Genomic DNA, 54,582 nt, shown 5'->3' with positions numbered 1-54,582 from the left:
GCCGGGCAACGTGATGCTCACCCAGACCGGCCAGGTCAAGGTGATGGACTTCGGCATCGCCCGGGCGCTGGCCAGCGGCGCGACCACGATGACCCAGACCAGCGCGGTCATCGGCACCGCGCAGTACCTCTCCCCGGAGCAGGCGCGCGGCGAGTCCGTGGACGCACGCTCCGACGTCTACGCCGCCGGCTGTGTGCTCTTCGAGCTGGTCTGCGGGCACCCGCCGTTCGTCGGGGACAGCCCGGTGAGCGTGGCCTACCAGCACGTACGGGAGGCCCCGCCGACGCCGAGCGACATCAACCCGGACGTCAACCCGGCGGTCGACGCGATCGTGCTCAAGGCGCTGTCGAAGAACCCGCTCAACCGCTACCAGAGCGCCGGCGAGATGCGGGCCGACCTGCTCCGGGCCGCCGCCGGCCGGCCGGTGCTGGCCACCCCGGTCATGCCGCAGGACGAGACGGCGCACCTGGCGCCCGCCGCAGGCGGGTACCCGACGCAGGTTGTCGGCGCGCAGACCCGGCAGCAGGCCCCGGCGCGGGTCGGCGACCCGGGTCGGCGCAAGAGTTCGGCCTGGGTGATCGCCGCGTTCGCCGCGGTCGGCGTGCTGGCGGTGATCGCCCTGGTGGCGGCGCTGCTGCTCAACAACCGCGGCCCGGAGACGGTCCAGGTGCCGAACCTGGCGGGCAAGGACCAGGCCACCGCCTTCACCGAGATCCGCAACGCCGGGCTGGTGCCAGGGCTGGGGGACGATGTCTTCGGCCCCACCTGCAAGAAGGGCACGGTCGCCGAGCAGACTCCGGCCGCCGGCAGCAGCCTGGAGGAGAACCGCCAAGTGACCGTCCGGATGTGCGGCGGTCCCGCCACCAAGACGGTCCCGTCCGGTCTGGTGGGCGGCACCTTCGAGAGCGTCAAGACCACCCTCGAAGGCCAGGGCTTCCGGGTCAAGCGGGAGACCAAGGACAGTCCCAAGGAGAAGGACACCGTCATCGCGGTGGACCCGCAGTCCGGTGAGAAGGTGGCCGAGGGCGCGGAGATCACCGTGACCGTCTCGCTGGGCAACATCCGCGAGGTGCCGCGGGTCATCGGCCTCACCGAGGACGAGGCCCGCAAGGAGCTGACCGACGCCGGCTACAAGGTGCGGGTGCGCGACGGCGACGAGGTGCCCGCGGCGGAGGCCGGCCGGGTCACCGACCAGAGCCCGAATGCGGGAACCAACCTGGCCAAGGGCAGGGAGGTCATCATCGAGGTGTCCATCCCCGAGCCCACCCAGGAGCCGAGCCCGCCCACCGCGACTCCGAGCAGCCCGACCCCGACCACCGGCACCGGTGGCGGCCTGTTCCCCCCGCCCCCGGACGGTGCCCCCGCCCGGTGAGCTGGACGCAGCACTGACGAAGGCCCGGTCCCGTGCCGAGGGACCGGGCCTTCCTGCTGTCGTGGTGGTGCTCAGGTGTTGGCGAAGGCGGCCCGCCGTCGCGCGTCCACCTCGGCCGCCAGCTCCGGAGCGCGGTCCAGCGCCTCCGGGTGGCCGCAGGCGGCCAGCCAGTTCGCCAGCATCAGGTGACCGCCCTCGGTCAGCACCGACTCCGGGTGGAACTGGACGCCCTCGATCGGCAGCGTCCGGTGGCGCATCGCCATCACGACGCCGGACCCGGTCCAGCCGGTGACCTCCAGCTCGTCCGGCAGCGTCTCGGGGAGCACGGCGAGCGAGTGGTAGCGGGTGGCGGTGAACGGGTCCGGCAGCCCGGCCAGCACGCCGACCGAGTGGTGGCGTACCTCCGAGGTCTTGCCGTGCAGCAGCTCGGGGGCCCGGGTCACGGTGGCGCCGAACGCCTCACCGATGGCCTGGTGGCCGAGGCAGACGCCGAAGATGGGCAGCTTGCCGGCGTACTCCTTGATCACGTCGAGGCAGATGCCGGCGCGGTCCGGGCTGCCCGGGCCGGGCGAGAGCAGCACCCCGGCCGCGTCGAGCCGGCCGACCTCGGCCACGTCGATCTCGTCGTTGCGGCGGACCTCGCAGTCGACGCCGAGCTGGCCGAGGTATTGCACCAGGTTGAAGACGAACGAGTCGTAGTTGTCGATGACCAGGACACGCATGGGCTCACTCGTCCGGGGAGGGGGGCGGGGTGTTGTTCTGGTCGGTGTCGTACGGCAGTTCGTGCTCGTCGCCGGACGGGGCGTCCTGCTCGACGCCGGGGTCGCCGGGGTCGCCCGGCACGCCGGTGTCCTGGGTGACCTGCACATCGTCGAAGGGGGTCACCAGGGGTTCGGCCCAGGGGAAGACGACGTACCAGAGCAGGGCCACGGTCGCGGCGGCGAGCAGCAGGGAACCGCTGATCTTGCCGGCCAGGCCGAAGGGCAGTTTGCGCCAGATCCAGGAGTACATCGTCGTCAGCCTCCCAGCGCCGCCGGGCGGCCCTCGGACTTGGGAATGCTGGCCGCGGCGTCCAGCTCGGCGTGGATGATCAGCCGCTGGTAGTTGTCGAACTTCGGGTTGCAGGTGGTCAGGGTGAGCAGCTTCTTCGGCTTCTCTCCCGGCCCCAGCTTGATCGGCGCCGGCGCGACGACCTCCACCTGGTCGGGACGGACGATCCGACTCTTGATCACCTTGTAGACGTACCAGTCGGTCTTGGTCTCGACGACGATCGCGTCGCCGTCGTCGAGCTCGTCCAGCCGCCAGAAGGTGGCCCGGTTGCGGTGCCCGGCGACGGAGAAGTTGCCGACCTGGCCGGGCATCGCGCTCTTCGGGTAGTGGCCCGGGGCGTACCGGATGTCCTTCTGGGTGACGCCCTCCACCACGACCCAGTTCTTGTCGAGCTTGGGGATGTAGAGGCCGGCGATCGGCCTGCCCTCCACCGGCGGCTTGGGCTTGGCCGTCGGACCGGCGGACGGCGCGACGGTGGGGTCGCCGCTCGGGCCCCACTCCTGCGCCAGCTGGCTGCTCAGGTCGCCCTGGTGGGCGTCGACGATGGCCGACTTGCCCCAGATCTCGTACCCGGCGAAGAGCAGCACCACCAGACCGAAGGTGATCAGCACCTCGCCGGTGACCCGGACGCCGGAGCGCAACCGGGACGCCAGGGACGGCCGGGTCAGCTCCGAGTAGACGCTCTTGTAGCCCTCGTCGGTCTGGTGCGGGCGGAGCTGGACCACCCGCTCGCCGCGCCGGGGCTGCGGCGGCTCGGCGGGCTTGTCCTCGGCCGGGCCGTCGCGCTCGGGCACGGGGGGCACCGCGCCCATCAGCGCCGTCGAGTCCAGCGCCGGCTGGGCGGTTGCGGGGCGTCCGGTCACCGCCGGGATGATCGCGGTGGCCGCCGGGTCCGCGAACCGGTCCGGTGCGCCGCCGGCCCGGTAGGCGCCGGTCGGCGCGCTGTCCGGGCCGCCGCCGGTACCCCAGGCGTCCGTTCGACCGCCGGAAGCGGCCACGCTCGCGGCTCCACCCTCGGAACCGGCCGCGCGGGGCCGGTCACCCTCCGGCGCGACCGCGCGGGGCAATCCGCCTTCCGGGACGGCCGCGCGGGGCAGGCCACTCTCGGGAGCGGCCGCGCGGGGCGGGCCACCGTCGGGAGCGGCTGCGCGGGGCAGGCCGGGTCCGCCTGGGCCGGCCTCCGGCGCGGGTACGCCGGGACGGGCCCCGCCGGACGGGTACGGGTGCCCCGGGCCGGCGAGGTCGCCGGCGGCGGGCTGCCGGGTACGTCGGGCCTCGGGTGCGCTCGCCGGACGGTCCGTGGGACGGGCGGCGACGATCGGAAGGAAGGCGGTCGGCGCCTCGGTGGCGGGCTGCGGCCGTACCCCGGATCTGGGCTGGTGGTCGGTGGCGGCCGCCGGGGCGGGCGCGGCCGGGCGCTCCGACGGCGCGGGTGACCGGTGGATCGTCGGCGCGGCCGGCGGCGCGGCGGCCGGGGCCGACGGTGGGTGAGCGGCGGGAGCGGCCGGGCGGACCGGGGCGTTGCCGGGCCACGCGGGCGGCGCGGGGCGGGTGTGGCCGTCGGTCGGGCGGGCCGGTGCCGGGCCACCGGAGAACGGGTGGGCGGCCGGGCGGTCGGGTGTCGGGTCGACGGACGGCCGGGCGCGTCCCGGGTCGGCGGTCGCGCGGTCGGTCGTCGGCTCGGTGGGGGCCGGTCGGGGGGCCGGGCCGGGCGGGGTCGGAGGCCGGTTCGCGGACGACCGCGGCGGCAGCACCGGGTCGGGCCAGCTGTTGCGGCGGGCCGGCGGGGTCGAGCCCTCGACCGTGGGGATGACCGCGGTCTCCTCGTCGCTCCGGTCGCGGTGGCGCGGGTCCCTGCCGTCGGGACTCATCGGGGCACCGTCGCCGATCGCAGAGCGGTGGAGTCCTCGAAGGCCGGCACGGTCACGGAGGAGACGGTCTCCTTGTAGCCCAGCTGGTAGTGCTCGACCGCCTGCTTGAACAACCCGACTCCCTCAGAGCCGGCGAGGGCCTGCTGGAGGGCAGCGGGATCGCCGATTGCTACGATCTTGAACGGTGGGGAGTACACCCGGCCGTGCAGCAGCAGGGTGTTACCCACGCAGCGTACCGCGCTGGTGGACAGCACGCGGACGTTCATGATTGACATGGCCTCCGCGCCGCCGGCCCAGAGCGCGTTCACCACCGCCTGCACATCGCCCTGGTGGACGACCAGGTCGTCGTTGGTCGCGTCCTTGGGCAGGGTCTGGTCGTTGCGGCGGGGCGCGTCGTCCAGCTCGACGGTCACCCCCGGCCCGGACAGCGCGGTGAAGCCGGCGGCCTCCAGGCTGCGCCCGGCCCGGTCGCGCTGCTCCTTCACGGGGCCGTCGGTGTCGGCCAGCGCGGCGGTCTGGCTCTCGACCTCGGCGCGCAGCCGGGCGGCCCGCAACTCGCTGGCCGCCACCTGCTCGCGCCGGTCCTCGATCAACTGGGTCAGCTGGGGCCGCCGGTCCTCCCGCAGGGCGGTGCCGCCGGCGGTGGTGGCGGTGGTGGTGAAGAGCAGCCCGGCCGCGGCGGCGATCAGCGGCACCCCGATCGACCAGCCCGGTCGCCGCTGCCGCGGACGCCGTGGCAGGAGCGCGGCGACCGCGCGCCGCATGGCCTTCTGCCAGGACGCCGCGCCGGATGTGTACTCCACCGAGCGTTCCCTCCGCCTCGTCTGGTTGATGCCCGCCACGACGCCGACGGGCGCGGGTGCGCCGGGGCGTTTCCCTCTTTCCGGTCACTCCGCGCACCGGCCTGACCCCATTCGTGGCTTGGGCGGGCCGTCCGGACTACGCTAGCTGTCGAACATTATTGGCCATGGACCGTCGCCCCCGCGCCCGGTTGTCAGGCCGGACGAGGTCGTCACCCCCTCTGGAGAGCGTCGTGCCCAAGTCTCAGGTCCGCAAGAAGAAGGTGTACACCCCGCCGACGGACGTGCGTCCGACGAGCACGGCGGCGACGCGCAAGCCTAGCCCGGTGTGGCTGCCGGCTACGGCGGTCGCGCTGATCGTCGGCGGCATCGGCTGGCTGGTGGTCTACTACCTCTCCGAGCAGGAGTACCCGGTCGCCACCTGGGGCTACTGGAACCTCGCGGTCGGCTTCGGCGCGATGGTCAGCTCGCTGATCCTGCTCTCCCGCTGGCGCTGACCCGGCCCTCTGTCGAGGCGGTGCCACGTCACCTTCGCGGAACCCTGCCCGGCGCTCCCGCGCCGGGCACCCTATGGTGTGCGCAGGGCGGCGTGGCCGGGTGCGAGAAGACTCACGTTACTGCTGGGTAACCTTGCGCGTAGGCTGCACTGCATGACCGAGCGGAGCGAGGTCATCGACCGGCCCGGTCGATCAGGTGGCAGCGGCGCGACGCCGGTGACGCCCTGACACCGGCCACCCGGTCGCCGAGCCGCTCGACAGGCAGCAGACCGGGAGGCCAACTCGATGGGCAGCGTCCAGATCGTCACCACGATCCTCGCGGCCGCCATCACCGCCGTGGCGGTGTGGCTTGCGGTGCGCGCGGTCATGAAGATGACGGCCGTCATCCGGCTCGGGCAACCCGCCCCGGAGCGGTTCACCGACAAGGGCGCCCGCACCAGGACCATGCTGGTGGAGACCGTCGGCCACACCCGCATGCTCAAGTGGAGCGTGGTGGGTGCCGCGCACTGGTTCGTGATGGTCGGCTTCATCGTGCTGTCGCTGCTGGTGCTCGAGGCGTACTTCGAGGTGGTCACCCCGACCGGCGGGCTGCCGATCATCGGGCACTGGACGGTCTTCGGCCTGGCCACCGAGATCATCGGCGTGCTGGGCCTGGTCGGCATCCTGGTGCTGATGGCGATCCGGCTGCGCAACCGGCCCACCCGGCCGGGCGGTCGCTCCCGGTTCACCGGCTCGACGATGTGGCAGGGCTACTTCGTCGAGTGGATCGTGCTGCTGGTCCTGATCTTCGGGTTCGTGATCCGGGGCTTCAAGGTCGCCACCGACCACTTCGAGTACCCGGCCTGGGCCACCCCGGTCAGCCACGCGGTCGGGGCGGTGCTGCCCGACTGGCAGGACGGGGCCAGCGTCGCCGCGCTCATCAAGATCGCTATCTCGATGACCTGGCTGATCGTCATCTCGCTGAACGTGACCATGGGTGTCGCCTGGCACCGCTTCCTGGCGTTCCCCAACATCTTCTTCAAGCGCGAGCCGGCCAAGCCCGCCGGCTCCGGCCTCGGCGCCCTGCGGCCGATGATGAGCGAGGGCAAGCCGCTCGACTTCGAGGAGGCCGACCCGGAGAAGGACCAGTTCGGCGTCGCCCAGGTCGAGCAGTTCACCTGGAAGGGCCTGCTGGACTTCAGCACCTGCACCGAGTGCGGCCGCTGCCAGTCGCAGTGCCCGGCCTGGAACACCGGCAAGCCGCTGTCGCCGAAGCTGCTGGTCCTGAGCCTGCGCGACCACGCGTACGCCAAGGCGCCGTACCTGCTGGCCGGCGGCGGCAAGGACCTCACCGGCGAGGAGAAGGCCACCGCCGCGCAGCTCGCCCACGTCGACGTGCTGGCGCTGGCCGAGGCCGACAAGCCGCTGATCGGCACCGCCGAGGAGGGCGGGGTCATCGACCCCGACGTGCTCTGGTCGTGCACCACCTGCGGCGCCTGCGTCGAGCAGTGCCCGGTCGACATCGAGCACGTCGACCACATCGTCGACATGCGCCGCTACCAGGTGCTGATCGAGTCGAGCTTCCCGTCCGAGGCCGGCGTCATGCTCCGCAACCTGGAGAACAAGGGCAACCCGTGGGGCGCCCCGCAGAACACCCGCGAGGACTGGACCAAGGGCCTCGACTTCGAGGTGCCGCGGGTCGGCGAGGTGGACGACTTCGAGTACCTGTTCTGGGTCGGCTGCGCCGGCGCGTTCGAGGACCGGGCCAAGAAGACCACCCGCGCGGTCGCCACGCTGCTCAACGAGGCCGGCGTCAAATTCGCCATCCTCGGCGAGGGCGAGACCTGCTCGGGCGACCCGGCCCGCCGGATCGGCAACGAGTTCGTCTTCCAGATGCTCGCCCAGCAGAACGTCGAGACCCTGAACGAGGCGTTCGAGGGTCGGGAGAAGGCCAAGCGCAAGATCGTGGCCACCTGCCCGCACTGCTTCAACACGCTCGGCAACGAGTACGGCCAGCTCGGCGGCGAGTTCGAGGTCGTGCACCACACCCAGCTCCTGGCGCACCTGGTCTCGACCGGCAAGCTGACCCCGGTGCAGCCGGTGGACGGCGGGGTCACCTACCACGACCCCTGCTACCTGGGCCGGCACAACCGGGTCTTCGCCGCGCCGCGGGAGGTGCTGGGCGACGCGATCGCCGGCGAGCTCACCGAGATGCCGCGCAACAGCGAGCGCTCCTTCTGCTGCGGCGCCGGTGGCGCCCGGATGTGGATGGAGGAGAAGATCGGCAAGCGGATCAACGTGGACCGGGTCGAGGAGGCCATGGCCACCGGAGCGCGGACGGTCGCCGTCGGCTGCCCGTTCTGCTCGACGATGCTCAACGACGGGGTCAACGGCAAGGGCGCCGGCGAGCAGGTCGAGGTCATCGACGTGGCCAGCGTGCTGCTCCGCTCGGTCAAGCCCGAGCAGACGCAGGGCGACAAGGAGACCGAGCCGGTCGCCGGCTGAGGCGTACCCCCGGATCACCGGACACCCGACGGCGGTGGCACCCACCAGGTGCCACCGCCGTCGTCGTGCTCAGGAGACGCGGGCCACCAGGGCCGCCTCGGGCGAACTCGTGCGCCGCGAGCGGCCGTGGAACAATCGCGCTCATCGACGGCCTGTTGCTCGGCACGCTGTTGCCCCTGGTCGGCTTCGTGCTGCTGACCGCCGGCAACGCGTTCTTCGTCGCGGCCGAATTCGCCCTGGTCACCGTCGACCGGGCGGAGATCGACCGGCGCGCCGACGCCGGGGACGCCGCAGCGGCCACGGTACGCCGGGCGCTGCGCGGCCTGTCCTTCCAGCTCTCCGGTGCGCAGCTCGGCATCACGCTCACCGCGCTGCTCACCGGCTATCTCGCCGAGCCGGCGCTGGCCCGGCTCTTCACCCCGGTGCTGCGGCCGGTGGGCGGGGCGGAACGGTTCGGCCCGCTGCTCGCCCTGGCGCTGGCCACCCTGCTCTCGATGCTCTTCGGCGAGCTGGTGCCGAAGAACCTCGCGCTGGCCCGGCCGATGCCCGCCGCCCTGGCCACCGCCGGGCCGATGCACCGCTTCTCCCGGACCTTCGGCTGGCTGATCCGGGCACTGAACGGGTCGGCGAACCGGCTGGTCCGGGCGCTGGGCGTGGAGCCGCAGGAGGAGCTGGCCAGCGCCCGCTCCCCGGAGGAACTGGGGCTGCTGGCGGCCATCTCGGCCCGGGCCGGTGCGCTGCCGCCGGACATCGCCATGCTGCTGCGCCGCACCATCCGCTTCGGCGACAAGCGCGCCGCCGAGGCGATGACCCCCCGGGTCGACGTGATCGCGCTGCGGGCCACCGCCACCGTGGCCGAACTGCTGGAGGCGTCCCGGCAGACCGGACGGACCCGCTTCCCGGTGTACGAGGAGACCCTCGACCTGGTCACCGGCGTCGCCGGCGTACCGGACGCGCTCGGGGTGCCGCTGGCCCGCCGCGACTCCACCACCGTCGCGGCGGTGGCCCGCGAACCGGTGTACGTGCCGGAGAGCCTGGACCTCGACGGCGTGCTGGCCGCGCTGAAGGACGCCGGCGCCGACCTGGCCATCGTGGTGGACGAGTACGGCGGCACCGACGGCGTGGTCACCATCGAGGACCTGGTCGAGGAGCTGGTCGGCGAGATCGCCGACGAGTTCGACCCGGACGCGGTGGACGACGCCGGCGCGGCCGAGCTGACCGTGCCGGGCGGCGAACGGACCGTCCTGCTCGACGGGGTGCTCCGCGAGGACGAGCTGGCCGAGCAGACCGGCTTCCGGCTGCCCGAGGGCCCGTACGAGACGCTGGCCGGGTTCCTGATGGCGCGGCTGGGCCACATCCCGGTGCCCGGCGAGACGGTCGAGGAGTCCGGGTACGAGTTCACCGTGGTCGAGGTGGAGCGGCACCGGATCGAGCAGGTCCGCATCGTGCGCCCGGAAGAGCCGGACGGCGATGACTGAGCTGCTGGTCGCCCTGGCGTTGCTGCTCGGCAACGCGTTCTTCGTGGGCAGCGAGTTCGCGCTGATCGCGTCCCGCCGTACCGTGGTCGAGCCGCTCGCGGCGACCTCCCGGCGGGCCCGTTGGGCGCTGTCGGCGATGAACCAGATCCCGCTGATGATCGCCGGGGCGCAGCTCGGCATCACGGTCTGCTCGCTGGGGCTCGGGGCGATCGCCGAGCCCGCCCTGGCCCACCTGATCGAACCGGCGTTCCACGCGCTGGGACTGCCGAACTCGGCGATCCACCCGCTGTCGTTCCTGATCGCCCTCGCGGTGGTGGTCTTCCTGCACACCGTGGTCGGCGAGATGGTGCCGAAGAACATCACCCTGGCCGGGCCGGAGCCGTCCGCGCTCTGGCTCGGGCCGGCCATGCTGGCGTTCTGCGTGGCGACCAAGCCGCTGTTGGTCGCGATGAAGTGGGCGGCCCGTCAGGTGCTGTGGCTGTGGCGGGTGGAGGCCACCGAGGCGGTGAAGACGGTGTTCACCGCCGAGGAACTCGCCGGGCTGGTGTCGCAGGCGCGCACCGAGGGTCTGCTGGACGCGGAGGAGCACGCCCGCATCACCGGGGCGCTGGCCCTGCACCGGCGGACCGCCGCGGACGCCCTGCAACCCTGGTCGACGGTGACCACGGTGGCCGAGGACGTCTCCCCGGCGTCGCTGGAGGTGCTGGCCACCCGGACGGGCCGGTCCCGCTTCCCGGTGGTGCAGCGGTCGACCCGCCGGGTGCTCGGCTTTGTGCACGTCAAGGACGTCCTGGGGTACGCCGGGGCGTCCCGCCGGGCCCCGGTGCCCGCCGACGTCTACCGACCGCTGGCGGTGGTGCCGCCGGACCGTACGCTGGCCGATTTGCTGCTGGCGATGCGGCGCGAGCGGCGGCACATGGTGTTGGTGAGCGACGGTCGCCGGCCCCTCGGCGTGGTGACATTGGACGACGTATTGACAGCGGTCGTTGGAAAATGAGCGAACACCCTTTGTGTGCAGGTGGTTGCACAGGCGTGATGCTGTAATGACCCACCTTGAATTCGTACGGACGGTTCCCTAATGTGGGGCACCGACCGCTGTGGGTCGTCTGCCTCCGTCTTCCCCTCAGCGAGGCGCCCGGCGGTCGGTCGTTAAGGAGTCGGTGCCGGTGGCAACCATGCCCCCTCATCGTCACGCCCAGGGTCGTCCGCCCACTCACCCCGCCGGCCTGCGCCGGATCGCCCGCCGCCTGCTCACACTGGTCGCCGCCGTGGTCGTCGGCGCCGGGATGTTCGCCGTGCCGGCGCACGCCGCGCCCACGCCGGAGGAGATCGAGGCGGCGATCGACAAGCAGTGGGAGCAGCTCGAGCCGACCATCGAGCAGTACAACAAGGTCCGCGCGCACCTCAAGGTCAACCGCAAGAAGTCGGCGGAGCTGGAGAAGAAGATCCAGCCGCTGGCCCTGCAGACCGAGCTGGCCATGAACCGGGTGGGCGACCTCGCCTCCCGGTACTACATGACGGGCCCCTCGCAGGACATCGGCGCGCTGCTGATCAGCGCCAAGCCGGGCACCCTGACCGAGCAGCTGACCATCCTCGACCGCCTCGCCGCGCAGGAACGCAAGGAGCTCCAGGTCGTCATCAACGCCCGGCAGAAGTACGACAGCGAGAAGCAGAAGCTCGACGCGCTGATCGCCGCGGAGGTCAAGCAGGAGAAGGAGCTGGCCGCCAAGAGGGCGCAGATCAACTCCGAGATCAAGCGGCTCCAGGCGTCGATGCCGAAGACCGTCGTCAAGGTGGCCGGCTGCCCGACCGTCAAGGGCGTGGTGAGTTCCGCCGCGCAGACCGCTATCCGGGTGGCCTGTCAGCAGGTCGGTGACCCGTACGTCTGGGGTGCCGACGGGCCGGACTCGTTCGACTGCTCCGGCCTCACCCAGTACGCCTACAAGGCCGCCGGCATCTACCTGACCCACCACACCGGCGCCCAGTGGAACGAGGGCAGGGCCATCCCGCGCTCCGAGGCGCGCCCCGGCGACCTGGTCTTCTTCTACAGCGACCTGCACCACGTGGGTCTCTATCTGGGCAGCGGGCTGATGGTGCACGCGCCACGGACCGGCAAACCGGTCCAGGTCACCAGCGTCGACTACATGCCGGTCGCCGGCTTCCGACGACCGAACTGACCCGAGCCCGCCGCGAACCCCCGGTCGACCGACCGGGGGTTCCGCGTATCCGGGACCCGGCACGGCATGGCGGGTTGCGGATCGATAACGGTCGTCTCTACTCTGGTCCTTCGTCGGCCGCGACAGGTCCGTCCAACCCGGGCGGCAGTGGCCGGCACCGCCGAGTCGCCTGCGGGCGAGCCGGGGACCCAGGTACGCCGGGGTGAATCCGCAGCCACTGCGGTAGGGCGCTCCCTTCCCGCCCGAACCCGTCAGCTAACCCGGTAGGCGGTCGCGGAAGAAGGAGCCCGGAGCCCGGTGGCACACCATGCCCCGCGGCCACCGTCGTACCGGTCGACCCAGGTCGCCCGGCTGACGGCTGCGCCGCGCCCACGCTGGTCCCGCTTCACCACCGTCCTCGCCGCCCTCGCCGGTGCCGCCGTCGTACTGACCGGCGCTGCCACGGCGGCCCACGCCGACCCCTCGGTCGCCGAGATCGAGCGGCAGATCGACCAGGACTGGAACAGGCTCGAACCGATCATCGAGCAGCACAACGCCACCCGTCAGGACCTGGCCGCCAAGCGCCGGCAGGCCGACGCGCTGGCCAAGCGCATCGAGCCGCTGCAACTCCAGGTCGACCTCGCGATGAACCAGGTCACCGGCCTCGCCGCCGAGGCGTACAAGGGGGAGAACGTCTCCGCCGTCAACGCCCTGCTCGGCAGCAGTAGCCCCGCCGAACTGGTCGACCAGCTCGAAATGCTCGACCGGTTCGCCCAGCGCCAGCAGCGCGACGTGCGGGTCGTCAAGGAGCTGCGGGACAAGCTGGCCGCGGAGAAGGCGCCGCTGGACGAGATGGTCGCCCAGCTGACCCGTACCGAGGCCCAGCTCGCCGCGAAGAAGAAGCAGATCAACGCCGAGATCGACCGGCTGCAGAAACTGCGGCTAAAGGTGTACGGCAACGGTGGCGGAGGCGCACTGCGCCCGGCCCCGTGCCCGGCCGGCTACCCCGGCGGCCCGGCCGGCACGGCGGTCAAGTTCGCCTGCGCGCAGATCGGCAAGCCGTACGTCTGGGGCGCCGAGGGCCCCAACTCGTACGACTGCTCCGGGCTGATGCTCGCGGCGTGGGCGAAGGCCGGTGTCTCGCTGCCGCACAACGCCCGCCAGCAGCGCCAGGTGACCCCCCGGGTCAGCCGGGCCGACCTGCGCCCCGGCGACCTGGTCTTCTACTACGCCGACCTGCACCACGTCGGCATGTACGTCGGCGGCGGCTGGGTGGTGCACGCCTCCCAGGCCGGCCAGCCGGTCAAGATGAAGCGGGTCGACGACGGGCCGGTCAACAGCTACGGCCGGCCGGGCTGAGCGCGCGCCGGGCTCCCGGGGGCTCCGGGGGCCCGGCCCGGCGTCAGCGGGTGGGCCAGGTGCGCCAGTTCTGCCAGGAGCGGCTCGGGGTCGGCCCGCGCTGGCCCTGGTAGCGCGACCCGTAGACGGCGGAGCCGTACGGGTGCTCGGCCGGGGACGAGAGCCGGAAGATGCAGAGCTGGCCGATCTTCATCCCGGGCCAGAGCGTGATCGGCAGGTTCGCCACGTTCGACAGCTCCAGCGTCACGTGACCGGAGAAGCCGGGGTCGATGAAGCCGGCGGTCGAGTGGGTGAGCAGGCCGAGCCGACCCAGGCTGCTCTTGCCCTCCAGGCGCCCGGCGAGCTGGTCGCCGAGCGAGATGACCTCCAGCGTGGAGGCGAGCACGAACTCACCGGGGTGCAGCACGAACGGCTCGCCCTCGGGCACCTCGACCATCGAGGTGAGCTCGTCCTGCTGGATCGCCGGGTCGATGTGCGTGTACAGGTGGTTGTTGAAGACCCGGAAGAGCTTGTCGAGCCGCACGTCGATGCTGGACGGCTGCACCAGCGTGGGCTCGAAGGGCTCCAGCGCGAGCGTGCCCGCCTTGATCTCGGAGACCAGGTCGCGGTCGGAGAGCAGCATCGGCACACCATATCGAGCGGACCGGGTGACCTGCGTGTCGGACTACGCGTTCGTACACATGTTCGATAGGGTGTCCGTATGGCTTCCTGGTCCGAATTCGCCGCTGACGAGCCCCGACTCGCCGACGGGATCCGCCTTCTCATGCAGCAGTACGGGCCGGGCTTCGGCTACCTGGCCACCGTCCGCGCCGACGGTGGGCCCCGGGTGCACCCGGTCTGCCCCGTGATCACCGACGAGGGTCTGTTCTGCTTCGTCGTTGACTCGCCCAAGCGGCGCGACCTCGAACGCGACGGGCGCTACGCGTTGCACTCGTTCCCGCCGGAGGAGACCGACGACGAGGCATACGTCGCCGGTCGCGCGCAACCGGTCACCGACCCGGCCCGGGTCGCCCGGGTAGCCCGCCTCGGCCGGGCGGCGCCGCAGGTCGACTGGCGACTCTTCGAGTTCAGCGTCGACGTGGCGATGCTGACCCGCCGCGACCAGGGCGGGCTCGGCCAGCCCGGCGAGGGCCACGGGTCCTCCGCCGTCCAGGTCTGGCTCGATCCGGTCGCCGCCCAGCGCGGCGGCGACGCTGCCGGCGTACCCGATCGGCGGCCGGCCCGCCGCGGCCGCCACGGTTTCGACACCCGCCGCCCCGCCGCCTGACCGCCGAGACGCCGATGCCGGCCCCGTCGGTCCGACGGAGCCGGCATCGGCGTCTGCTGGGGTGTTACGCCGCGCGGTACGCGTTCCACGCGGTCAGCATGCGGCTCGCCTGACCAGCGGTGAACTGGTACATGCACGAGTCGTAGGTGTAGTCCATGAAGTTGGTGATCGGGTCCAGGCCGGCCGTGGCGCAGGTGTCCCGCCCGGTCGGGCACTGGAACGCCGGCGAGGCCTCGGCCGGGGTGTCGCTGACGCTGTCACCCGAGCCGGAGCATCCACCCTGGAAGGTGTGGTAGAGGTTCAGCCAGTGGCCGACCTCGTGGGTGCCGGTGTCGCCCTGGTTGTAGTTGGCGGCGGTGCCGCCCGGCAGCGACTCGCTCAGCACGACCACGCCGTCCATGCTGTTCAGCTTCCGCTGCGGGAAGGTCGCCCAGCCGAGCAGGTCGTCGCTCAGCTCACCCAGGTAGACGTTGAGCGTGTTCTTGCCGCCCTCGCGCAGGGAGGTCTTCATCGACCGCTCCGCCGACGAGCCCTGCACGATCGGGTACCACGCCGGGTTGGTCACCCGGTTGATCTTCGTCAGCTGGAAGCCGAAGGCCGTGGCCGCGCCGCCGGTGGCACCCGCGTAGGCCTGGTTCAGCACGCTGATCTGCGAGGTGATCATCGAGTCCGGGATGTTGCCGCCGGCGCGGGTGCTGTCGCGCTGGATCACGTGCACGACGACCGGGATGGTGACGCTGGCCAGCGGGGCGGCGGCTTGGGCGCCGGCCCGGAAGCTCGCCCGCTCGCGCAGCGCGGCGGCCAGGTCGGCCTCGCGCTCGCGGACCTGCTTGGCGGTCAGCTCGTTGGGTTCGTGCTTGGCGATCCCGCCCTTCTTGATCCGGGCGTCCGAGTGGACGTCGGCCGGCTCGGCGCACACCTCGCTCGGGGCGGCGGAGAAGGCGGAAGCAGCGGGGACGACGCCTACCGCGGCGGTGCTGAGCAGCAGCGCGAGGGTCGTCGACGCGACACCGGCGGCACGCCGGGTCAGCAGGTTGGGACGGAGTCCCATGGGCCCACCTCTTTCTGGCGGCGTGACAGGGGGTATGTCACACCGTGGTCGAGAACGTGGGGGTGACGTTACAACCGATCGACAGATTTGAGAACGGCCATATGTTGCCGGTGTGAAACTTTTAGCTCTACGTGAATACGTTGGGTCCAAGATCGATCACGGCGGCGAGGGTGTCGGCGTGCCCGGGGGTACCTGGGTGCACGGCGGCGGTCACCTCAGGTACAGTGGTGCCGCTTGCGGGTGTAGTTCAATGGCAGAACATCAGCTTCCCAAGCTGACAGTGCGGGTTCGATTCCCGTCACCCGCTCCACGATCGAGGCCCTGGTCAGGACGCAAGTCCCAGCCAGGGCCTTCGATGTCGCTGCGGCCGGCAGCGCCCGGCGGGCCATCCACGGGCCACTAGCCACGCTTCTTGCCCTTGCCCTTGGCCTTGTCGGAGAGGTCGGCGGCTGGCTTCTTGGCCTTCTTGGGCTCGGCCGTCACAGCGTCGCTCACCGCCTGGGCGATGGCCCGATCCGCCTCCGAGGTGGCGTGCTGATAGATCACGGCCGCTTGCGTCGAGTCGTGACCCATCCGGGCCATCAGGTCCCGGGTGCTCGCGCCCGTCCGCGCCGCGATCGTGTTACCGGTATGCCGCAGATCATGGAAGTGCAGACCCGGCACGCCGAGCTTGCCGAACACCGCCGACCAGCCGATGACCTTGTTGAGGTTGCCGCGCCAGACCGGCCGGCCCGAAGGCGTCGTGAACCCGCCGAGGCCAACGACCGATCGGCGACCTCGTAGCTCCCTCGTGCTGCCGGGCACGAGCTCAAGCGGGCGGCGTGACCGGGGACCACACGCCCATCCACTGTTCGGCCCCCCACGCCTCGTACCGTTGCACCTCGGCGAACCCCAGCTTCGCCGCGAGGCGCATCGAGCGGTCGTTGGCGGTCTGGGTGCAGAGCACCACCGGCTCGCCGGGACGCGCGTCGGCGAACCAGCCGAGCGCCGCCGCGCACGCCTCGGCGGCGTACCCGTGTCCCCATGCCTCTGGCAGGAGCAGGTAGCCGAGTTCGGCCTGCCCGGCATCCGGGCGGACATGACTCCGACGCTCCGCATCGCGCCGGTTGAGCTCGATGGTGCCGATCATCGCTCCGTCGAGCTCGATCACGAAAAGGCCGGGGCGCCTCTCGGGCGTCTCAGGCAACGCGCGCTCGCACTCATCACGCGGTCGAGGGCCGCCTAGGTATGTGCCCACCTCCGGCGAGGTGAACAGCTCGATGAACGCCGCACGGTCCCGGGCCTCGGACTCACGCAGCACGAGCCGCTCGGTCCTGATCGCGGCAGGTGGCCAGGCGACGGGTCCGAGCTCGGTCATGGCGGGCAACCTACCAATGGATCTGGCTCTCGCCCTACGGCGCACCGGGGCACGACGACTTCGCCCTCTGCCGCGATCCGCGCTCCGATGTCGCAGATCAGTTGGCGGACGACTGTCGCGCATCAGTCGACGGAGGACACTGCACCGGCCACGCACCGGCCACGCGCATTGCCGAATTCCGCTCTATCAGATCAAGGCGGCCCGCAAGCGAGCCGCGCCGGCCCGGCCCCGGCCTGCTGGCGACCTCCGGCCGGCATCGGTCGGGCCGGCCGCCCGACGAGGAGATCCGCTTCTAGGTACCAGCAGCGATGTGGGACCAGGTGACTAGCTCGGCCAGCCAATAGCGTCGAGGAACTCCTCCACGGCGACCACGACCTGACTGAGCACCGCGATCGACTCGGTAAGCGGGCCGGGTACGTACATACCGTGGTCCGCGCCTTCCACCTCTAGCACATGAGGCGACAGCCGGCGGGCGATGTCACCGTCCCATAGCTTGTCGGCAGTGCCACCCACGAGCAGGAACGGCGCGGTTGCGCGGCCCAACGCATCAGCCACCCACGGCAGGGTGAGCAAGGGCGTGAGCCACACGGCGGGCAAGGATCTTTCGGCGGCAATCGCTGCCGCGTTCGTGCCGAGCGACTTGCCGATCAGCAGTGGGCGACCGCCAATGGTGTCGATCAGTGGAGCGATCTCACCGCCAACCCAGCTTTCGATTTCTGGCTGATCAGGCTTCGGAAACTCCTGGGACCACGAGTACCGATGTACTGTTGCGCCCCGCTGCTCCGCCACATCGCCGGCATACATCAGCAGGGGAGCGCCCGGCCCGAACCAGGCGCCGGGAATCACGACAGCGTCAGCCATGCGGACGACCTTACTTACCGGTCAAGACAGGTCCAGCGTGCAGTCCGCGTGCGACAGGGGCGGCATCGTCGGGCCATTCACGGGCCACAACGCGGTGTCAGCATTCGCGCCTCGGGGTCATTCGCCCAGCGGAGCACCGCGCCAGCGCCATTCCTTCAGCTGGGGACGTCCTGGCAGCTCGATCCGGCCCGTGGACCAACGCAGCGCCGCCCACGGGTCCACCCTGGCCAGTTCCTGCGCCGCTTCCGGAAACAGCCGAGCGAGTACCCGGGCGCACACGTCACGTGGTGGATCGATGGCGAAACCGAGGCCCTGCGCGATGTCATCGCCGTGCAGCAACGTCTCCACGCACCCCATCGCGGCGAAGCCCTCCGGATCGGCTTGACCCGTGGGGTGGTAGGCCCGAACAGCCGGTCCGGACGTGCGTACCGTGGCTGCCAAGATACGGCCACCCGCCTCGGCGAACTCCAGTACCTGTTCCGCGGAAGCGTCCTTGTCGGCGGTTGCCATGAAGCGCACAAACCGCTTCTCCGGCCGGGCCACGAGTTGACCCGCGAACGACATCAGGCAATCACCGATGTGCTCGGCGGTGTGCCAGCAGTCCCAATCCAGGCTGCCCGCCCGCGCGGACCAGTCCAGATCGGTCGCTGGTCGTAGGCTGGCAACAACGCTGGACAATGCTGCGTCGAGATCATCGGCGGTGACCGCCACGGTTTCCTCCAGGTTTGCGAGGCCGATGCTGCACTGGTGTTGATCGGTAGCGGCCAGCTTGCCTGGGGGGTGTGACGAACTGAGTGAAGTGGTCACGCGAGGAAGGTGCCATCCGGATTCATGATCTCGCCTCGCACCAGCGGGACGAATGCGGACCAGCCGCCATCGTCCACCGCTACTGACATGCGGACACGCCCGTCGCCGTCATCAAGGGCGTAGCTGACCACGCTGTACCGCTGGCCGTCCTGGTCAACGACCTGGCGTAGCTCTTTGTCGTCGAGGAGCGCACGCCACTCGGCATAGCCGAGGCGTCGCCATTCCGCCAGGCGTGCCTCGGCGACCCGAGCTGCGGTCCCCTTGTCCAGTCCCACCCACTCAGTCTCTCAGCCCACGACGACCACGAGCCTCGGCGCCGTGCCCGCTCCGTGCCGACCTAGGGGTCGACAGGCCAACGGCGGCATGCCGCGAACCACGACCCGAACGCTTCGTGCTCCTGTCTCAGGCGATCCGGCTACCCAGGGGGAGTTGTTCGTTGCGTGAGGGGTGGGTCGTTGGCGGTAATCATCGGAGCGGTGGTGACACAAGCCAGGGTGGGAGTTCGTCAACCAGGCGGGAGTCTTGGATGGGTCCACCGGAAAAACGCGATGAGGATTGGTTCACCAGGGTCTACGCCGCCGAGTACGGACCGGTCGTGAAGTACGGCCAGCGTCGCCTTGCCGATCTGAACGCGGCGGCTGAACTCGCTCAGGAGGTGTTCATCATCGCCTGGCGGCGCCGCCGCGAGGTTCCGGACCGCAGCCTGCCCTGGCTGTACGGGGTGGCTCGGCGCCTGCTTGCGAACGAATGGCGAGCTCGGAGAGCTGCGCCGGACGTACTACCGATTGCCGACGCTGGCCTTCTGCAGAAACCGGGATCGTCCGGCGCCGACGCGACCGTGGGAGTAGCCGATCTCCAGGCCGCTCTGGCCACCCTCGCCGATCTCGACCAGGAAATCCTCCGGTTGGTCGGCTGGGAGGAGTTGACCGTTTCCGAGGCCGCCCATGTCCTTGGCTGTACCCGCACCACCGCCGCAGTGCGCTTGCACCGCGCCCGTAGGCGCCTCAACGAAGCGATGTCGTACCGATCCGGATCACCGGCGCAGCAGCCGGTGCTGGCTAGTCCTCGAAAGGCCCTGTGATGTTCGGAGAAGAGCGAACGCGCACCCTCCTCAAGCCGATTGACCCGGCCCGGCACAGCACCATCGCACCGCCCCGGCTGTCGGCACACGACCTGATCAACCGCGCAGAGGCAGTCGCCGAGCCGGTCGCCCATCGCCGTCCGACACGCCCCACCCGCAGACTGGTTCTGACGGCCGGGACGCTGGCCGTCGCGATCGGCGCCGCGGCAATCGCCCAGACGTTCGGTACGTCCAGCCCGGACGCCCCGGAGGTCGCCAGTCCGCCCGCGGCGGATCCGGGGTTGGTGCTCGTGCCGGTGGCGTACGGCTCCGGCGCCCGTGATGCGGGGAGCCAACTGCGCGCGTTGGCGAGCAGGCTCGTCGACGCGGAGTACGACAACCGCACCGGCCGGTACATGTACCACCACACGAGGACGTGGGGCGATCCGGTGATGGCGTCTCCTGACGGTCGCTACCAGGTCGCTTTCGCGGACGAGACCAGGGTCTGGCAGGCGGCCGACGGGACCGGTGAGCAGGTCACGATCCAGCTTGAGCCGCAGTATCCGGACCAGGAGTCCCGGGACTACTGGCAGCGCAACCTCAAGTTCAAGGCTGCGGCACCCGCCGCTTCCGGGCCCGCCCGGGTGCCGCTGCCGCCGTTGGATCTCGCGCCGCTGCCGTCGGAACGGACCCGGTTGACGGAGCTGCTCAAGGTCAGGTTCGGGGCCGGCGCGGTCAGCAAGGAGGTGAGCACGGTGTACGGGCGGTACGTCGTCCCGCGTCGGACACGCGCCGAGATCCTGCGGGTCCTCGCCGACGTACCTGGGTTCCGGTGGCGCGGTCAGGTGACCGATCGGGCCGGCCGTAAGGGCGTGGCCATCACCTTCGACGACCGCGACCACAACGCGCAGTCCCTGCTGATCTTCGACCCCAACACAGGGGAACTGCTCGCTCACGAGCGGCTGACCCTCTCGCCGGTACGGATCAGCGCGTACCAGATGATCCTCAGCGCCGCCTGGACCGATCGACTCAACTGAAATGCCGGTGCCGGGGGCGCTTCTACGGGGTGGCCCCGGTCCGGGTGTCACCTCGACGCCATCCACGGGCCATGCGCCTCGGAAGTGGTGGCTCCCGCGTCGACGATGCGACAGATTGCCGATCTTCGTCACCCGAGCTCCGCCGACGTACGACGATGTCGGAGAGCCGATGGGTTCTCGGAGGTGGGATGTGCGGGGCCCGGTTCGGGGTACGCCTCGGGAGACTCTGCGGCGAAGCGGCCGCGAGATGTACGACCGACTTCGCACGTACCTGATCGTGGCGATGCAGGCGGGTCTGGCGGCCGGCCTGGCGTGGTTCGTCACCGACACTGTCCTGGACAACGCGCAGCCGTTGTTCGCGCCCGCCGTGGCGATCGGCGTGATAGCGGGAGCCATCGGCCACCGGCTCCGGCGGTCGGGTGAACTCCTTGCCGGGGTGGTCGTGGGCGCGTTCGTCGGGCACTGGCTGATCCGGCTCACCGGAACAGGGCCGGCCCGAACCGGTCTGGTCGTGGCGCTGGCCATCTCGGTGGCGGTCCTGTTCCGGGGTGGCGGCGCCACCATGGCACAGGCAGGAAGCACGGCGGTGCTGCTGGGACTGGTGACGGGGGGACCGGATCTGGCGGTGCCGAGAACGGAAAGCGCTCTGGTCGGTGGCGTTGCCGCCCTCGCGGTGGCACTGCTGATCCTGCCGCTCAACCCGCTGCGCGTCGTGCGCCGCGCGGCCGGTCCCACCGCGGATCTCTTCGCCAATCAACTCACCGCCGCCGCGCAGGCCCTGGCCGGCCGTGACGTCACGCGGGCCGACGAAGCCGCTCGCGCCTTCACCACAGGCCAGGCGCAGAGACAGCAGACTGCGGAAATGATTGAGGCAGCGCGAGAGGTCGCCGTCCTCTCACCCTGGCGCAGGCGACGGTTGGGCATGATTCGCCGGTACCAGTTCGCTGCCGAGCACCTCGACAACGTCTACACCAGCGGCCGCGAGATGATGCGGTGGATCGTGACGACCATCCGCGAAGGCGAGTCGGTGCCGGCCAGCCTTCCCGCCGCGATCGAGCACCTCGGCGAGGCGCTCAGGCTGCTGCATCGTGACTTCCTCGCCGGACGGGAGCCGGAGCCGACGCGCGCCCGAGCACTGCAGGCGATCGAGGAAGCCGACGAGGCCTGCGCCGAAGGTCTGGAGTTCTCCGCGAACGCCGTCGTGGCACAGCTGCGCGCCGCCGTCAGCGAGCTGCTGCAGGCCTCCGGACTGCCCGAGGCCGAGGGCAACGAGCAGGCAGGTCTGACAAGGCACGGTTGAGAAGAGAGGCCCGGCTCCACGCTCGTCGACCAGGGACCGCCGCCATGCAGAATGGCGGTGGAGGTGATCGACATGGTCGACCGGGAAAGCGTGCCCAGGCTGTGTTCGGTGGTGCTCGACTGCACCGACGCCAGGTCCCTCGCGGAGTTCTACCGATCTCTGTTGGGCCTCGTCTACCGGCCTGGTGACGAGCCGCCGGAAGCGGGGCAGGCGGATGAGCGTGGTCGCGACTGGCTCGTGCTGAGGGCCCCCGGCGGCGCTCCCCAGCTGGCCTTCCAGCAGGTCGACCAGCTGCCGGAGACGACCTGGCCGGAGAACCGGGTGCCGCAGCAGCTGCACCTCGACCTGACCGTGGCGTCGGTCGAGGAGTTGCAGGTGCAGCACGAGCGCGTCATGCGCCTCGGTGGTCGGCTGCTGTACGACCGCAGCGACGACCCCGACGAGCCGCTCCGCGTCTACGCCGATCTGGCCGGTCACCCGTTCTGCATCTTCGTCGGCTAGTCCCAGGAGGGCTGGTGTCGATGTTCCGCACCCCGCAGGTCGTCCTGTTCAGCGCCGACGTGCCGCGCGCCGTGACGTTCTACACGCGGCTGGGCTTCACCGAGACTTTCCGGGTGCCGACCGACGGCGAGCCGATCCACGTCGACCTGACGCTCGACGGCTACCGGATCGGTATCGCATCGGTCAGCTCCACCCGGGACGACCATGGCCTCGACCCGGTGCCCGACGGACAGCGGGCCGCCGTGATTCTCTGGACCGACGACACCGCCGCCGCCTGGGCCCGGCTCACCGCCGACGGCGCTCCCGCCCTCGCCGCGCCGCACCCCTGGCTCGATCGCCTCCTGATCGCCTGGACCGCCGACCCGGACGGCAATCCGATCCAGATCGTCCAGCATCTCTGAGGCGATGCACCAGCCTGGCCGAGGTGCGGGGGACCGGCGCGGCTCAGGCGGCCCGACCGCGCCGATCACCACCCCGTGGGCCACCGGCCCTGATCAATCGTGCGGGTACCAGCGCAGCTCGACGACGATGCCGTCCGGGTCGCGGACGTACAGCGAGGTGGCCGAGCCCCGGGCGCCGAACCGGCCCACCGGCCCCTCCACCACGTCGAAGACGCCGGCGGCGATCACCTCGTGCCAGTCGAGCGGCGCGACCACCAGGCAGAAGTGGTCGACGTTCGCCGATCCCCGCCGGCCGTGGACCAGGTCGATGATCGTTCCGGCGTCGACGCGCACCGAGGGGAAGGGCACCCTGCCGGCCCGCCACTCGTCGACGCGTACCGGGGCCAGGCCGAGCGGTCCGCAGTAGAACGCCAGCGCGCTCTCGACGTCGGCGACGGTGAGCACCAGATGGTCGAAGCCGGTCACCCGCACGCTGGTCACGCCGCCACCTCCCGGGCATACGCCTGGCGCAGCCAGTCGCCGAACAGGGCCGGGTCGACCTCGTCGGCGGCCCGCAGCTTCACCGACGCCATCGACCGGGCACCCGGCAGCAGCCGGCCGGACGGGTCGTCGACCTGCTGGCCGTGCCAGAGCCCGAAGGTCAGGTACGACGGGTACGCCTTGACCAGGCAGACCGGGTCCCGTCCCGGCCGGTCCCCGCGACCCCACACCGGGTGGCCGTGCCAGACGGCGTCGGTGGCGCCGGGCAGCGCCGCCTCGATGACCGGCCGCAGCTTCGCGGCGATCTCCCGCAGTGGCTCGTCGAGCCCGGCGAGGTATTCGGTGACGGTGGTCGTACTCATTGCGCACTCCTCGGCGTAGCGATCTCTCTGCTGGCTTCCAGCCTGGTCGGAGCGGGGAACGCGACCAAGCCGCGATCGGACTACGATCGTTGAACCGGATTCAACGACGGGAGCCCGGCTTGCTGGAGCGGCACGAGGTCGAGACCTTCCTGACCCTCGCCGAGGAGCTGCACTTCGGGCGGACCGCCGAGCGGTTACGGGTCACCACCGGGCGGATCAGCCATGTGGTGAAGAAGCTGGAACGGCGGATCGGCGCGCCGCTCTTCGAGCGCACCAGCCGGGTCGTCCGGCTCACCCCGATCGGCCACCGGCTCGCCGACGACCTGCGACCGTTGGTCGCCGGGATGGAGGACGCCGTCCGGCGGGCCGTCGAGGCCGGGCGGGGCGTCACCGGGGAGCTGCGGGTCGCCTTCCTCGGCGAGTGGACCGCGCCGGTGCTGCTCCGCGCGGTCAACCTGTTCCGCGAGCGGCACCCCGACTGCGAGGTGCACGTCCACGAGGCCCAGCTGGCGAACTCCCGGTCCAGCCTGGTGGACGGCTCGATCGATGTGCTCATCGCCGCGTACCCGTTCGACGGCATGGCCAACGGCCCGGCGCTGCTGTCGGAGGGCCGGGTGCTGGCGGTGGCGACCGGGCATCCGCTGGCCGGCGCGGAGTCGGTTTCCCTGGAGGTCCTCGCCGACCACCCGGTGGTGCAGTACCCGGCGGTGACCTCGGCGGAGTTCAAGCGCGACCGCACCCCGGACCGCACGCCGTCCGGGCGTCCGGTGCCGAGGGGACCGGTCGGCAACACCTTCTCGGAGATGCTCTCGCTGGTCGCGATGGGCCGTGGCGTGCTCCCGGTCGGCGAGCACACCCGGCGGTACTACCCCCGCCCGGACGTCGCCTACGTGCCGATCCACGACGCGCCGCCCATCCGGCGGGGTCCGGTCTGGCTGGAGACCAACACCACCGAGCGGGTACGCGAGTTCGTCCGTGCCGCGGCGGACGCCGTGCGCCGAGGGTGACTGGCAGGATGCCCGACATGCGGGTGCTGGACGAGATCCGGGCGCTGGTCGAGTCGATCGTGCCCCTCGACGACCTGGAGGCGGCGCACCGGGCGCAGTGCCTCGACTGGCTGGCGGCGACCGACGACGTCTTCCGGCGGGCGAAGCCCCGCATCCCGTCGCCGCACCTCGTCGCGTACTTCCTGCTGCGCGACGCCACCGACGGCGGCGTCCTGCTGGTCGACCACCGCAACGCCGGGCGGTGGCTGCCCACCGGCGGCCACGTGGAGCCCGGCGAACATCCGGCGCAGACCGTACGCCGGGAGGTGGTCGAGGAACTGGGCGTGCCGGCGGTCTTCCCGCCGGAGCCCGGTGAACGTCCGCTCTTCCTCACCGTCACGCCGACGGTCGGCCCGCCCGAGGACCGGCACGTCGACGTGAGCCTCTGGTACGTGCTGGCGGGCCGCCGGGACCAGCCGCTCACGCCCGACCCGGGGGAGTTCCGTGCCGTCCGGTGGTGGACGCCCGCCGAGGTGGCCGCGGCGGACCCGGCCACCCTCGACCCGCACCTGCCCCGGATGATGACCAAGCTGGCGGCGGGCTGACCGGAGGGCTCAGCCGCTGACGAGCGCCGATATCCGGTCGGCATCCCGTCGGGGCAGGGTCGCCAGGGCGATCGCGAGCAGCGCGCTCACCGATCCGACCAGGAAGAACAGTGAGAAGGTCGGCTGGCCCAGCCACTCCCAGAACGGATGCCACTGGGGGTGCTGTTCCGCGCCATGGTGGCTGGCCACCGACGGCACGGCGACCAGGATCGGCAGCCACCACAGCAGCAGCGTCACCCCGAAGAGGACCTTCACCACCGCCCGGGCCGGGTGGGGCGTCTCGGTGCGCCGGCTCGCCCAGCCGAAGACCAGCCAGCCGGCCAGCGCGCCGAGCAGCCCGCCGCCGATCGCGGCCGGGAGGACCAGCGGCGGCGTGGTGCGGCGCAGGTCGATCGACAGGTACGGGTAGTCGGGCTCCGGCCGCGAGTTGACCGTGACGGTGAGAAGGGTGTCCCCCCGGCTGGCGTCGAGGGTGGTGTAGGTGACCGGCACGACGGCGGCGCAGAATTTGCCGGCGCAGTCGTCCGAGCGGTGCACGGTGACCCCGTCCAGGTGCCAGCCGGCTTCCCGGAGCCGGCGCTGGGCCACCCCGGCGATCTGCTCGGGCGGGGCGGGTGGCGGGCCGGCGGCCCACGCGCCGGTGGCGGTCTGCTGGTACTCCCCGCCGTCGCCGAGGAGCAGGTTGTCCAGGGCCTGCAGGGTCAGCGGCTGGGTGTAGTACCCGAAGAAACTCGACGGGGTGGTGATCTCGTCCGGTTCGCGGTCGGGCAGTACGGTCCGGAAGATCGCACCGGTCTCGGCGTGGCCCGGCAGCGGTCGGGCGGTCTCCCAGGCGACCCGGGCGGACAGTGCCGCGCTGAAGAGCCCGCAGACGACCGCGGCCAACGCCGCCCAGGCGACGACCGTGCTGCTGGCCGGTCGGCCGAGCCGGCAGCGCATCCCGTTCCGGATCAGGTCGACGACCTCCCGCAGCCGTGGCCTGGTCCGTCCGGGCGGTGCGGTGTCGAGCAGCAGGGCGACCAGCTCGTCGCCGCGCTCCCGCCGGTAGGCGCGCGGATAGCAGCGCAGCAGGCGGCGGTAGCGGCGCGCGAGCGGGTCGCCGGTCGGTGCCATTGCCTTCCCTCCGGGGGCTCGGTCTCGCCTCGGGTGGTGCGGGGTGCGGTCCCGCCGACCGGCGGGACGGCGGGGATGGTGCTGCGTGGCTCGGGTGAGTTGGCGGTTCAGGCGGTGCCGGGGCGGAACGCGCGCAGCCGGGCCTCGGCGGCCGTGGCGAGCTGCCGCAGCCGGCCGGCCTCGGCCCCGAGGGCGGCGTGCCCCTCGGGGGTGAGACGGAAGTAGCGGCGCCGCCGACCGTCCACGGTCTCCTCCCGGTCGGGCTCCACCAGGCCCTCGGCGGTGAGCCGGTCCAGCGCGGTGTAGAGGGTGCCGGGGAGCAGGGTCACCCGCTGCTCGGACAGGACGGCGACGTCCTGGACGATGCCGTAGCCGTGCCGGGGACCACCGGCGAGCGCGGTGAGGATCAGGAAGGTCGGTTCACGCATCGCCGCCATGCGCCGGATCATATACAGATGATCGATGTATGAACAGACCCGTGTCGGGTGGCCCGGACCGGGTCGGGCCGTACCCTGGCGATCATGCGGATTGGCATCGTGATCCTTCCCGACCAGCGCTGGTCGGAGTCGCAGCGCCGCTGGCGCCAGGCGGACGAGTGGGGCTTCGACCACGCCTGGACGTACGACCACCTGGGCTGGCGCGATCTGGTCGACGGCCCCTGGTTCGACTCCATGGCCACCCTGACCGCCGCCGCGACGGTGACCTCCCGGATCCGGCTCGGCACCCTGGTCGCCTCGCCGAACTTCCGGCATCCGGCGGCCTTCGCCCGGCAGGTCACCGCCCTCGACGACGTGTCCGCCGGCCGGGTGCTGCTCGGCCTCGGGGTGGGCGGCATCGGGTTCGACTCGGCGGTGCTCGGCGGCGAGACCCTGCCGCCGCGGCAGCGGGTGGACCGCTTCGGCGAGTTCACCGAGCTGCTCGACCTGGTGCTGCGGCAGGACGGCGTCACCTGGCGGGGTGACTGGTTCGCCGCGGTGGACGCCCGCAACAACCCGGGCTGTGTGCAGCAGCCCCGGGTGCCGTTCGTGGTGGCCGCGAACGGTCCCCGGTCGATGCGGCTGGTGGCCCGCTTCGGGCAGGGCTGGGTCACCACCGGCACCGGCGGCGACGACCTGACGAGCTGGTGGGACGGGGTGGGGCAGCTCTGCGCCCGGCTGGATCAGACGTTGGACGCCGCCGGTCGGGACCCGGCCACCGTGGACCGCTACCTGTCGCTGGACTCGGCGCCGGTCTTCTCGCTGAGCAATGCCGACTTCTTCGCCGAGCAGGTGGCCCGGGCGGCGGCGCTCGGCTTCACCGACGTCATCACGCACTGGCCCCGGGCCAGCAGTTGGTACGCCGGCGACGAGGCCGTCCTGGTGGACGTCGCCACCCAACTCCTGCCCGAGCTGCGCACCGCCTGACCCGGCGGCCAGGGTCACCCGCCGCCTCCTTTGCTCTGCTGCCGCGGAGGCGACAGTGACTGGCTGTTGCTGTCGCCGTAAGGGCAGCAGAGCAAAGGACGCGCAGCGGTGTCGGCGCGCCCGACCCCCGGCTGGAAGCCGGAGCGATGGCGCCCGCAGCCGGGTTGGCCGCGCGGGGCCCGGGTGAAGCCTGGTCGGCGCGTACCTCAGGTGCTGAGGTCGCCGGTGGCGACGCCGCCGTCGCCCCCGGAGACCAGCCGGAAGCGCAGGCAGGCGATCTCGGTGTCGTCGGTGACCGGGGTGCCGACGCGGGCCCAGTAGGCGGCGTGCCCCGCCCGCCACTCCTCGATCGAGCGGTCGCCCTCGCCCTCGGCGCGGGCGAAGTCCCACGGGACGTTGGCGAAGCGGAGCACCTCGACGCCGGTGACCTCGACGATCCCGGCGAGGGCGTCGACGTCGTCCAGCAGGACGAGCCGTTCGCCGGTGTGCTCCAGTTCCTCGCCCTCCTCGGCGTACTCGGTGAGCAGGGTGGCGGTCGCCGTCTTCACCCCGGCCAGCACCAGGGTGTTGAGGTTGGTCCGCATCCGCCCCGGGGTGCCGAGGGCGAGCGTGCGCAGTCCACCGATCCGAGGCCACATCCTGCCGACGTTACCCAGCACCGATTTCCCGTCGTGGGGAATCGGCGCCACCGCGCCGGTCCTGCTGGTCGGCGGCACCGCCGACCCCTCCTGGGACGGTGCCGTGGCGCGCCGGCTCACCCCGCACGTGCTGGAGGTCCCCGACGCCCACCACGGGATGCTGGTGCCCGGTCCGCTGGCCCGCTCGGCGGAGGTGCTGGGCCGGGTCTGCACCGCGGTGGAGGAGTTCGTTCAGATCAGCTGGCCGGCGTAGCCGGCGGCGGTGAGCACCCGCTCGTCGCCGGTCGCCGCGTGCGCGTCGAGCACGGCGTCGGCCAGCTTGACCACGTGCGCGCCGCCGTGCCGGGCGGCCCGGGCGAACACCTCCGCCGGGGTGCCGGGCGTGACGGCCGGGATCGCCGTGCCGCGCGGCGGGGCGTACACCGCGGTCACCGCTGCCGTGGCCGACCACGCCGCGGTGAGGCTCGGCGCCCAGAGCGCCGGGTCGAGCGCCGGCAGGGTCCGCAGCACCGCCGTGGGCGCGGTCACCGCGTGCACCAGCATCACCGGGTTCTCGTGCCCGTACCGCAGGTAGTCCAGCGCGGCCCGGTGCACCAGCGCGACCAGCCCCCGCTCCGCTTCGGCGGGCGTCCGCGCCGGGCGCGGGGACGCCACCGCCCTGTCCCACCCGGGTACGCCCGACAGCCGCGCCAGCCGTTGCCGGATGCCGCCGCTGCGATCGTCGATCCGGGGCACCGAGGCCAGCGCGGTGGCCACGTCGGGACCGTCGGGACGGGACGCCGCGTCGAGGCGCAGGCCCGGCACCGGCTGCCAGCGGGCCGCCCAGTAGCCGAGGGCCTGGCCGAGCTCGGCCACCCGGTCCGGGCTGGAGCCGTCCTCCCGCAGCGCCCGGACGGCGTGGCCGACCCGGATGACGCCGTGGGTCGCGCCGGCCGCGATGCCGGGCAGCAGCCGTGGCCACCAGGTGCCCAGCACCTCGCGCCAGGGGCGCTCGAGCAGCTCCCGGTCGAAGTGGGCCAGCCAGTCGCCGGCGCGCTTCGGGTCACCGAGGGCCTCCCGCCAGTCCTCGATCCGGTGCTGACCCGGCAGTTCGTCGAGCCGGCGCAGGTAGTCGTCCAGCCAGCGGTGCACGCTGCGGTCGTGGCCGTGCCGGACCAGCGCCTCGACCGCCATCGGCCCGTGGTTGGAGAGCCAGCCCTCGAACTCGGGGCCGGTGCGGTGCAGCCGTCGGTACGCCTCGTCCAGGATGCCGTGGTCCATGCGCCGATCCTGGGACCTGAAGCGCGCTTCAGGTCAAGCGGGCAGTTGGGCGGCGTCGAGCAGCCCGTGCAGGCGGAGTTCCCGGCTCACCTCGGTCGGGCAGTCCCGCACCACCGCCGAGGCGCCGAGCCAGGTGGCGCCCCGGGCGGCGCAGAGCTCCCGGATCGCCCGCAGCTGCGCCCCGGTGGCGACCCAGTCGTCCACCGCCAGCACCCGGTCGTCCGGGCCGAGTCGCCGGTCCACCACGGCCAGGTCCACCTGGCGGCCGCGGAAGTCGGGGTCGCTCCGGGACCAGGTCAGCGGCCCGGCCGGCAGTCGCCCGTCGCCCGGTTTGTGCGCTGGCGCGAAGCCCACCCCGAGAGCGGTGGCGGTGAGCGGGCCGAGCATCAGCCCGGTGACGGCCGGGGCCACCACCACCGTCGGCCGGGCGTCCCGGAACGGTGCGGCCAGGGCCGGCCCGAGCCCGGCCAGCACCTGCGGGTCGCGCCACCAGCCGGAGACGTCGCTGACCAGGTGGCTGCTGCCCGGCCCCGGATCGACCCAGCGGAACAGCTCGATCAGACGCCGGCGCAGCTCATCGGCCATCCGTCCATCCTCACCCATCGCTGCCACGCGGCGTGGCGCTGGCCCGTCCGGCCCCCGCGCCGTCGGATGATCGGCTACACGTATCGCTGCAATTCCGGGCATACCACCATGATCACGTTGACTTCCGAAGTGCTTCTCTCGTTACGGTCCGACCCGGTTTGTTCAGCCGACGAAAGGACCGGTCCGGTGGCTGGTAGGCACTCCCGTACCCGCATGTTCTCCTCGCCGGCCGGCATCGCCGCCACCGCCGCCGTGGGTGTCGTGCTCGCCGTCGGTGGCACCGTCGGCGCCGTACAGCTGACCTCGGGCGAGGCGGCGGCCCCCGTCGTCGCCGACACCGTGCCGGCCGCGGTCAGCCCCAGCGCCACCACCTCGCCGAGCGCCACCGCGTCCCCCACCGCCAGCCCCTCGCCGACCGTCACGGCCAGCCCGAAGGCCACCCGGTCCGCCCAGGCGGCCTCCCGGGCCAGGACCCGCACCGCCACGCCGAAGCCGAGCGCGACGACGAAGAAGGCCGCCCCGAAGAGCACCGTGGTGGACAGCGGCTCGTGCGGCGCGTCCTTCTACGACGAGGGCCAGATGACGGCCAACGGCGAGACCTTCAACCCGGACGCGCTGACCGCCGCGCACAAGACGCTGCCCTTCAACACCCGGGTCCGGGTCACCAACCCGGACAACGGCAAGTCGGTGACCGTCCGCATCAACGACCGTGGCCCGTTCATCGAGGGACGCTGCATCGACCTGTCCCGCGCCGCGTTCGAGAGCATCGCTTCGGTGAGCCTGGGTGAGCTGACGGTGAAGTACGAGGTCCTCGGCTGACGGCGATCGGCTCGTCGTGACCGTCCGGCCGGTCGGAACACCCTCGGTCGAGGGGTCAGGTTCATTCACCGGTTCACGTCCATCAGGCATGCTGTCCCTCGTACGCACGCATGCCTTCCAGTCGGGCCGCGGCCCGCTGAGTCCCGGATCCCGCGCCGGCGTCGGCGCGGCCCTCGGCCTGCTCACAATCATCTCGGCGGTGGAGCTGGCCGACGGCCGGGCGGCGCACTACGTGGCGCTGATGATGGCCGCCCCCATCCTGGCCGCCGCGTTCGCCTCCTGGCGGGTGGTGCTCGGGGTCGGCGTGGTGGCCGCGGTGCTCGGGGCGAGCTTCGCGCTGACCGAACCCACCCCGTCGCTGGTCACCGCCATCGACCTCGCCGGGATCGCGTTCGCCAGCGGGATCTCGGCGGCGGTGGCGGCGCTGCGGCAGCGGCAGGGCGAGGAGATCGCCGAGTTGTCGAAGCTGGCGTCGGTCGCCCAACAGGCGGTGCTGCGACCGCTCGGGCCGCAGGTGGGCACCCTCGCGGTGGCTGCCCGGTACATCTCCTCGACGGCCACCGCCGAGATCGGCGGCGACCTCTACGAGGCCATCGACACCCCGTACGGCGTCCGCATGATCATCGGGGACGTCCGGGGCAAGGGGCTGGACGCGGTCCGGCTGGCGAGCATCGTGCTGGGCTCCTACCGGCACGTCGCGTACGAGCGGGCCGACCTGCGCGCGGTGGTGGCCGACCTGGACCGGGCGGTGGCCCGCAACGTGGGTGACGAGGACTTCGTCACGGCGGCCGTGGTGGAGGAGCGGGGCGGTACGTTGACCATTGTCAACTGCGGCCACCCGTCACCGCTGCTGCTGCGCCGGGGCGCGGTGATCCCGCTGGAGCCGCCGGCGCCCGCCCCGCCGCTGGGGTTCATGCCGGTGGTGCGCCCCCGGGTGGAACGCCTGGAGCCCGGCGACCGGCTGCTGCTCTTCACCGACGGGCTCGGTGAGGCTCGGCGCGACGGTGAGTTCTTCCCGACCGCCGACCGGGCGTGGCGGCTGCTCGGGCACGGCACGGTCGGCGACGGCCTCGCCTCGCTGGAGACCGCGCTGGTGGAGTGGGTGCACGGGCGGCTGGACGACGACATCGCCCTGGTCCTGATGGAGTACACCGGCCCGCGCACCGGGGCGACCGTCCCGGTGCCGAGCTGGGAGGTCGGCGCGGCGGAGGCGTGAGTCGCCGCGCCCCTGCGCCGTCCTGCCACGGGCCGAACGAGAGCTGAACCGCAGGTGTGTAATCGCCGTCACTTCCCCCATCGGCTTGTCGGTGGCTACCGGTGAGTAATACAGTCGGGGTTACTGATCGGTAACACCTGTCCGGAAGCGGGGCCAGCGAGCATGACCCACTACAAGAGCAACCTTCGGGACCTCGAGTTCAATCTGTTCGAGGTCTTCGGGGCGGACCGGACGTTCGGCCAGGAGCCGTACTCGGACCTGGACGTCGACACCGCCCGCAGCTTCCTCTCCGAGGTCGACCGCCTGGCCCGCGAGGACCTCGCGGCCAGCTACACGGACAGCGACCGCAACCCGCCGGTCTTCGACCCGGCCACGCACACCGCGCCGCTGCCGGAGTCGTTCAAGAAGTCGTACCAGGCGTTCATGGACTCCGAGTTCTGGCGGCTGGACCTCCCCGACGCCCTCGGCGGCACCAACGCCCCGCGGGCGCTCTGGTGGTCCCTCGCCGAGCTGGTGCTCGGCGCCAACGCGCCGATCTGGATGTACGCCTCCGGCCCGTCCTTCGCGCACGTGCTGCACGTCGAGGGCACCGAGCAGCAGAAGAAGTGGGCGCGGCTCTTCATCGACAAGCAGTGGGGCTCCACCATGGTGCTCACCGAGCCGGACGCCGGCTCGGACGTGGGCGCCGGTCGGACCCGCGCGATCCAGCAGCCCGACGGCTCCTGGCACATCGAGGGCGTCAAGCGCTTCATCACCTCGGGTGAGCACGACCTGAGCGACAACATCGTCCACTACGTCCTGGCCCGTCCGGTCGGCGTCGAGGGCGTCGGCGGCCCGGGCACCAAGGGCCTGTCGCTCTTCGTGGTGCCGAAGTACCACTTCGACGAGACCACCGGCGAGCTGGGCGAGCGCAACGGCGTCTACGCCACCAACGTCGAGCACAAGATGGGCCTGAAGGTCTCCAACACCTGCGAGGTGACCTTCGGCGAGCACGGCGTGCCGGCCAAGGGTTGGCTGCTGGGCGAGAAGCACGACGGCATCCGGCAGATGTTCATGATCATCGAGTACGCCCGGATGATGGTCGGCACCAAGGCGATCGCCACCCTCTCCACCGGCTACCTGAACGCCCTGGAGTACGCCAAGAACCGGGTGCAGGGCGCCGACCTGATCCAGCAGGCCGACAAGACCGCCCCGCGGGTGACCATCACCCACCACCCGGACGTGCGCCGCTCGCTGCTGCTGCAGAAGTCGTACGCCGAGGGCCTGCGCGCGCTGGTCTGCTACACCGCCAGCTGGCAGGACAAGGTCGCCATCGCCGAGGCGGCCGGCGACGAGAAGGCCACCAAGCTGGCCAAGCGGGTCAACGACCTGCTCCTCCCGCTGGTCAAGGGCGTCGGCTCGGAGCGCGCGTACGAGCTGCTGGGTCACGAGTCGCTGCAGACCTTCGGCGGCTCCGGCTTCCTCCAGGACTACCCGCTGGAGCAGTACGTCCGCGACGCCAAGATCGACACCCTGTACGAGGGCACCACCGCGATCCAGAGCCTCGACCTGATTTTCCGGAAGATCGTCCGGGACAACGGCAAGGCCCTGATGGCGGTCGCCGGCGAGATCCAGGAGTTCATCACCACCGAGGGCGGCAACGGTCAGCTCAAGGAGGAGCGGCAGGCGCTGGGCAAGGCGCTCGCCGAGATCCAGACCATGCTCGGCGTGATGACCGGCTGGCTCGGCGAGGCGCAGGGCGGCGACACCCGCAGCCTCTACAAGGTCGGCCTGAGCAGCCGCCGCTTCCTGCTGGCCATCGGCGACCTGGTCGTCGGGTGGCTGCTGCAGAAGCAGGCGGACGTGGCACTGCGCGCCCTGGCCGGCGAGGTCTCCGCCGCCGACAAGGCGTTCTACACCGGCAAGGTGGCCGCCGCCCGGTTCTTCTCCCGCGAGGTGCTGCCCCGCATCGGCGCCGACCGGCGGATCATCGAGGGCGCCGACCTGGAGATCATGGACCTCCCGGAGGAGGCGTTCTGATCCCCTCCGGGGTGATCAGCCCGGTTCGACCCTGATGGCGGGCGGCGAGCACCTGCTCGCCGGCCGCCGCCGTCGGTGCGGCACCCACCCGGCCCGAGTCCTGGGTGCTCTGCCGGGTGTCGCCGTGCCCGCCGCTGGCCGCTGCCGCGCCTTGCGGCGTGTCGCGGTATCCGGCCCGTCGAACACCGCGACTCGCCGCAAACCGGGAGCCGCCCCAACCCCGCGCCGGACCCCACCAGCCCGCGCCGAGCCTCACCCGGCTGCCCCCCGAACCCCTCATCGGGCACCCGACCCGACACCCGCCCCGCCGGGCCCAGCACCACCACGGAGGCCGCGCACTTACTGGGAAAGAGTGGCTGTTTCGCCTCGGACAGCCACGCTTTCTCTGAAAGTGCGCCCAGAGGGTGGCGGGGGGTGGGATTGGCGGGGGTGGGGTTGGTAGGCGGGCCGGTTGACGGGTAACCGTCGCGGACCACGTCAGGGGCACGCCCAGAGGCCACCGCACGGGGGAGTGCAGCGCACATGGGCATTGGTAGCGGAATCTTTCTCATCGCGCTGGGCGCGATCATGACCTTCGCCATCCGGGCCAACGTCTGGTGGATCGACCTGCGCGCGGTCGGCTGGGTGTTCATCCTGGCCGGGCTGGCCGTACTACTCACCACGCTCTGGTTCTGGCAGGACCGGCGCAAGCGGGCACGCACGCTGATCGTGGAGGAGAACCGCCTGTCCCATCCGACCGCGATGATGCCGCCGCCGCCCGACCCGCCGCCGCCCACCGCGCCACCGTCCTGACCCGCCGCCCGCGCTGCCGTCCCCGCGCTGCCTGCCCCGGAGGTGCGGTCCGGGGAAGACGTACCGGCTCAGCCGCGGGCGGTGTGGCGGTTCACGATCGCCGCGCCGCCCGGCGCCAGGTCCGCCCAGGGCGTCGCGGCCCGGTGCACCACCAGGTCGGTGGTCCGCAGCCCCTCGGGATCCGCCCGTTCCGGGTCGAGCAGCGCCGAGAGCAGCGAGATGCCGGGATTGTGGGCGATCAGCAGGACCGTCCGGGCTGTCGGCTCGGCCGCCCGGACCAGGGCGAGCAGCTCCTGCGGCTGCGCCTCGTACGCGGTCGGCTCGTAGCGCACCACAGGTGACGACCCCGCCGGTCCCCCTTCCGGCGGGGATCCCGTCATGCCCATCGCCACGTCGTGCCAGGTCTGCCGGGTACGCCGGGACGACGAACAGAGCACCACCTCGGGCAGCAGGCCGTGCCGGGCCAGCCAGGCTCCGGCGGCGGCCGAGTCGGCGTGCCCGCGCGCGGTCAGGCGGCGTTCGGCGTCCGGGGCGCCCCCGGCGGGTAGTTCGGCCTTGGCGTGCCGGAGCAGCACCAGGGTCCGTTCCTCGGCGTGGGCGTCCGTCATGCGCCCAGCTTGCCTGATTGGCGATCGGAGCGCCTGGGTAAGTCGATGTGTGCCGCACGCTCACCGATGGCCGCGGCGGTCGGATACGCCAGTGAACATGCCAAGGAGGCGACATCATGGGCATCGGTGCCAGCATCTTCCTCATCGCGCTGGGCGCGATCTTCGCGTTCGCCATCGACGCGAACCTGGGATGGCTCAACCTGAACGTCGTCGGCTGGGTGCTGATGCTCGCCGGCGTCGTCGGGCTCATCACCACCCTCTATTTCTGGAACACCCGCCGCCGCACGGTGGTGGCCACCCCGGTGCGCGAGGACCGGGTGGTGGCCGACCGGGTCGTGCCGGTGCAGGACGACCGGGTGGTGCGGGAGGAGTACCGCGAGGTGCGCCGCCCCGGTTACCCGACCTGATCCCCGCGCGCAGACATCGGGGCCCCGCAGCGGTGCGGGGCCCCGCACCATGTCCGGCCGGGCCGGCGGGCGGGCTTCGGGCTCAGGCGAAGAGCGCGAAGTAGATGGCGATGTGGTGGCAGAGCGCCGCGAGCAGGGTGCAGGCGTGGAAGAACTCGTGGTGGCCGAAGACGGTGGGCCACGGGTTGGGTCGGCGCAGGGCGTAGAAGACCGCGCCGGCGCTGTAGATCGCGCCGCCGACGGCGAGCAGGACCAGCGCGGTCACCCCGCCCTCGTGCAGGATCTGCGGCAGCATCGCCACCGAGACCCAGCCGAGCGCCAGGTAGAGCGGCGCGGACACCCAGCGGGGCGCGTGCGGCCAGACCAGCTTCAGCGCCACGCCGGCCAGCGCCCCGCCCCAGACCACGCTGAGCATGATGGTGGCCATCCGGCGGTCGAGCAGCAGCGCGCAGAACGGCGTGTAGGTGCCGGCGATGAACACGAAGATCATCGAATGGTCCAGCCGGCGCATGATCTGGTAGCCCCGCTCCGACCACACCCGCCGGTGGTAGAGGGCGCTGGTGCCGAAGAGCCCGCAGACGGTGAGGCTGTAGATCAGGCAGCTCACCAGGGGTGCCCAGCCCGGGCGGGTGGCCGCGATCGCGCACAGGACGATGCCGCAGGCGAGCGCGACGAAGAAGGCGTAGGTGTGCAGCCAGCCGCGCATCCGGGGCTTCCCGATGTCGACCGGCTTGAGCCGGAGCGGTGCGGAGGTGGTCACGGATACAGGTTACGACACCGTAGGTTACCTGCGGGTAGTGCGTCTGGTCACCGCCGCGTCGCGCGGGCGCGGGCCCGTGGTCGTCCGATCGATCGGGGAGGATGGCGGGATGCGGATCCGACCCGTCGGCCGACACGCCCTCCTGCTCGACTGCGACGACCCCGGCCAGGTGGAGGCGTGGCGCGCCGAGCTGTGGCGCCGTCGGGACGCCGGTGAGCTGAGCGCCGTCGAGATCGTCCCGGCTGCGGCGACCGTCCTGCTCGACGGCGTACCGGACCCGGCGGCGGTCGCCACGCGGATCGCCGGGTGGACCCCACGGCCGGTCGCCGCCCCGGCCGCCACCGCCCAGGTCGAGGTCCCCACCGGGTACGACGGGGAGGACCTGCCCGTCGTCGCCCGGCACTGGGGCGTGACCGTGCCCGAGGTGGTGCGACGACTGCGGGAGACCCCGTTCCGGGTGGCGTTCTGCGGCTTCGCGCCCGGGTTCGCGTACCTGACCGGACTGCCGCCGGAGTGGGCGGTGCCCCGGCTGCCCAGCCCGCGTACCCGGGTGCCGGCCGGGTCGGTGGCGCTCGCCGGGCCGTACGCGGGGATCTACCCGACCGCCTCGCCGGGCGGGTGGCTGCTGGTCGGGCGCACCGAGCTGACCCTGTTCGACGTGCGCGCCGACCCGCCGGCCCGGCTCACCCCGGGCACCCGGGTCCGACTGGTGGCCGCGTGATCGACGTGATCGAGGTACGCCGCGCCGGCCCGCTCACCACCGTCCAGGACCTCGGCCGGCTTGGGTACGCGCATCTCGGCGTACCCCGGTCGGGGGCGCTGGACCCGGCGGCGCTGGCGCTGGCCAACCGCCTGGTGGGGAACCCGGTCTCCGCCGCCGGCCTGGAGATCACCCTGACCGGCTGTGAGCTGCGGCCGACCCGCGCCGTCACGGTCGCGGTGACCGGGGCCGACGCTGACGTCCGGGTGGGCCGGCGACCGGGTGACGTGGGCCGGCCGCTCGCGGTGCCGGCCGGCGCGGTGCTGCGGATCGGGCCGGCCCGCGACGGGCTGCGCAACTGGCTGGCGGTCAGCGGCGGGATCGCGGTCGAACCGGTGCTCGGCAGCCGCGCCACCGACACCCTCTCCGGCCTCGGCCCACCCCCGGTACGCGACGGCGACCGCCTCCCGCTCGGCCCGTGGCCCGGGCCGCCGCCACCGGTGGACGTGACCGTCGGCCGGCCCCCGACCGGCGAGCTGCGGCTGACCCTGCGCCCCGGGCCCCGGGCCGACTGGTTCACCCCGGACGCGCTCGACCGGCTGCTCGGCACCCCGTACACGGTCAGTCCGGTGGGCGACCGGGTCGGCGCGCGACTGACCGGCGCGCCGCTGCCCCGCGCGGTCGCCGGTGAACTGCCCAGCGAGGGGATCGTGCTCGGCGCGGTGCAGGTGCCGGCCGACGGCCAGCCGCTGGTCTTCCTGGCCGACCACCCCACCACCGGCGGGTACCCCGTCATCGGGGTGGTGGACGACGTGACCGCGCTCGCGCAGGCCAGGCCAGGGACTACGGTGAGGTTCCATGGACCTCAACGCTGACCTCGGCGAGGGATTTGGCATCTGGCGGCTCGGCGACGACGACGCGCTGCTGGACCTGGTCACCTCCGCCAACGTCGCCTGCGGCTTCCACGGCGGTGACCCGTCGACCATGCGGCGGGTCTGCGCCGCGGCGGCCGATCGCGGGGTGGCCATCGGTGCTCAGGTCGGCTACCGCGACCTCGCCGGCTTCGGCCGCCGGCGCATCGAGTACGCCTTCACCGAGCTGCGCGACGAGGTCACCTACCAGCTCGGCGCCCTGGACGCGTTCTGCCGGCTGTTCCGCACCCGGGTCCGCTACCTCAAGCCGCACGGCGCGCTCTACCACGCGGCGGCCGTCGACGAGTCGCAGGCCGCCGCCCTGGTCGCCGCCGTCAGCGGGTACGACGACCAGCTGCCGATCCTCTGCGCGCCCGGCTCGAAGCTCGCCCAGCTCGCTGTCGGGGCGGGCCTGCGGGTGGTCGCCGAGGGCTTCGCCGACCGGGGCTACCTGCCCAACGGCTCACTGGTGCCCCGCACCGCGCTCGGTGCGCTGGTCACCGACCCGGAGGAGGTGGCCGCCCGGGCCGTACGGATGGCCACCGAGCGCACCGTCGTCGCGGTCGACGGCACCGTCATCCCGTGCGTGGTCGGTTCGATCTGCCTGCACGGTGACACCCCGGGCGCGGTCGCCTCGGCGGCCCTGGTGCGGGCCGCGCTGCTCGACGCGGGCGTCACCCCGAAGCCCTTCGTCTGACGTCCTGGCCCCGTGGTGACCGGATCCCGCCGCCGAGGCCACGGCCCGGAGCGGGCGAGCTGAGAGCGCCGACGCTCAGGCGTCCAGGCCGCGCAGCACCAGCGGCAGTCGGGTCGCGCCGCCGTCGACCACCCGCACCGGTACGCCCCAGTCCTGCCGGGTCAGGTGGCAGGCGGCGTGCTCGACGTCCTTGTCGCAGGTGGCCGCCTGGGCGGTCACCTGGAGCACCCCGCCGGCCACCGCCGGGTCGATCACCAGCCGACGGGACAGGTCGGTGGTGGTGCCCGCCCCCTCGACCAGCAGCTCCGGCGGGGAGGCGGAAACCACCAGCCGGGTCGACGGGCCGTACGTCTCGTCCAGCTTCTGCCCAGGCGCGGGCGTGAAGATCACGTCGAGGGTCAGCTCGCCGGCCGCCACGTCCGTCGGCTTGCGCTCCACCTGATGCCGGGGGCCGTTCACCGTGCTCGCCCCGGCCGCCGTGAGCGTGCCCGGCGCCAGCCGGGTCAGCCGGTGCGCGGACGACTCGACCACCAGCACGTCACCGTCGGCGGTGAGCACCACGTCGCTCGGCTCGGCCAGGCCGTCGGCCACCGTGGCGACCTGGTCGGTCGCCGGGTCGAAGCGGCGCACCGCGCCGTTGTAGGTGTCGGCGATCAGCACCGAGCCGTCCGGCAGCGCGCACACCCCGAGCGGGTGCTGGAGCAGCGCCCGGTCGGCCGGGCCGTCCACGTGGCCGAAGTCGAAGAGACCCTGCCCCACGGCGGTGGCCAGCACGCCGTTCTCGACGTAGCGGAGCGCGCTGGTCTCGCTGTCGGCCACCCAGAGCCGGGTGCCGTCGGCCGAGACGGAGAGCCCGGAGGGCTGCGCCATCCACACGTCCGGCAACGGACCGTCCCGCAGCGCCTCCACGGTGGTGCCGGCGTACATGCCGGCGGTGCGGCGGATCGGGTCGAACCACCAGAGCTGGTGGATGCCGGCCATCGCGATGACGACCTTGTCGTCGTACCAGGCCAGGTCCCAGGGGGAGGAGAGGTCGACCGAGAGCGCGTCGTGCGCGTGGTCGTCGACCGAGGAACGCCACTGCCGGCCGGTGCCGGCAACCGTCACCACCTCGCCGGTCGCCAGCCGTACGCCGCGCAGCAGGTGGTTGACGGTGTCCGCGACCACCAGGTCGTAACCGGCCACCTCGGCGACGTGCGCGGGGAGCAGGCAGAGCCCCTGCGGCTCGGCGAAGCTGGCCGCGTCGGCCGGCCCGTCGGCCCGGCCCCGCTCGCCGGAACCGATCCGCCGGACCAGGCTCTCACCGTCGGGGGCCAGCTCGGCCAGGGAGTGCCGGGCCGAGTCCGAGACCAGCAGGTTGCCACCGTCGAGCACCACGGCCTTGCCGGGGAAGCGCAGGGTGGTCTCCGGCTCCGCCGGCGGGACGTACGGGCCGTCGCCCCGGTGCAGGGTGCCCTTCGCCGTGTGGGTGGCGACCAGGTCGTCGACCAGGCGGGTCAGCCCCTCGGCGTGGCCCTCGCCGGCCATGGTGGCCACCACGTACCCCTCGGGGTCGACCACGGCCAGGGTCGGCCAGGCCTTCGCCGCGTACTGGTCCCACATGTCCAGCTCGGGGTCGTCCAGCACCGGGTGGTGCACCCCGTACCGCTCGACGGCGGCGGCCAGCGCGTCCGGGTCCTTCTCGTGCTCGAACTTCGGCGAGTGCACGCCGATCACGACGAGCACGTCGGCGTACTTCTCCTCCAGCGGGCGCAGCTCGTCGAGCACGTGCAGGCAGTTGATGCAGCAGAAGGTCCAGAAGTCCAACAGGACGATCCGGCCGCGCAGGTCGGCGAGCTTCAGCTCCCGCCCACCGGTGTTCAGCCAGCCCCGACCGTGCAGCTCAGGAGCCCGTACGCGTGCGCTCATGGCCCCAGTCTGCCGGATGCCGGGCCGCCGACACGGTGTGACCCCGCGCGTGGTCGATCACGCCACAGCGGATACGACGGCGGGGCCACGGATCACCGTGGCCCCGCCGTCGAAACGTGCTACTTGGTGGCCGGCTTGAGGCAGAGCACCCGGTCGGCGCCGGTGCCCGGCAGCACCACGTGCGGCTGGGCCGGGTCGGCGCACTTCTCCTTCGCGTCGACCTTGGAGACCACGGTGAACGCGTTCGGCTCGCCGCAGTCCACCTCGGTCGCGCCGTTGCCGGACTGCTTGACGCAGGAGCCCACGGAGAACCGGTCCGGCTCGTCCTCTCCGCCGATCTTGCCCAGCAGGCTGAGCAGGCCGAGCGGGACGGCCAGGATCAGCACCGCCGTGATCAGCACCATGGCCAGCACCCGGCCGTTGCGGACCTTCGGCGCCGGCTGCTCGACCTTCGGCGCCGGGTCCGGCTTGAACGAGTCGAAGCGTCCCTGTTCGGGCTCCGGGTCCTGGTGCCAGGCGCCCGGACCGGGCTGGTTGGCCGGCGGGAAGGGCTGGCCGGCGGGCGGGAACTGCTGACCCGCGGGCGGGAACTGCGGCCCGGCCGGCGCGAAGTGCGGCCCCGCCTGCGGGAACGGCGCCGTGCCGCCGCCGTGGGCCGGGTCGTGGGCCGGGTGGCCGTAACCGGGGACCGCACCGGCGGCCGGACCGCCGGCCGGGCCGGCGCCGAACGGCTCCGCCGGGCGGTCGTCGGGGCCGTGCGGGCGCGTCCCGTTCATCGGCCGGTTGTTGCTGGCCGGGTCCGCGAAGGCCGGGATGGCGCCCGGGAACGCCGGCGGCGCGGCGGGCGAGGTGGGCGGCGCGGACGAGGGCGCCTCGGGGCCGAAGCCGGGCTGGCCGGACGGCCGCTCCGGCTCGTCGAAACGCCGCCGGTCCTGGTCCTCGTACCGCTGCTGGCCGTCGAAGGACTGCTGGCCGGCGAACGGCTGCTGGTCGGCGAAGCGCGGCGGGGAGTCGTGCTCGGCCTGCTGGCCGTCGTACTCTCCGACCGGCTCGTCCACCGGCTCCGGGCGGGCCGGCCGGCCGTACACCCGGGGCTGCGGGGCACCCGTGGCGCCCGGGCGCAGGGCCTGGTCGGTCGGGGGCATCACTCGGCTGGCCAGCGGCACCGACGCGCTCGCCGACGCCCGCCCGGCGGCGGACTCGTCGGCAACCGGCACGGCGGCGCGCCCGGCCCCGTCGGCCTCCGGCGAGGTACGCGGCCCGGGCACCACCGGCCCGGCCGGCGACTGCGGCTCCTCGCCGGCACCCCAGCCCGACCGTTCCGGCTCGTACGCCGACGGCGCGTCCGCACGCCCGGCCGGCTCGAAGGAGGACTGGTCCGCGGCTCCACCGAACTGGGCCGGCGGGGCGTAGTCGTCCGGCGGCGCGGCGGCCAGGCTGGCGCCGGGCACCCGCTGCTCCTGCGGCGGCAGGGGCACCACGTTGGCCGGCGAGATGCCGGGTGCCGGCGCCGGCTGGTAGATCGGGGCCTCGTCGGCGCGCTGGGGCTCCCAGGCGTCCCCGGCCTGTCGCTGCGCGGGCGGGGCCTCGGCGCGGCCCCAGGCCTCCTCGGCCGCCCACGGCTCGGCGTCCGGCACCGCCGGACGGTCGGCACCGGCCCGCTGCGGCGGATTGTCGGCGTCCGCCCCCCAGGCCGGCGGGCTGCCCGGGACCGTGACGGACGCGGTCGCCCGGGCGGGCTGCTCCGGCGGCGTCCAGCCGCCCGATTCGGGTCGGCCGTCCTGACCGGGCACGGCGGCCGCGCCCCAGGAACCGGCACCATGGGCCGACTCCTCCGCGGCGGGCCAGTCGGCACCGGACCGCTGCTCCTCGCGGGCCGGCGCGGCACCGCCCCAACCGTCGGCGGCCTGCTGCTCCGCGCGGGCCTCCCAGTGGGCCGGCGCCGGTGCGCCGGCGGCGTCCCACGACTGCGGCGACCGCTCGTCCGCCTGCGGCGCGTTGTTCCACCCGCCGGCGGCGTTGTCCGGGGCGGCGGTGTTCCAGCCACCGGAGTGGCCGGCGTCGTCCTGGCCGCCGGTGTTCCACCCGCCCGAGTGGGCCGGGTCGTTCTGCGGCGTGCGGGCGGCGTTCCAGCCGCCGGAGCGCGCCGGGTCGTCCTCGGTGGACCATCCGTCGGCCGGCGGGGTGTCGTGCTGCGGCACCTGCGCGGCGCCGCGCGCGCCGGTGTCGGGCTGCGCCCACCCGGGCACGGCCTGTTCCGGCTGCTGCTGCGGCGGCACGGGCACGGAGGCGCGGCCGGCGGATCGGGGGGCCTCGTCCTGGGTGGACGCTGCGTTCCACCCGCCGGAGCGGACGGCGTCGTCCGGTGGCGGCTGGGTCTCGCCACCCCAGCCGTCGGCCTGCTCCTGGGGCGCGGCTGCGCCGTTCCAGCCGGTGGACTGCTCGTGCTGCTCGGCGTCGACGTGTCGACCGCCCGAAGTGGACGCCTCGTGGGACGCGATCCCGCCGGCGTTCCAGCCGCCGTTGCCCGCGGCGTCCTGATCCTGGCCGGGCGTGCCGGCGTTCCAGCCGCCGGAGCGGGCCGGGTCGTCCTGGGCCGGGGTGTTCCAGCCGCCGGAGTGGGCCGGCTCGTCGTGCTGCGGCGCGGCGGCCCAGCCGTTGGCGGCCTGGTCCTGCTGTCCGGCGTTCCAGCCGCCGGAGGCGGCCCGGTCGGCGGAGGCGGGCCAGGCGTCGTTCGGCTGGGGCACCCGGGCGGCGCCACGGGCGCCGGAGTCGGGCTGCGCCCACGCCGGGGCGGCCTGCTCGGGCTGCGCCCAGGCGGGCTGTGCCGGCTCGCCCGGCCCGGCGGGCTGGCCGGGTACGGAGGCCGCGGCCCAGGCGGCGGCGGGCTGGTCGGACTGGGCGGCCCAGGCGGGCTGCGGCGCTGCCCACTGGCCGGGCTGCGCCGGCTCGCCCTGCTGCGGCGCCTGCGCGGCGCCCCACGCCGGGGGCTGGTCCTGCGCGGCGGCCCAGGCCGGGGCGGCCTGATCCGGTCGGCCGGCCGGTGGCGGTGGTGCCCAGCCCAGGTCCGGGGCGGCGGGGTTGCCGTACCCGGTGTCCTGCTGCGTCTGCCGGTCGCCGTACGGCGCCGGTCCACCGGCGCCCGGCGGCACCTGGTCCGGCTCCTGGCCGGGGCGGTGCTGGCCCTCGGACGTCATGGGTGCGCCTCCTCCATCACATGTCGGCCGCCGATGCCGTCCGGGACCGGGCGGCGGGCCGCCGGTGTCGCCGGCGGATCGGCCGTGCGGGCTCCCCGCACCGTATCCGGTGACCGCGCGGGGCGTCCGGGGAGCACCGGGCCGTCACTCCGCGTCGCCGGGCGGTGGCGATCGGCTCTCATCCGGCTCGATCGGTGTCCCGGGTCGGCGGGTGGCGACCGTGCCCCACCGTACCGGGCGTCCGGTCGAGGTGGAATCCCGGTCTCAGCGGCCCGGAAGCGCCGACGACCCCGGAAACGCCGATGACCCGCCCGGGTGCCCCGGGCGGGTCATCGATCTGGAGGAGGTGAGGAAAGTCTGTGCCGCGTCAGCTCATGTGGCGCTGGGCGATCGCGAGGATCTCCTCGCGCACCGCAGGCGAGTTGGCGGAACGAAGCGCGTGCTCGATCGCGCGGGCGCGGCGGGTGGCGTCGCGGTGGGTGCGGATGCGCTCGATCATGCTCATGGTGTCTCTCTCCTCCGACTATTCGGTTGTCAGCCCCTGATGTCTCTATTGAAGCGCAAGACGCCGCCAACTTCCATCGATTGTTAGGTGAGCTGAGACACCTGCCTACGATTCGTAGGCCACAGAGGGCCATTGCCGAACTTTTCTTCGTGCAATGGCAACGGCCGGTGTGCCGGGCGTTCACCCTGGGCACACCGGCCGTGGCTGGTGTCGTGGACGGTCAGGTCCAGGCGAGCAGCGCCGCCTCGGGGTCGGCCAGGAAGTCCCCGATGTCGCGGAGGAACTTCGAGCCCAGCTCACCGTCGATGATCCGGTGGTCGAACGACAGGCCCAGCGTGGTTACCTGGCGCGGCTTCACCTTGCCCTTGTGCACCCACGGCATGTCGCGGACCGCGCCGAAGGCCAGGATCGCCGACTCGCCCGGGGGCAGGATCGGCGTACCGGTGTCCACGCCGAAGACCCCCACGTTGGTGATCGTCAGCGTGCCGCCCGACATGTCGGCCGGCGAGGTCTTCCCCGCCTTGGCCGTCTGCACCAGGTCGGTCATCGCGTCCGCCAGGTCGCGCAGCGACAGCCGGCCGGCGTCCTTGATGTTCGGCACGATCAGGCCGCGCTCGGTGGCCGCCGCGATGCCCAGGTTGACGTAGTCCTTGACCACGATCTCGTCGCCGGCCCAGGTCGAGTTGACCATCGGGTGACGCTTGACCGCCAGCAGCACCGCCTTGGCGACCAGCAGCAGCGGCGAGACGCGCACGTCGCGCCACTCCCGCCGCTCGCGCAGCCGGTCCAGCGCCTTCATCGCCCGGGTCACGTCGACGGTCAGGAACTCCGTCACGTGCGGGGCGGTGAACGCCGAGCGGGACATGTTCTCGGCGGTGAGCTTGCGTACCCCCTTGACCGGGATGCGCTGCTCGCGGTCCGCGCCGAAGCTCGCGGCCGCCGTGGCCGGGGCCGTCACCGTCAGCGGCTCGGCCGCCGCCGGGGTCCCGCTCGCCGCCCGCTGTACGTCCTCCCGGGTGATCGAGCCCAGCGGGCCCGAGCCGGTCAGCGTGGCGAGATCGACGCCGAGGTCCTTGGCGAGCTTGCGCACCGGCGGCTTGGCCAGCACCAGCCCGCCGGCCCGCCCGTTGCCGCTCGCGCCGGGCGCCGGCGACACCGGCGCGGCCGGCGTGACCGGAGCGGGTGCCACCGGAGCCGGCGCGGCCTGGACCGGCGCGGCCGACGCCTGGGCCGGCAGCCCGCCCTTGCGCGGGCGGCGCTTGGCCGCCGTGGTGCGCGGGCCGTAGCCGACCAGCACGGCGGTCCGCCCACCCGGGGCGGGACCGCCGATCAGGCCCGGCTCGACCGCGCCCTCGGTCGGGGCCACCTCGACGGCGGCCAGCGAGGCCGCCGACGGGGTGGGCAGCGCGGAGGCCGGCGCACCGGTCGTCGACTCCTCGATCGGCCCGGCGCCCGGGTCGGTGTCGATCGCGATGATCGGCGTGCCGACCTCGACCGTGGTGCCCTCCGGGTGGAAGATCGCCTGCACCTGGCCGGCCCACTTCGCCGGGATCTCGACGGCCGCCTTGGCCGTCTCCACCTCGACGATCGGCTGGTTCAGCTCGATGACGTCGCCCACCTTGACCAGCCAGGCGAGGATCTCGCCCTCGGTCAGGCCCTCGCCCAGGTCGGGGAGGTTGAACTCCTTGATCCGTGACATGGCGCTCACCAGCCGAAGGTGCGGTCGACGGCGTCGAGCACCCGGTCGAGGTCGGGCAGGTACTCCTCCTCCACCCGGCTGGCCGGGTAGGGGGTGTCGAAGCCGGTGACGCGCAGCACCGGGGACTCCAGGGAGTAGAAGCACTCCTCGGTGATCCGGGCGGCGATCTCCGAGCCCAGGCCCAGGTTGCCCGGGGCCTCGTGCACGACCACGCAGCGGCCGGTGCGCCTGACCGACTCGTACGCGGCGGTCAGATCCAGCGGGGAGAGCGTGCGCAGGTCGATGACCTCCAGCTGCCGGCCGTCCTCGGCGGCGGCGGTGGCCGCGTCCAGGCAGGTCCGCACCATCGGGCCGTACGCCAGCACGGTGGCGTCGGTGCCGGCCCGCGCCACCCGGGCGGAGTGCAGCGGGTACGCGTCCGCGAGCGGGGCGTCCAGGTCGACCGGGCCCTTCTCCCAGTAGCGCCGCTTGGGCTCCAGGAAGACGATCGGGTCGTCCGAGGCGATCGCCTGCTGGATCATCGAGTACGCGTCCTGCGGGTTGGCGCAGGTGACGACCTTCAGACCGGCGGTGTGGGCGAAGTACGCCTCGGGCGACTCGGAGTGGTGCTCGACCGCGCCGATGCCGCCGCCGTAGGGGATCCGGATGACCATCGGGATCCGGACCTTGCCCTGCGAGCGGTAGTGCATCTTCGCCACCTGCGACACGATCTGGTCGTACGCGGGGTAGACGAAGCCGTCGAACTGGATCTCGCAGACCGGACGGAAGCCGCGGATGGCGAGGCCGACCGCGGTGCCGATGATGCCGGACTCGGCCAGCGGGGTGTCGATCACCCGCTGGTCGCCGAAGTCCTTCTGGAGCCCGTCGGTGATCCGGAAGACGCCGCCGAGCTTGCCGACGTCCTCGCCCATGATGACGACCTTGGGGTCGTTCTCCAGGGCCTTGCGCAGACCGGTGTTGAGGGCCTTGCCGAGGGTGAGCGTCTCCGTGGCCATCAGTGGGCGCTCCCCTCGAACGACTCCATGTACTTGCTGAACTGCGCCCGCTGCTCGTCGAGCTCGGGGGACCCGGTGGGGTAGACGTGGTCGAACATCGACACCGGCTCGGGGTTGGGCATGGCGAGCACCCGCTCGCGCAGGTGCACCGACTCGGTGCGGGCCTGCTCGTCGACCGAGGCGAAGAAGTCCGCGTCGGCGATCTGCTGGTTGGTCAGGAACGCCTTCATCCGGGCGATCGGGTCCTTGGCCTGCCAGGCCTCGACCTCGCTGGCGATCCGGTAGCGGGTCGGGTCGTCGGAGGTGGTGTGCGCCCCCATCCGGTAGGTGTACGCCTCGATCAGGCTGGGGCCCTGGCCGAGCCGGGCGTTGTCCAGCGCGTGCCGGGTCACCGCGTACGAGGCGAGCACGTCGTTGCCGTCCACCCGGACGCCGGGGAAGCCGAAGCCACCCGCGCGCTGGTAGAGCGGGACGCGGGTCTGCCGCTCCAGCGGCTCGGAGATGGCGTACTGGTTGTTCTGGCAGAAGAAGACCAGCGGCGCGTTGAAGACGCTGGCCCAGACGAACGCCTCGTTGACGTCGCCCTGGCTGGTGGCGCCGTCGCCGAAGTAGGCGATCACCGCCTCGCCGTCGTCGGTGCCGGTCTTGCCGTCCATGGCGACACCCATGGCGTACCCGGTCGCGTGCAGGGTCTGCGCCCCGATCACGATCGTGTACATGTTGAACTTGAACTCGTTCGGGTCCCAGCCGCCCTGGTCGACGCCGCGGAACAGGCCGAGCGGCATGATCGGGTCGATGCCCCGGCAGTAGAGGACGCCGTGCTCCCGGTAGGTCGGGAAGGCCATGTCCTGGGTACGCAGCGCGCGCCCCGAACCGACCTGTGCGGCCTCCTGGCCGAGCAGGCTGGCCCAGAGGCCCAGCTCGCCCTGGCGCTGCAGCGCGGTGGCCTCGGCGTCGAGCTTGCGGACCAGCACGAGGTCGCGGTAGAGCCCGCGGTACTCCTCGTCGGTGAAGTCGACGCGGTACTCGGTCCCGTCCGGGCCGATCGCGCTGTCGATCCGCTCACCGGTGGGGGTGAGCAGCTGTACGAGTTCCGGCTCGCCCGCCGCGGCGGTGCGCTTGGACCGGGGTGCGGCCCGCCGGCCGCGGCTGGTGACCCCGGGGTCGCCCTTTGCCATCCGTCTCTCCCTGTCGTGTCTGCGTCGGCGCCGGGGGTGACCCGTCCGCGCAACTCGTACGCCGGCCCGGCCGGTGCCGGGCTGGTTCCTGGCGGCCGCGCCTAGCCCCGGTGAGGGTTGCCGCGCGGCGGTGAGCCGGATTCGGGGAGGAACCCGGTTCGGGAGCCGGCGCCGAACCGCGCCTGCCGCGGGGTGCGCGGAGGCCGGCTGCGTTGCCGTCGTGCCTGAATGATTGCAGAGGAGGTGAGCGGTCCCACAGTATGGCCTCCCCCACCGGTCCCGTTCCGTCGTCTTCGCGACGCATCGACGTATTTGTCCCTTGGAAGATTCATGGGGACGGACATTTTGTGTGTCGACACGCTGTGGTCCCTGGTGAACTGAGCGTCACTGGTCCAAGCTGACCTGGGTGCCGGCAGGGCGTTTCAAGCCGTATGTCCGTTTAGAAATCCCGCCGGTGCCCGGTTGCTCCAAAATCGACGAGGGAGTTCTGCGGTGTCCGAGTCAGGTGACGGTCCTCCCGCCCCCATGCTCGGCCGGCACCGCGTGGGTGGCGGCTACCGGCGGATGATCGGCGCGCACCGCACCCCCGGACCGGCCGGCCCCGGCCGCGGCTACCTCTTCACCGTGGCCCTGCTCGCCGGCACGGCGTCCATGCCGATCCTCGCCGCCTTCAGCACCGGCTCCGCCACCGTCGGCAGCAGCGCGCTCCCCGACGGGAGCACCCCGTTCCTGCCCACCCCCTCCGACGGCCCGGTGGTGGTCCCGCTGCCCGCCACCGGCCAGCCCGCGCCGCCGTCCGCCGGGCCCGGGGACCTGCCGGCCGCCGTCCCCGGCGCGGTCAGGTTGATCCCGCTGGGGCCGCCGCTGCCCGCGCTGCCGGCGGCGCCGGCCGCTCCCGGCTCCGCCCAGCGCCCGCTGCCGCCACCCCCGCCCCCCCGGCCCACCCCGCCCGCACCGGGCCGGACCGCCGCACCGACCCCCGCACCCCGCCCCACGCCGGCCGGCTCGCCGACCCCCGGGCCCACCCCGACCGCCGAACCGAGCAGCACCTTCTCCGAGTCGCCGCCGGACCCGACGCCCACCGTCAGCGCGGAGCCCACCGCCACCGGCTCTCCCGAGCCGTCGCCCGACCCCGAGCCGTCGCCCGACCCCGAGCCGACCGTGACAGCGACGGCCGCGCCGACCGTGGCCCCCACCCGCACCCCGCCGTCGCCCCCGTCGCCGGCCGCCGGGCCGCGCCCCGCCGCCACCGCCGCCACCACCACCGGCGGCCCGCGTCGGCGTCCGGCCGCCCGCCCGCCGGGCCGACCGCCGTCGCCCACCGCCCGTCCGCCGAAGTTCCCGGCGGCCACCCCGAGCCCGGCCCCGCAGCGCCCGGCGGCACCCGCGCCGACCAGCCACGACGCCCCCGACCCGGACGGTACGGTGACGGGCGACGCCAGCTGACCGGGCCGTACGCCCGCCGCCGGCGCAACCGGCCTGCGGCGGGGCCGGACGGGACGGATCGGGGACGGGGAGCTGAACGGGATCGACGGGGGCGGCGACGAGGGTGGACTCCGCCGGGTCGTCGTACCGCCCGGAGCCCTGACCCGGCTGGCCCGGCTGGTGACCGAGGTGACCGCCCCCGCCGTCCTGGTCACCCTGCTGACCGTCGCGGTCGGCTGGCACGGCGCCGGTGGCGCGCACGGGCTGGGCTGGGCGCTGCTCGCCTCGGTCTTCGCCAGCGGCATCCCGTTCGCGTACATCCTCGGCGGGGTGCGGCGCGGTCGCCTGACCGACCACCACGTGGGCGTCCGCGACCAGCGACGCGTACCCCTGCTCTTCGGTCTGGCCTCGGCCACCGCCGGCCTGGCGCTGCTCGCGGCGCTCGGCGCCCCCCGGTCGGTGCTCGCCCTGGTCGCCGCCGGGGTGGTCGGCCTGGTGGTGGCGGTGACCGTCAGCCACTGGTGGAAGATGTCGATCCACACCGCGGTGGCCGCCGGCGCGGTGGTCGTGCTGGCGCTGACCTTCGGCCCCCGGATGCTCGCCGCCGCGCCGCTGCCGGCCCTGGCCGGCTGGTCCCGGGTACGGCTGCGCGACCACACCGTCGCGCAGGTGCTCGTCGGGGGCGTGGTCGGCGGTCTGGTCGCCGGCCTGGTCTACGCCGCGCTGCGCTGAGCGCGGCGTGGCCGGTCAGGCGGTGTCGTCGCCGAGGCGCTGGCGGTTGGCCTCGATCCAGGCGTCCAGCGCGGCCGGGTCGTCCGGGTCCACCCCGTCCGCCATCAGCTGCGCCACCGCGGCGGTGGCCGGGCTGCGCCGCTCACCCGTGCTGTAGAGCCGGGCGAACTCCGGCACCAGCTCCTCGATCGCCTCGTCGGTCCGGGTGACGGCCTGCTCCGGCAGGCCGCGCCGATGTCCCGCGAACGCCGTCCAGGCGCGCAGCACCCGGGGCAGCATCGCCGCGTCGTCCATGTCCAGCACGGCCCGGCGGTGCACCCAGTCCAGCAGGAACAGCCCCGCCACCGCCGGGCTCCAGCGCAGCGGGTCGGCGTCCGGGAAGCTCGCCGCGTGGTCGAAGAGCAGGCCCAGGCAGAAGTGCAGCGAGGCCAGCTCCGCGTCGCCGTCCAAGGCGTGCAGGCCGGCGCGGGCCGCCTCCGGCGACGCCAGGAAGGCCCGCACCAGCTCGGTGCGCTCCTCCCCGGTGAGTGGCTCGGCGTCCCAGGTCAGCGTGTCCGCCGGCGCGCCGGGCAGCACCGCCAGCCGGGCGCCGACCAGGGCCCGGTCGGTGGCGAGTGAACCCTCGCCGGGCAGGTCGCCGAGGTCGTCGGTGACCGTCAGGTGCCGGCTCACCTCGCCGTGCATCCGGGCCGGGTCCTCCTCGCGGAACCAGGTCAGGTCGTCCGTGGCGCACATCTGCCGGACCTGTTCGAGGATCCGCTCGGCGGGACCGCCCACGAAGACGTCCTTGGTGATCCCGATGTTGTGGTCGACGAGCGCCACCAGCGCGTGCTCCGGACCGCCTGTCGCGTCGTCGTAGGCGAAGGTGGCGAGGTAGGAGGTCTGGTCGCCGTACACGTCGCCGTACGACCAGGCGCCGGTGAGGTGCACCCGGCCGAGCTGGCCGGACCAGGCCGGGGCCTGGGTGCCGGGGCGGACCTTCGCGGCGCCCTCCGCGTCCGGCACCAGCGCGGCGAAGACCGACCGGATGGTGGTCGCGGCGGCGGTCCGGCGGCGCGCGGTGGCGGCCAGGAAGCCGGAGACGAACTCCCGTACCGCCCGCTCCCGGTCGGTCTCGGCGATCGCGTAGACGCTGCCCAGCAGGGCGGCGCCGAGCATCTCGGCGTCGAGGGCGGTGTCCAGCCTCGTCACGTCGCGGGCGGCGTGCAGCACCGCATCGTAGGGGGTCTGTGGCGTGGCCATGGTCCGACCCTACGCCGCGACGGCCGCGGGGACACCCGTGCCGAGGGCGGGCCTCACCGGGCCGCGTCGCGCAGCGCGTCCCTGGCCTGCCCGTACCGGTCGAGGACGGCCCGTACCGGGCTGAGGACGTACGTGTCGCCGACCTCGGCCACCGCGGCGGTGAGGCGCTTCTCGGCCCGTTGCCGGGCCCGCCGGGCCGCCCAGCGGATCACCGGCCGGGTCACCGCGGCCACCAGCAGCCCGGCGAGCAGGCCGCCGAGCAGCAGCAGGGTCGGCAGCGGCACCTCGCCCACCCGGGGGTACTCCAGGGCGGGCAGCCCGAGCGCGCGCAGCGCGTAGCCGAGCAGCAGCCAGCCGAGCCCGGTCAGCGCGGCGAGGGTGACCAGCCACTGGACGCCACCGACGAGCCGCCACCAGAGCGGCCGGCGGTCCATGCCCAGGTCGGTGCCGGCGATCGCCCGGTCCAGCGCGTCCGGCAGATCGTCGAGGCGGGACCGGGCGGCGGTGGTGACCGCGTCCGGCCAGGGCGCGGGCAGGTCGGCCCCGGAGCGGTCGCCGACCGCGCGGATGGCCAGCCCGAGGGCGGACCGCTGGGCGGCGGTCGGGTCGGGCACCGAGGTCGCGGCGACCAGGCTCTCCGCCGGCTGGTCGGCGGCCGGACCGGGCAGGTGCAGCCGGCGCAGCGGATCCGGTCGCAGCCGGCGCCAGCCCCGGACGATCGGCCAGCCGGTCGTGCCGCCGGCCCGGTGCCGGTACGCCCCTTGAACGGCGTCGGCCACCGCCGGCACCCCGGCCGCGCCGGCCAGGGCCCGGTCCAGCGAGCGGACCGTGTCCTCGTCGGGGGCGTCGCGGGGGAGGTCCGTGACCACCAGCTCACCCAGCCCCGCCACGACGGCGTCCACGTCGCCGGAGAGCCGGCGTAGCGACGCCTGACGCTCGGCGACCGCCCGCTCGAGCGCCTCCCGTAGCCCCGTCAAGCCGCCTTCGTGGACCGCCGTGGTGGCCAGCAGCGGCACGCCGTCCAGCCCGTCGGCGTCGAGCAGCCGGCGCAGGTCGTCGAGGACCCGGGGCAGCTCGGTCGCGGACAGCCGGTCGGCCTGGTTGAGCACGACCAGGGTCACGTCCCGGTGCCGGTGGAACTCGCGCAGGTAGCTGGTGTGGATCACCCGGTCGGCGTACTTCTGCGGGTCGACCACCCAGACGACCAGGTCGACCAGGCCGAGCAGCCGGTCCACCTCCAGCCGGTGGGACCGCTGCACCGAGTCGAAGTCGGGCAGGTCGAGCAGGACCAGCCCGTGCAGGCCGGTCTCGTCGTCGGCGTCCAGCGCGCTCTCCCGGACGAACCGGTGCCGGGGCAGCACGCCGACCCAGTCGAGCAGCCGGCTGGCGCCGTCGAGCGGGCCCCAGACGCAGGCGTGCGCCACGCCGGTGGTCGGGCGGCGCACGCCGACCGGGGAGAGGTCCAGCCGGGCCAGCGCGTTGAACAGGCTGGACTTGCCGCTGCCGGTGGCGCCGGCGAGCGCCACCACGGTGTGGTCGCGGGAGAGCGCCAGCCGGGTGCCGGCCCGCTCGACCAGGGTGTGCGCGGTGACCAGGCGGGAGTCCGGCACCTGGCCGTCCACGGCGGCCAGGAAGCGGCGTACCGCGTCGAGGCGGGCCACCAGGTCGTCGGCGTCCACCCGCTGCTCGCCCCGGAACGCCTCGCGCATCCGGCCGACGATGCCGGTCATCGGCGGTCACCGCCCGGGGCGGTCAGGTCGGGGCCGTCGCCGTCGGCCAGGCCGCTGCGGTGCCGGGCCACCTCGACCCGGGACGCGGCCCGGCGCAGCTCGGCCCCGGCGTCCGCGCCGGGCCGGGCCTCGTCGGTGCGCGTCAGGTAGCGCGCCGCCTCCTCGTCCAGCAGCGCCCGGACCCGGTCCAGCAGGTCGGCCCGGGCCTTGTTGGCGAGGGTACGCACGGCCTGGTCGCCGAAGATCGCCTGGAGCACGGTCTGCGCGGCGACGGTGGTGCCGGCCCCGGTCGCCACCTCCAGGCCGGTCGGGATGAACGCGGTCGAGGCGAAGACGGCGATCATGACGGCGAGGCCGGTGGCGTTGACCGCGTACGCGGCGGTGCGGGCCACGAAGCGCCGGTCGCCCCCCTCGGCCTTGACCAGCTCCAGCACCCCGCGCTGCCAGTCCCGGACCAGGCGCTCGGCCCGCTCCGAGAGGTCGTCGGAGGGGTGGGCCAGCCCCGGTTCGAGCAGCGCCGCCCCGGCCGGGTGCGCCTTCCAGGCGGTGTACGCGTGCTCGGCCGCCTCGGAGGAGACCCCGCGCAGCAGGGTGACCAGTTGGGACTCGATGGCGTTGCGCAGCTCGGTGGCGGGCGTGGCGGGGCGTCCGGTCATCGCGGCGACCACCCGGTCGCGCAGCCGGCCGATCCGTGCCTCCAGCGTCCGGAAGAACTCGCCGGTGCCGACGAACTCCTGCCACCGGGCCAGCACCTCGCCGCGGAGCAGCCGGCCGTCCTTGAGCCCCTCCTCCACCGTGCGGTGCGCACCCCGGTACGCGGCCCGGACCCGCTCGTCGAGCGCGTCGGCGGCGGCGACCTGCTCGTCGGCCGCCTCGGCCAGCGCCTCGACGGTCGGGTGCA

56 protein-coding genes, 1 tRNA gene and 1 riboswitch (2 of these 58 running past the window's edge) are annotated in these 54,582 nt (G+C 73.2%); of the genes, 28 read left to right on the top strand and 29 right to left on the bottom strand.

Translation table 11 applies throughout. The annotated features are described in order from the left end of the window. A protein-coding gene (gene pknB, locus ACTMTB_RS07535) for a Stk1 family PASTA domain-containing Ser/Thr kinase (RefSeq protein WP_441143548.1) crosses the window boundary here: on the top strand, nt 1-1,372 show its 3' portion. Its footprint begins 425 nt before the window's first position; 1,372 of the gene's 1,797 nt are visible here — the last part of the coding sequence; the start codon falls outside the window, past its left edge; its stop codon occupies nt 1,370-1,372. 71 nt (nt 1,373-1,443) lie between these two features. Here the strand turns inward: pknB and ACTMTB_RS07530 are convergent, their stop codons facing one another. The 4 genes from ACTMTB_RS07530 to ACTMTB_RS07515 are packed head-to-tail and all read right to left on the bottom strand — an operon-like array spanning nt 1,444 to nt 5,096. After that, on the bottom strand, nt 1,444-2,094 hold the full coding sequence (locus ACTMTB_RS07530; protein ID WP_210777640.1) for an aminodeoxychorismate/anthranilate synthase component II: 651 nt from the start codon (nt 2,092-2,094) through the stop codon (nt 1,444-1,446). Nucleotides 2,095-2,098: 4 nt separating this feature from the next. Further along, on the bottom strand, nt 2,099-2,383 hold the full coding sequence (locus tag ACTMTB_RS07525) for a hypothetical protein (protein ID WP_441143546.1): 285 nt from the start codon (nt 2,381-2,383) through the stop codon (nt 2,099-2,101). Nucleotides 2,384-2,388: 5 nt separating this feature from the next. Beyond that, a complete protein-coding gene (locus ACTMTB_RS07520) occupies nt 2,389-4,293 on the bottom strand; it encodes a class E sortase (protein WP_441143544.1) in 1,905 nt (634 codons plus the stop codon). Next, nucleotides 4,290-5,096, bottom strand: a complete 807-nt coding sequence (locus ACTMTB_RS07515; RefSeq protein ID WP_441143542.1) for a DUF881 domain-containing protein — start codon at nt 5,094-5,096, stop codon at nt 4,290-4,292. Before ACTMTB_RS07515 ends, ACTMTB_RS07520 begins: the two co-directional genes overlap by 4 nt. Nucleotides 5,097-5,326: 230 nt before the next feature. Here ACTMTB_RS07515 and ACTMTB_RS07510 point away from each other — a divergent pair, with 230 nt between their 5' ends. From ACTMTB_RS07510 to ACTMTB_RS07485, 6 genes are all read left to right on the top strand, one after another. Further along, a complete protein-coding gene (locus ACTMTB_RS07510; protein WP_154940860.1) occupies nt 5,327-5,590 on the top strand; it encodes a cell division protein CrgA in 264 nt (87 codons plus the stop codon). 285 nt (nt 5,591-5,875) lie between these two features. Further along, nucleotides 5,876-8,074 carry a (Fe-S)-binding protein gene (locus ACTMTB_RS07505; protein WP_441143540.1) on the top strand — a complete coding sequence of 733 codons (2,199 nt, stop codon included), beginning with the start codon at nt 5,876-5,878 and terminating at the stop codon, nt 8,072-8,074. Between the two features lie 170 nt (nt 8,075-8,244). Beyond that, nucleotides 8,245-9,552: a hemolysin family protein gene (locus ACTMTB_RS07500; RefSeq protein ID WP_441144021.1), complete on the top strand. Its 1,308-nt coding sequence runs from the start codon at nt 8,245-8,247 to the stop codon at nt 9,550-9,552. Next, a complete protein-coding gene (locus ACTMTB_RS07495; protein WP_441143538.1) occupies nt 9,545-10,549 on the top strand; it encodes a hemolysin family protein in 1,005 nt (334 codons plus the stop codon). The genes ACTMTB_RS07500 and ACTMTB_RS07495 overlap by 8 nt, the downstream gene beginning before the upstream one ends. 163 nt (nt 10,550-10,712) lie before the next feature. Beyond that, complete coding sequence (locus ACTMTB_RS07490) at nt 10,713-11,729, top strand: NlpC/P60 family protein (RefSeq protein WP_441143536.1); 1,017 nt, start codon at nt 10,713-10,715, stop codon at nt 11,727-11,729. Nucleotides 11,730-11,877: 148 nt separating this feature from the next. Beyond that, nucleotides 11,878-12,014, top strand: a riboswitch (cyclic di-AMP (ydaO/yuaA leader). A gap of 12 nt (nt 12,015-12,026) precedes the next feature. Further along, the gene (locus ACTMTB_RS07485; protein WP_441143534.1) at nt 12,027-13,067 is read left to right on the top strand and encodes a C40 family peptidase; all 1,041 of its coding nucleotides are present in this window, start codon (nt 12,027-12,029) and stop codon (nt 13,065-13,067) included. Nucleotides 13,068-13,110: 43 nt separating this feature from the next. Here ACTMTB_RS07485 and dcd read toward each other — a convergent pair whose 3' ends face one another. Beyond that, on the bottom strand, nt 13,111-13,689 hold the full coding sequence (gene dcd / locus ACTMTB_RS07480; protein WP_154940849.1) for a dCTP deaminase: 579 nt from the start codon (nt 13,687-13,689) through the stop codon (nt 13,111-13,113). A gap of 78 nt (nt 13,690-13,767) precedes the next feature. Between dcd and ACTMTB_RS07475 the strand changes: the two genes are divergently transcribed. Then, nucleotides 13,768-14,334 (top strand): pyridoxamine 5'-phosphate oxidase family protein, encoded by a 567-nt coding sequence (locus ACTMTB_RS07475; RefSeq protein WP_441143532.1) that lies wholly within the window; start codon nt 13,768-13,770, stop codon nt 14,332-14,334. Between the two features lie 64 nt (nt 14,335-14,398). Here the strand turns inward: ACTMTB_RS07475 and ACTMTB_RS07470 are convergent, their stop codons facing one another. Further along, a complete protein-coding gene (locus ACTMTB_RS07470) occupies nt 14,399-15,385 on the bottom strand; it encodes a zinc metalloprotease (protein WP_441143530.1) in 987 nt (328 codons plus the stop codon). 236 nt (nt 15,386-15,621) lie between these two features. Between ACTMTB_RS07470 and ACTMTB_RS07465 the strand changes: the two genes are divergently transcribed. After that, nucleotides 15,622-15,695, top strand: a tRNA-Gly gene (locus tag ACTMTB_RS07465). 89 nt (nt 15,696-15,784) lie between these two features. Here ACTMTB_RS07465 and ACTMTB_RS07460 read toward each other — a convergent pair. From ACTMTB_RS07460 to ACTMTB_RS07440, 5 genes are all read right to left on the bottom strand, one after another. Beyond that, entirely contained in the window at nt 15,785-16,189 is a 405-nt protein-coding gene (locus ACTMTB_RS07460; RefSeq protein ID WP_441143528.1) for a tyrosine-type recombinase/integrase, read from the bottom strand. Nucleotides 16,190-16,193: 4 nt separating this feature from the next. Next, nucleotides 16,194-16,742, bottom strand: a complete 549-nt coding sequence (locus tag ACTMTB_RS07455) for a GNAT family N-acetyltransferase (RefSeq protein ID WP_441143526.1) — start codon at nt 16,740-16,742, stop codon at nt 16,194-16,196. A 324-nt stretch (nt 16,743-17,066) separates the two neighbouring features. After that, nucleotides 17,067-17,603, bottom strand: coding sequence for an alpha/beta hydrolase (locus ACTMTB_RS07450; protein WP_441143524.1), 537 nt, complete (start codon nt 17,601-17,603; stop codon nt 17,067-17,069). Between the two features lie 117 nt (nt 17,604-17,720). Next, entirely contained in the window at nt 17,721-18,410 is a 690-nt protein-coding gene (locus ACTMTB_RS07445; RefSeq protein WP_441143522.1) for a hypothetical protein, read from the bottom strand. Beyond that, on the bottom strand, nt 18,407-18,685 hold the full coding sequence (locus ACTMTB_RS07440; protein ID WP_441143520.1) for a hypothetical protein: 279 nt from the start codon (nt 18,683-18,685) through the stop codon (nt 18,407-18,409). The genes ACTMTB_RS07445 and ACTMTB_RS07440 overlap by 4 nt, the downstream gene beginning before the upstream one ends. A gap of 251 nt (nt 18,686-18,936) precedes the next feature. Here ACTMTB_RS07440 and ACTMTB_RS07435 point away from each other — a divergent pair, with 251 nt between their 5' ends. The 5 genes from ACTMTB_RS07435 (at nt 18,937) to ACTMTB_RS07415 (ending at nt 22,709) form a co-directional block, all read left to right on the top strand. Then, nucleotides 18,937-19,491: an RNA polymerase sigma factor gene (locus ACTMTB_RS07435; protein ID WP_441143518.1), complete on the top strand. Its 555-nt coding sequence runs from the start codon at nt 18,937-18,939 to the stop codon at nt 19,489-19,491. Then, nucleotides 19,491-20,507, top strand: coding sequence for a CU044_5270 family protein (locus ACTMTB_RS07430; protein WP_441143516.1), 1,017 nt, complete (start codon nt 19,491-19,493; stop codon nt 20,505-20,507). The genes ACTMTB_RS07435 and ACTMTB_RS07430 overlap by 1 nt, the downstream gene beginning before the upstream one ends. 247 nt (nt 20,508-20,754) lie before the next feature. Continuing rightward, nucleotides 20,755-21,807, top strand: coding sequence for an FUSC family protein (locus ACTMTB_RS07425; protein ID WP_441143514.1), 1,053 nt, complete (start codon nt 20,755-20,757; stop codon nt 21,805-21,807). Between the two features lie 72 nt (nt 21,808-21,879). Continuing rightward, entirely contained in the window at nt 21,880-22,308 is a 429-nt protein-coding gene (locus ACTMTB_RS07420; protein ID WP_441143512.1) for a VOC family protein, read from the top strand. A 20-nt stretch (nt 22,309-22,328) separates the two neighbouring features. Beyond that, the gene (locus tag ACTMTB_RS07415; protein ID WP_441144019.1) at nt 22,329-22,709 is read left to right on the top strand and encodes a VOC family protein; all 381 of its coding nucleotides are present in this window, start codon (nt 22,329-22,331) and stop codon (nt 22,707-22,709) included. A 93-nt stretch (nt 22,710-22,802) separates the two neighbouring features. Here ACTMTB_RS07415 and ACTMTB_RS07410 read toward each other — a convergent pair whose 3' ends face one another. After that, nucleotides 22,803-23,189, bottom strand: a complete 387-nt coding sequence (locus ACTMTB_RS07410; RefSeq protein WP_441143510.1) for a VOC family protein — start codon at nt 23,187-23,189, stop codon at nt 22,803-22,805. Beyond that, a complete protein-coding gene (locus tag ACTMTB_RS07405; RefSeq protein ID WP_441143508.1) occupies nt 23,186-23,551 on the bottom strand; it encodes a DUF1801 domain-containing protein in 366 nt (121 codons plus the stop codon). The genes ACTMTB_RS07410 and ACTMTB_RS07405 overlap by 4 nt, the downstream gene beginning before the upstream one ends. A gap of 119 nt (nt 23,552-23,670) precedes the next feature. On the opposite strand from ACTMTB_RS07405, the gene ACTMTB_RS07400 reads away from it, so the two are divergent. Together ACTMTB_RS07400 and ACTMTB_RS07395 are read left to right on the top strand one after the other, a co-directional pair. Further along, a complete protein-coding gene (locus ACTMTB_RS07400) occupies nt 23,671-24,558 on the top strand; it encodes a LysR family transcriptional regulator (RefSeq protein ID WP_441143506.1) in 888 nt (295 codons plus the stop codon). Nucleotides 24,559-24,566: 8 nt separating this feature from the next. Next, nucleotides 24,567-25,142 (top strand): NUDIX hydrolase, encoded by a 576-nt coding sequence (locus tag ACTMTB_RS07395; RefSeq protein WP_441143504.1) that lies wholly within the window; start codon nt 24,567-24,569, stop codon nt 25,140-25,142. A gap of 9 nt (nt 25,143-25,151) precedes the next feature. Here the strand turns inward: ACTMTB_RS07395 and ACTMTB_RS07390 are convergent, their stop codons facing one another. Together ACTMTB_RS07390 and ACTMTB_RS07385 are read right to left on the bottom strand one after the other, a co-directional pair. Further along, entirely contained in the window at nt 25,152-26,255 is a 1,104-nt protein-coding gene (locus ACTMTB_RS07390; RefSeq protein ID WP_441143502.1) for a hypothetical protein, read from the bottom strand. 107 nt (nt 26,256-26,362) lie between these two features. Continuing rightward, the gene (locus tag ACTMTB_RS07385) at nt 26,363-26,683 is read right to left on the bottom strand and encodes a PadR family transcriptional regulator (protein WP_210778976.1); all 321 of its coding nucleotides are present in this window, start codon (nt 26,681-26,683) and stop codon (nt 26,363-26,365) included. Nucleotides 26,684-26,776: 93 nt separating this feature from the next. Here ACTMTB_RS07385 and ACTMTB_RS07380 point away from each other — a divergent pair, with 93 nt between their 5' ends. Further along, the gene (locus tag ACTMTB_RS07380; protein WP_441143500.1) at nt 26,777-27,658 is read left to right on the top strand and encodes an LLM class flavin-dependent oxidoreductase; all 882 of its coding nucleotides are present in this window, start codon (nt 26,777-26,779) and stop codon (nt 27,656-27,658) included. Between the two features lie 206 nt (nt 27,659-27,864). Here ACTMTB_RS07380 and ACTMTB_RS07375 read toward each other — a convergent pair whose 3' ends face one another. Continuing rightward, on the bottom strand, nt 27,865-28,296 hold the full coding sequence (locus ACTMTB_RS07375; RefSeq protein ID WP_441143498.1) for an ASCH domain-containing protein: 432 nt from the start codon (nt 28,294-28,296) through the stop codon (nt 27,865-27,867). Here ACTMTB_RS07375 and ACTMTB_RS07370 point away from each other — a divergent pair. Further along, entirely contained in the window at nt 28,268-28,549 is a 282-nt protein-coding gene (locus ACTMTB_RS07370; RefSeq protein WP_441143496.1) for a hypothetical protein, read from the top strand. The genes ACTMTB_RS07375 and ACTMTB_RS07370 overlap by 29 nt on opposite strands. On the opposite strand, the gene ACTMTB_RS07365 is transcribed toward ACTMTB_RS07370, so the two are convergent. Beyond that, entirely contained in the window at nt 28,528-29,556 is a 1,029-nt protein-coding gene (locus tag ACTMTB_RS07365; protein WP_441143494.1) for a questin oxidase family protein, read from the bottom strand. The two genes, ACTMTB_RS07370 and ACTMTB_RS07365, sit on opposite strands and share 22 nt — an antisense overlap. A 33-nt stretch (nt 29,557-29,589) precedes the next feature. After that, nucleotides 29,590-30,141, bottom strand: a complete 552-nt coding sequence (locus tag ACTMTB_RS07360) for a phosphoribosyltransferase (protein WP_441143492.1) — start codon at nt 30,139-30,141, stop codon at nt 29,590-29,592. A 186-nt stretch (nt 30,142-30,327) separates the two neighbouring features. Here ACTMTB_RS07360 and ACTMTB_RS07355 point away from each other — a divergent pair, with 186 nt between their 5' ends. From ACTMTB_RS07355 to ACTMTB_RS07340, 4 genes are all read left to right on the top strand, one after another. After that, on the top strand, nt 30,328-30,960 hold the full coding sequence (locus ACTMTB_RS07355) for a septal ring lytic transglycosylase RlpA family protein (protein ID WP_441143490.1): 633 nt from the start codon (nt 30,328-30,330) through the stop codon (nt 30,958-30,960). A gap of 88 nt (nt 30,961-31,048) precedes the next feature. Further along, nucleotides 31,049-32,176, top strand: coding sequence for a PP2C family protein-serine/threonine phosphatase (locus ACTMTB_RS07350; RefSeq protein WP_441143488.1), 1,128 nt, complete (start codon nt 31,049-31,051; stop codon nt 32,174-32,176). 162 nt (nt 32,177-32,338) lie between these two features. Beyond that, on the top strand, nt 32,339-34,195 hold the full coding sequence (locus tag ACTMTB_RS07345; RefSeq protein WP_441143486.1) for an acyl-CoA dehydrogenase: 1,857 nt from the start codon (nt 32,339-32,341) through the stop codon (nt 34,193-34,195). 522 nt (nt 34,196-34,717) lie between these two features. Further along, entirely contained in the window at nt 34,718-34,987 is a 270-nt protein-coding gene (locus tag ACTMTB_RS07340; RefSeq protein ID WP_067300694.1) for a DUF6458 family protein, read from the top strand. Between the two features lie 68 nt (nt 34,988-35,055). Here the strand turns inward: ACTMTB_RS07340 and ACTMTB_RS07335 are convergent, their stop codons facing one another. Continuing rightward, nucleotides 35,056-35,595 (bottom strand): SixA phosphatase family protein, encoded by a 540-nt coding sequence (locus ACTMTB_RS07335; RefSeq protein WP_441143484.1) that lies wholly within the window; start codon nt 35,593-35,595, stop codon nt 35,056-35,058. A gap of 116 nt (nt 35,596-35,711) precedes the next feature. Here ACTMTB_RS07335 and ACTMTB_RS07330 point away from each other — a divergent pair, with 116 nt between their 5' ends. Beyond that, the gene (locus tag ACTMTB_RS07330) at nt 35,712-36,002 is read left to right on the top strand and encodes a DUF6458 family protein (protein WP_441143482.1); all 291 of its coding nucleotides are present in this window, start codon (nt 35,712-35,714) and stop codon (nt 36,000-36,002) included. Nucleotides 36,003-36,084: 82 nt separating this feature from the next. On the opposite strand, the gene trhA is transcribed toward ACTMTB_RS07330, so the two are convergent. Beyond that, the gene (gene trhA, locus ACTMTB_RS07325) at nt 36,085-36,762 is read right to left on the bottom strand and encodes a PAQR family membrane homeostasis protein TrhA (protein ID WP_441143480.1); all 678 of its coding nucleotides are present in this window, start codon (nt 36,760-36,762) and stop codon (nt 36,085-36,087) included. Between the two features lie 109 nt (nt 36,763-36,871). Between trhA and ACTMTB_RS07320 the strand changes: the two genes are divergently transcribed. From ACTMTB_RS07320 to ACTMTB_RS07310, 3 genes are read left to right on the top strand one after another with little or no spacing between them, the layout of a single operon-like run. Beyond that, the gene (locus ACTMTB_RS07320; protein WP_441143478.1) at nt 36,872-37,483 is read left to right on the top strand and encodes a 5-oxoprolinase subunit B family protein; all 612 of its coding nucleotides are present in this window, start codon (nt 36,872-36,874) and stop codon (nt 37,481-37,483) included. Continuing rightward, the gene (locus tag ACTMTB_RS07315) at nt 37,381-38,337 is read left to right on the top strand and encodes a biotin-dependent carboxyltransferase family protein (protein WP_441143476.1); all 957 of its coding nucleotides are present in this window, start codon (nt 37,381-37,383) and stop codon (nt 38,335-38,337) included. The genes ACTMTB_RS07320 and ACTMTB_RS07315 overlap by 103 nt, the downstream gene beginning before the upstream one ends. Further along, complete coding sequence (locus tag ACTMTB_RS07310) at nt 38,321-39,070, top strand: LamB/YcsF family protein (protein ID WP_441143474.1); 750 nt, start codon at nt 38,321-38,323, stop codon at nt 39,068-39,070. Before ACTMTB_RS07315 ends, ACTMTB_RS07310 begins: the two co-directional genes overlap by 17 nt. 75 nt (nt 39,071-39,145) lie before the next feature. Here ACTMTB_RS07310 and ACTMTB_RS07305 read toward each other — a convergent pair whose 3' ends face one another. The 6 genes from ACTMTB_RS07305 to pdhA form a co-directional block, all read right to left on the bottom strand. Then, nucleotides 39,146-40,978, bottom strand: coding sequence for an NHL domain-containing thioredoxin family protein (locus tag ACTMTB_RS07305; protein WP_441143472.1), 1,833 nt, complete (start codon nt 40,976-40,978; stop codon nt 39,146-39,148). Between the two features lie 119 nt (nt 40,979-41,097). Next, complete coding sequence (locus ACTMTB_RS07300) at nt 41,098-44,175, bottom strand: LppU/SCO3897 family protein (protein WP_441143470.1); 3,078 nt, start codon at nt 44,173-44,175, stop codon at nt 41,098-41,100. Nucleotides 44,176-44,542: 367 nt separating this feature from the next. Beyond that, nucleotides 44,543-44,680 (bottom strand): hypothetical protein, encoded by a 138-nt coding sequence (locus ACTMTB_RS07295; RefSeq protein ID WP_170285382.1) that lies wholly within the window; start codon nt 44,678-44,680, stop codon nt 44,543-44,545. Nucleotides 44,681-44,900: 220 nt separating this feature from the next. Then, a complete protein-coding gene (locus ACTMTB_RS07290; RefSeq protein ID WP_441144017.1) occupies nt 44,901-46,379 on the bottom strand; it encodes a dihydrolipoamide acetyltransferase family protein in 1,479 nt (492 codons plus the stop codon). 5 nt (nt 46,380-46,384) lie between these two features. Further along, nucleotides 46,385-47,374, bottom strand: coding sequence for an alpha-ketoacid dehydrogenase subunit beta (locus ACTMTB_RS07285; RefSeq protein ID WP_088959543.1), 990 nt, complete (start codon nt 47,372-47,374; stop codon nt 46,385-46,387). Then, nucleotides 47,374-48,552 carry a pyruvate dehydrogenase (acetyl-transferring) E1 component subunit alpha gene (gene pdhA / locus ACTMTB_RS07280; protein ID WP_179802546.1) on the bottom strand — a complete coding sequence of 393 codons (1,179 nt, stop codon included), beginning with the start codon at nt 48,550-48,552 and terminating at the stop codon, nt 47,374-47,376. Before pdhA ends, ACTMTB_RS07285 begins: the two co-directional genes overlap by 1 nt. 492 nt (nt 48,553-49,044) lie before the next feature. On the opposite strand from pdhA, the gene ACTMTB_RS07275 reads away from it, so the two are divergent. Both ACTMTB_RS07275 and ACTMTB_RS07270 read left to right on the top strand, forming a co-directional pair. Beyond that, nucleotides 49,045-49,998, top strand: coding sequence for a hypothetical protein (locus ACTMTB_RS07275; protein WP_441143467.1), 954 nt, complete (start codon nt 49,045-49,047; stop codon nt 49,996-49,998). A gap of 168 nt (nt 49,999-50,166) precedes the next feature. Beyond that, the gene (locus ACTMTB_RS07270; RefSeq protein ID WP_441143465.1) at nt 50,167-50,709 is read left to right on the top strand and encodes a phosphatase PAP2 family protein; all 543 of its coding nucleotides are present in this window, start codon (nt 50,167-50,169) and stop codon (nt 50,707-50,709) included. Between the two features lie 15 nt (nt 50,710-50,724). Here ACTMTB_RS07270 and ACTMTB_RS07265 read toward each other — a convergent pair whose 3' ends face one another. The 3 genes in view from ACTMTB_RS07265 to ACTMTB_RS07255 are tightly spaced (at most 53 nt apart) and all read right to left on the bottom strand, a layout consistent with a single transcriptional unit that may run on beyond the window. Then, a complete protein-coding gene (locus ACTMTB_RS07265; RefSeq protein ID WP_441143463.1) occupies nt 50,725-51,951 on the bottom strand; it encodes a hypothetical protein in 1,227 nt (408 codons plus the stop codon). Nucleotides 51,952-52,004: 53 nt separating this feature from the next. Further along, nucleotides 52,005-53,681 carry a GTPase gene (locus ACTMTB_RS07260; RefSeq protein WP_441143461.1) on the bottom strand — a complete coding sequence of 559 codons (1,677 nt, stop codon included), beginning with the start codon at nt 53,679-53,681 and terminating at the stop codon, nt 52,005-52,007. After that, nucleotides 53,678-54,582, bottom strand: partial view of an ABC transporter gene (locus tag ACTMTB_RS07255; protein ID WP_441143459.1) — the 3' end only. The gene runs 937 nt beyond the window's last position; only the last 905 of its 1,842 coding nucleotides appear in the window; its start codon lies off the right edge, out of view — the gene reads right to left on this strand; its stop codon occupies nt 53,678-53,680. The genes ACTMTB_RS07260 and ACTMTB_RS07255 overlap by 4 nt, the downstream gene beginning before the upstream one ends.

It is taken from the genome of Micromonospora sp. L32, assembly GCF_052068055.1.
Lineage (GTDB): Bacteria > Actinomycetota > Actinomycetes > Mycobacteriales > Micromonosporaceae > Micromonospora > Micromonospora purpureochromogenes.
The sequence above is the reverse complement of the archived record's forward strand: the minus strand, read 5'-3'. Positions and strand labels throughout refer to the sequence as shown.

Excerpts from the sequence above, each read along its gene's own strand:
- ACTMTB_RS07530 (WP_210777640.1), bottom strand. The coding sequence starts at position 2,094 with ATGCGTGTCCTGGTCATCGACAACTACGACTCGTTCGTCTTCAACCTG.
- ACTMTB_RS07525 (WP_441143546.1), bottom strand. The coding sequence starts at position 2,383 with ATGTACTCCTGGATCTGGCGCAAACTGCCCTTCGGCCTGGCCGGCAAG.
- ACTMTB_RS07520 (WP_441143544.1), bottom strand. The coding sequence starts at position 4,293 with ATGAGTCCCGACGGCAGGGACCCGCGCCACCGCGACCGGAGCGACGAG.
- ACTMTB_RS07505 (WP_441143540.1), top strand. The coding sequence starts at position 5,876 with ATGGGCAGCGTCCAGATCGTCACCACGATCCTCGCGGCCGCCATCACC.
- ACTMTB_RS07495 (WP_441143538.1), top strand. The coding sequence starts at position 9,545 with ATGACTGAGCTGCTGGTCGCCCTGGCGTTGCTGCTCGGCAACGCGTTC.
- dcd (WP_154940849.1), bottom strand. The coding sequence starts at position 13,689 with ATGCTGCTCTCCGACCGCGACCTGGTCTCCGAGATCAAGGCGGGCACG.
- ACTMTB_RS07475 (WP_441143532.1), top strand. The coding sequence starts at position 13,768 with ATGGCTTCCTGGTCCGAATTCGCCGCTGACGAGCCCCGACTCGCCGAC.
- ACTMTB_RS07470 (WP_441143530.1), bottom strand. The coding sequence starts at position 15,385 with ATGGGACTCCGTCCCAACCTGCTGACCCGGCGTGCCGCCGGTGTCGCG.
- ACTMTB_RS07455 (WP_441143526.1), bottom strand. The coding sequence starts at position 16,742 with ATGACCGAGCTCGGACCCGTCGCCTGGCCACCTGCCGCGATCAGGACC.
- ACTMTB_RS07450 (WP_441143524.1), bottom strand. The coding sequence starts at position 17,603 with ATGGCTGACGCTGTCGTGATTCCCGGCGCCTGGTTCGGGCCGGGCGCT.
- ACTMTB_RS07435 (WP_441143518.1), top strand. The coding sequence starts at position 18,937 with ATGGGTCCACCGGAAAAACGCGATGAGGATTGGTTCACCAGGGTCTAC.
- ACTMTB_RS07430 (WP_441143516.1), top strand. The coding sequence starts at position 19,491 with ATGTTCGGAGAAGAGCGAACGCGCACCCTCCTCAAGCCGATTGACCCG.
- ACTMTB_RS07425 (WP_441143514.1), top strand. The coding sequence starts at position 20,755 with ATGTACGACCGACTTCGCACGTACCTGATCGTGGCGATGCAGGCGGGT.
- ACTMTB_RS07420 (WP_441143512.1), top strand. The coding sequence starts at position 21,880 with ATGGTCGACCGGGAAAGCGTGCCCAGGCTGTGTTCGGTGGTGCTCGAC.
- ACTMTB_RS07415 (WP_441144019.1), top strand. The coding sequence starts at position 22,329 with ATGTTCCGCACCCCGCAGGTCGTCCTGTTCAGCGCCGACGTGCCGCGC.
- ACTMTB_RS07405 (WP_441143508.1), bottom strand. The coding sequence starts at position 23,551 with ATGAGTACGACCACCGTCACCGAATACCTCGCCGGGCTCGACGAGCCA.
- ACTMTB_RS07395 (WP_441143504.1), top strand. The coding sequence starts at position 24,567 with ATGCCCGACATGCGGGTGCTGGACGAGATCCGGGCGCTGGTCGAGTCG.
- ACTMTB_RS07390 (WP_441143502.1), bottom strand. The coding sequence starts at position 26,255 with ATGGCACCGACCGGCGACCCGCTCGCGCGCCGCTACCGCCGCCTGCTG.
- ACTMTB_RS07385 (WP_210778976.1), bottom strand. The coding sequence starts at position 26,683 with ATGCGTGAACCGACCTTCCTGATCCTCACCGCGCTCGCCGGTGGTCCC.
- ACTMTB_RS07380 (WP_441143500.1), top strand. The coding sequence starts at position 26,777 with ATGCGGATTGGCATCGTGATCCTTCCCGACCAGCGCTGGTCGGAGTCG.
- ACTMTB_RS07375 (WP_441143498.1), bottom strand. The coding sequence starts at position 28,296 with ATGTGGCCTCGGATCGGTGGACTGCGCACGCTCGCCCTCGGCACCCCG.
- ACTMTB_RS07365 (WP_441143494.1), bottom strand. The coding sequence starts at position 29,556 with ATGGACCACGGCATCCTGGACGAGGCGTACCGACGGCTGCACCGCACC.
- ACTMTB_RS07360 (WP_441143492.1), bottom strand. The coding sequence starts at position 30,141 with ATGGCCGATGAGCTGCGCCGGCGTCTGATCGAGCTGTTCCGCTGGGTC.
- ACTMTB_RS07350 (WP_441143488.1), top strand. The coding sequence starts at position 31,049 with ATGCTGTCCCTCGTACGCACGCATGCCTTCCAGTCGGGCCGCGGCCCG.
- ACTMTB_RS07345 (WP_441143486.1), top strand. The coding sequence starts at position 32,339 with ATGACCCACTACAAGAGCAACCTTCGGGACCTCGAGTTCAATCTGTTC.
- ACTMTB_RS07340 (WP_067300694.1), top strand. The coding sequence starts at position 34,718 with ATGGGCATTGGTAGCGGAATCTTTCTCATCGCGCTGGGCGCGATCATG.
- ACTMTB_RS07335 (WP_441143484.1), bottom strand. The coding sequence starts at position 35,595 with ATGACGGACGCCCACGCCGAGGAACGGACCCTGGTGCTGCTCCGGCAC.
- ACTMTB_RS07330 (WP_441143482.1), top strand. The coding sequence starts at position 35,712 with ATGGGCATCGGTGCCAGCATCTTCCTCATCGCGCTGGGCGCGATCTTC.
- ACTMTB_RS07320 (WP_441143478.1), top strand. The coding sequence starts at position 36,872 with ATGCGGATCCGACCCGTCGGCCGACACGCCCTCCTGCTCGACTGCGAC.
- ACTMTB_RS07310 (WP_441143474.1), top strand. The coding sequence starts at position 38,321 with ATGGACCTCAACGCTGACCTCGGCGAGGGATTTGGCATCTGGCGGCTC.
- ACTMTB_RS07305 (WP_441143472.1), bottom strand. The coding sequence starts at position 40,978 with ATGAGCGCACGCGTACGGGCTCCTGAGCTGCACGGTCGGGGCTGGCTG.
- ACTMTB_RS07300 (WP_441143470.1), bottom strand. The coding sequence starts at position 44,175 with ATGACGTCCGAGGGCCAGCACCGCCCCGGCCAGGAGCCGGACCAGGTG.
- ACTMTB_RS07295 (WP_170285382.1), bottom strand. The coding sequence starts at position 44,680 with ATGAGCATGATCGAGCGCATCCGCACCCACCGCGACGCCACCCGCCGC.
- ACTMTB_RS07290 (WP_441144017.1), bottom strand. The coding sequence starts at position 46,379 with ATGTCACGGATCAAGGAGTTCAACCTCCCCGACCTGGGCGAGGGCCTG.
- ACTMTB_RS07285 (WP_088959543.1), bottom strand. The coding sequence starts at position 47,374 with ATGGCCACGGAGACGCTCACCCTCGGCAAGGCCCTCAACACCGGTCTG.
- pdhA (WP_179802546.1), bottom strand. The coding sequence starts at position 48,552 with ATGGCAAAGGGCGACCCCGGGGTCACCAGCCGCGGCCGGCGGGCCGCA.
- ACTMTB_RS07265 (WP_441143463.1), bottom strand. The coding sequence starts at position 51,951 with ATGGCCACGCCACAGACCCCCTACGATGCGGTGCTGCACGCCGCCCGC.
- ACTMTB_RS07260 (WP_441143461.1), bottom strand. The coding sequence starts at position 53,681 with ATGACCGGCATCGTCGGCCGGATGCGCGAGGCGTTCCGGGGCGAGCAG.